General features: G+C 50.4%; 50 protein-coding genes, 2 tRNA genes and 1 rRNA gene (1 of these 53 running past the window's edge). 15 read left to right on the forward strand and 38 right to left on the reverse strand.

The genetic code is table 11. From position 1 onward, the window contains the following. Together JOD20_RS04375 and sfsA are read right to left on the reverse strand one after the other, a co-directional pair. A 16S ribosomal RNA gene (locus tag JOD20_RS04375) occupies nt 1-89 on the reverse strand; the annotation flags it as partial. A gap of 519 nt (nt 90-608) precedes the next feature. After that, complete coding sequence (sfsA, locus tag JOD20_RS04380; RefSeq protein WP_204754095.1) at nt 609-1,358, reverse strand: DNA/RNA nuclease SfsA; 750 nt, start codon at nt 1,356-1,358, stop codon at nt 609-611. 138 nt (nt 1,359-1,496) lie between these two features. Between sfsA and JOD20_RS04385 the strand changes: the two genes are divergently transcribed. Genes JOD20_RS04385 through JOD20_RS04400 form a run of 4 tightly spaced genes read left to right on the forward strand, consistent with a single transcriptional unit; the run spans nt 1,497 to nt 4,331 of the window. After that, nucleotides 1,497-2,039 carry a protein-tyrosine phosphatase family protein gene (locus JOD20_RS04385; protein ID WP_204754096.1) on the forward strand — a complete coding sequence of 181 codons (543 nt, stop codon included), beginning with the start codon at nt 1,497-1,499 and terminating at the stop codon, nt 2,037-2,039. Then, a complete protein-coding gene (locus JOD20_RS04390) occupies nt 2,036-2,812 on the forward strand; it encodes an SDR family NAD(P)-dependent oxidoreductase (RefSeq protein ID WP_204754097.1) in 777 nt (258 codons plus the stop codon). The genes JOD20_RS04385 and JOD20_RS04390 overlap by 4 nt, the downstream gene beginning before the upstream one ends. Before the next feature lie 21 nt (nt 2,813-2,833). Next, a complete protein-coding gene (locus JOD20_RS04395; protein ID WP_204754098.1) occupies nt 2,834-3,829 on the forward strand; it encodes a bifunctional heptose 7-phosphate kinase/heptose 1-phosphate adenyltransferase in 996 nt (331 codons plus the stop codon). Between the two features lie 7 nt (nt 3,830-3,836). Next, a complete protein-coding gene (locus JOD20_RS04400) occupies nt 3,837-4,331 on the forward strand; it encodes an adenylyltransferase/cytidyltransferase family protein (RefSeq protein WP_204754099.1) in 495 nt (164 codons plus the stop codon). Nucleotides 4,332-4,390: 59 nt separating this feature from the next. Here the strand turns inward: JOD20_RS04400 and JOD20_RS04405 are convergent, their stop codons facing one another. The 8 genes from JOD20_RS04405 to JOD20_RS27075 form a co-directional block, all read right to left on the reverse strand. After that, nucleotides 4,391-5,572: a hypothetical protein gene (locus JOD20_RS04405; protein ID WP_204754100.1), complete on the reverse strand. Its 1,182-nt coding sequence runs from the start codon at nt 5,570-5,572 to the stop codon at nt 4,391-4,393. 369 nt (nt 5,573-5,941) lie between these two features. Beyond that, a complete protein-coding gene (locus JOD20_RS04410; RefSeq protein ID WP_204754101.1) occupies nt 5,942-7,063 on the reverse strand; it encodes a polyamine ABC transporter substrate-binding protein in 1,122 nt (373 codons plus the stop codon). Between the two features lie 34 nt (nt 7,064-7,097). Next, on the reverse strand, nt 7,098-7,979 hold the full coding sequence (locus tag JOD20_RS04415; protein ID WP_204754102.1) for an ABC transporter permease: 882 nt from the start codon (nt 7,977-7,979) through the stop codon (nt 7,098-7,100). After that, entirely contained in the window at nt 7,957-8,820 is an 864-nt protein-coding gene (locus JOD20_RS04420) for an ABC transporter permease (RefSeq protein ID WP_204754103.1), read from the reverse strand. Before JOD20_RS04420 ends, JOD20_RS04415 begins: the two co-directional genes overlap by 23 nt. A 57-nt stretch (nt 8,821-8,877) precedes the next feature. Further along, on the reverse strand, nt 8,878-9,978 hold the full coding sequence (locus JOD20_RS04425; RefSeq protein ID WP_204754104.1) for an ABC transporter ATP-binding protein: 1,101 nt from the start codon (nt 9,976-9,978) through the stop codon (nt 8,878-8,880). A 514-nt stretch (nt 9,979-10,492) separates the two neighbouring features. Beyond that, nucleotides 10,493-11,257 carry a sulfite exporter TauE/SafE family protein gene (locus tag JOD20_RS04430; RefSeq protein WP_204754105.1) on the reverse strand — a complete coding sequence of 255 codons (765 nt, stop codon included), beginning with the start codon at nt 11,255-11,257 and terminating at the stop codon, nt 10,493-10,495. After that, nucleotides 11,254-12,297 (reverse strand): pseudouridine synthase, encoded by a 1,044-nt coding sequence (locus tag JOD20_RS04435; RefSeq protein ID WP_204754106.1) that lies wholly within the window; start codon nt 12,295-12,297, stop codon nt 11,254-11,256. The genes JOD20_RS04430 and JOD20_RS04435 overlap by 4 nt, the downstream gene beginning before the upstream one ends. A 12-nt stretch (nt 12,298-12,309) precedes the next feature. Beyond that, nucleotides 12,310-14,391: a hypothetical protein gene (locus JOD20_RS27075; RefSeq protein WP_204754107.1), complete on the reverse strand. Its 2,082-nt coding sequence runs from the start codon at nt 14,389-14,391 to the stop codon at nt 12,310-12,312. A gap of 557 nt (nt 14,392-14,948) precedes the next feature. Between JOD20_RS27075 and JOD20_RS04445 the strand changes: the two genes are divergently transcribed. Continuing rightward, nucleotides 14,949-15,656: a hypothetical protein gene (locus tag JOD20_RS04445; protein ID WP_204754108.1), complete on the forward strand. Its 708-nt coding sequence runs from the start codon at nt 14,949-14,951 to the stop codon at nt 15,654-15,656. Between the two features lie 34 nt (nt 15,657-15,690). On the opposite strand, the gene JOD20_RS04450 is transcribed toward JOD20_RS04445, so the two are convergent. The 21 genes from JOD20_RS04450 to JOD20_RS04550 all read right to left on the reverse strand — a co-directional run bounded on the left by JOD20_RS04450 (nt 15,691) and on the right by JOD20_RS04550 (nt 41,336). After that, nucleotides 15,691-16,686 carry an aldo/keto reductase gene (locus JOD20_RS04450; RefSeq protein ID WP_204754109.1) on the reverse strand — a complete coding sequence of 332 codons (996 nt, stop codon included), beginning with the start codon at nt 16,684-16,686 and terminating at the stop codon, nt 15,691-15,693. A gap of 157 nt (nt 16,687-16,843) precedes the next feature. After that, nucleotides 16,844-17,248, reverse strand: a complete 405-nt coding sequence (locus tag JOD20_RS04455) for a type II toxin-antitoxin system VapC family toxin (RefSeq protein ID WP_204754110.1) — start codon at nt 17,246-17,248, stop codon at nt 16,844-16,846. A 1-nt stretch (nt 17,249) separates the two neighbouring features. Continuing rightward, entirely contained in the window at nt 17,250-17,588 is a 339-nt protein-coding gene (locus tag JOD20_RS04460) for a hypothetical protein (protein WP_204754111.1), read from the reverse strand. Between the two features lie 173 nt (nt 17,589-17,761). Then, nucleotides 17,762-18,808 carry an SIS domain-containing protein gene (locus JOD20_RS04465; RefSeq protein ID WP_204754112.1) on the reverse strand — a complete coding sequence of 349 codons (1,047 nt, stop codon included), beginning with the start codon at nt 18,806-18,808 and terminating at the stop codon, nt 17,762-17,764. Then, nucleotides 18,802-19,938 carry an N-acetylglucosamine-6-phosphate deacetylase gene (gene nagA / locus JOD20_RS04470; protein WP_204754113.1) on the reverse strand — a complete coding sequence of 379 codons (1,137 nt, stop codon included), beginning with the start codon at nt 19,936-19,938 and terminating at the stop codon, nt 18,802-18,804. Before nagA ends, JOD20_RS04465 begins: the two co-directional genes overlap by 7 nt. Continuing rightward, complete coding sequence (locus JOD20_RS04475) at nt 19,935-20,396, reverse strand: GNAT family N-acetyltransferase (protein ID WP_204754114.1); 462 nt, start codon at nt 20,394-20,396, stop codon at nt 19,935-19,937. Before JOD20_RS04475 ends, nagA begins: the two co-directional genes overlap by 4 nt. Beyond that, nucleotides 20,389-22,188 (reverse strand): beta-N-acetylhexosaminidase, encoded by a 1,800-nt coding sequence (locus tag JOD20_RS04480; RefSeq protein WP_204754115.1) that lies wholly within the window; start codon nt 22,186-22,188, stop codon nt 20,389-20,391. Before JOD20_RS04480 ends, JOD20_RS04475 begins: the two co-directional genes overlap by 8 nt. 3 nt (nt 22,189-22,191) lie before the next feature. Beyond that, on the reverse strand, nt 22,192-23,037 hold the full coding sequence (locus JOD20_RS04485; protein ID WP_204754116.1) for a carbohydrate ABC transporter permease: 846 nt from the start codon (nt 23,035-23,037) through the stop codon (nt 22,192-22,194). 2 nt (nt 23,038-23,039) lie between these two features. Next, the gene (locus tag JOD20_RS04490) at nt 23,040-24,137 is read right to left on the reverse strand and encodes a carbohydrate ABC transporter permease (protein WP_204754117.1); all 1,098 of its coding nucleotides are present in this window, start codon (nt 24,135-24,137) and stop codon (nt 23,040-23,042) included. A 306-nt stretch (nt 24,138-24,443) separates the two neighbouring features. Continuing rightward, on the reverse strand, nt 24,444-25,919 hold the full coding sequence (locus tag JOD20_RS04495; RefSeq protein ID WP_204754118.1) for an ABC transporter substrate-binding protein: 1,476 nt from the start codon (nt 25,917-25,919) through the stop codon (nt 24,444-24,446). Between the two features lie 139 nt (nt 25,920-26,058). Continuing rightward, on the reverse strand, nt 26,059-27,069 hold the full coding sequence (locus tag JOD20_RS04500) for an ROK family protein (RefSeq protein ID WP_204754119.1): 1,011 nt from the start codon (nt 27,067-27,069) through the stop codon (nt 26,059-26,061). A gap of 60 nt (nt 27,070-27,129) precedes the next feature. Further along, the gene (locus JOD20_RS04505) at nt 27,130-28,290 is read right to left on the reverse strand and encodes an ROK family transcriptional regulator (RefSeq protein ID WP_204754120.1); all 1,161 of its coding nucleotides are present in this window, start codon (nt 28,288-28,290) and stop codon (nt 27,130-27,132) included. A 613-nt stretch (nt 28,291-28,903) separates the two neighbouring features. Further along, nucleotides 28,904-32,098, reverse strand: a complete 3,195-nt coding sequence (locus JOD20_RS04510) for a M14 family zinc carboxypeptidase (protein ID WP_204754121.1) — start codon at nt 32,096-32,098, stop codon at nt 28,904-28,906. A 347-nt stretch (nt 32,099-32,445) separates the two neighbouring features. Beyond that, complete coding sequence (locus JOD20_RS04515) at nt 32,446-33,231, reverse strand: ABC transporter permease (RefSeq protein WP_204754122.1); 786 nt, start codon at nt 33,229-33,231, stop codon at nt 32,446-32,448. Between the two features lies 1 nt (nt 33,232). Next, complete coding sequence (locus JOD20_RS04520; protein ID WP_204754123.1) at nt 33,233-34,039, reverse strand: ABC transporter permease; 807 nt, start codon at nt 34,037-34,039, stop codon at nt 33,233-33,235. Beyond that, nucleotides 34,036-35,019 (reverse strand): ABC transporter ATP-binding protein, encoded by a 984-nt coding sequence (locus JOD20_RS04525; protein ID WP_204754124.1) that lies wholly within the window; start codon nt 35,017-35,019, stop codon nt 34,036-34,038. Before JOD20_RS04525 ends, JOD20_RS04520 begins: the two co-directional genes overlap by 4 nt. 305 nt (nt 35,020-35,324) lie before the next feature. Next, entirely contained in the window at nt 35,325-36,134 is an 810-nt protein-coding gene (locus JOD20_RS04530) for an ECF transporter S component (RefSeq protein ID WP_204754125.1), read from the reverse strand. Then, nucleotides 36,131-37,102, reverse strand: coding sequence for an RluA family pseudouridine synthase (locus JOD20_RS04535; RefSeq protein ID WP_204754126.1), 972 nt, complete (start codon nt 37,100-37,102; stop codon nt 36,131-36,133). The genes JOD20_RS04530 and JOD20_RS04535 overlap by 4 nt, the downstream gene beginning before the upstream one ends. Nucleotides 37,103-37,125: 23 nt before the next feature. Beyond that, nucleotides 37,126-37,479 (reverse strand): TraR/DksA family transcriptional regulator, encoded by a 354-nt coding sequence (locus tag JOD20_RS04540; protein ID WP_204754127.1) that lies wholly within the window; start codon nt 37,477-37,479, stop codon nt 37,126-37,128. 164 nt (nt 37,480-37,643) lie between these two features. Further along, nucleotides 37,644-38,717, reverse strand: a complete 1,074-nt coding sequence (locus JOD20_RS04545) for a TolB family protein (RefSeq protein ID WP_204754128.1) — start codon at nt 38,715-38,717, stop codon at nt 37,644-37,646. Between the two features lie 78 nt (nt 38,718-38,795). Beyond that, nucleotides 38,796-41,336 (reverse strand): 5'-nucleotidase C-terminal domain-containing protein, encoded by a 2,541-nt coding sequence (locus tag JOD20_RS04550; RefSeq protein ID WP_204754129.1) that lies wholly within the window; start codon nt 41,334-41,336, stop codon nt 38,796-38,798. Between the two features lie 463 nt (nt 41,337-41,799). Here JOD20_RS04550 and JOD20_RS04555 point away from each other — a divergent pair, with 463 nt between their 5' ends. The 3 genes from JOD20_RS04555 to JOD20_RS04565 all read left to right on the forward strand — a co-directional run bounded on the left by JOD20_RS04555 (nt 41,800) and on the right by JOD20_RS04565 (nt 44,081). Continuing rightward, complete coding sequence (locus JOD20_RS04555; protein WP_204754130.1) at nt 41,800-42,930, forward strand: peptidoglycan DD-metalloendopeptidase family protein; 1,131 nt, start codon at nt 41,800-41,802, stop codon at nt 42,928-42,930. A 54-nt stretch (nt 42,931-42,984) separates the two neighbouring features. After that, nucleotides 42,985-43,191: a hypothetical protein gene (locus tag JOD20_RS04560; protein ID WP_204754131.1), complete on the forward strand. Its 207-nt coding sequence runs from the start codon at nt 42,985-42,987 to the stop codon at nt 43,189-43,191. A 98-nt stretch (nt 43,192-43,289) separates the two neighbouring features. Beyond that, a complete protein-coding gene (locus JOD20_RS04565; protein ID WP_204754132.1) occupies nt 43,290-44,081 on the forward strand; it encodes an E3 ubiquitin ligase family protein in 792 nt (263 codons plus the stop codon). Here the strand turns inward: JOD20_RS04565 and JOD20_RS04570 are convergent. The 3 genes from JOD20_RS04570 to JOD20_RS04580 form a co-directional block, all read right to left on the reverse strand. Beyond that, nucleotides 44,073-46,025 carry a hypothetical protein gene (locus JOD20_RS04570; protein WP_204754133.1) on the reverse strand — a complete coding sequence of 651 codons (1,953 nt, stop codon included), beginning with the start codon at nt 46,023-46,025 and terminating at the stop codon, nt 44,073-44,075. The two genes, JOD20_RS04565 and JOD20_RS04570, sit on opposite strands and share 9 nt — an antisense overlap. A 73-nt stretch (nt 46,026-46,098) precedes the next feature. Next, on the reverse strand, nt 46,099-46,386 hold the full coding sequence (locus JOD20_RS04575; protein ID WP_204754134.1) for a hypothetical protein: 288 nt from the start codon (nt 46,384-46,386) through the stop codon (nt 46,099-46,101). An 89-nt stretch (nt 46,387-46,475) separates the two neighbouring features. Further along, a complete protein-coding gene (locus JOD20_RS04580) occupies nt 46,476-46,871 on the reverse strand; it encodes an acyl-CoA thioesterase (protein ID WP_204754135.1) in 396 nt (131 codons plus the stop codon). A gap of 183 nt (nt 46,872-47,054) precedes the next feature. Between JOD20_RS04580 and JOD20_RS04585 the strand changes: the two genes are divergently transcribed. The 7 genes from JOD20_RS04585 to JOD20_RS04615 all read left to right on the forward strand — a co-directional run bounded on the left by JOD20_RS04585 (nt 47,055) and on the right by JOD20_RS04615 (nt 51,085). Continuing rightward, nucleotides 47,055-47,606 carry a DnaJ family domain-containing protein gene (locus JOD20_RS04585; protein ID WP_204754136.1) on the forward strand — a complete coding sequence of 184 codons (552 nt, stop codon included), beginning with the start codon at nt 47,055-47,057 and terminating at the stop codon, nt 47,604-47,606. A 1-nt stretch (nt 47,607) separates the two neighbouring features. Next, nucleotides 47,608-48,525, forward strand: coding sequence for a cation diffusion facilitator family transporter (locus tag JOD20_RS04590; protein ID WP_204754137.1), 918 nt, complete (start codon nt 47,608-47,610; stop codon nt 48,523-48,525). 228 nt (nt 48,526-48,753) lie between these two features. Next, nucleotides 48,754-48,830, forward strand: a tRNA-Asp gene (locus JOD20_RS04595). Nucleotides 48,831-48,864: 34 nt separating this feature from the next. Next, a tRNA-Asp gene (locus JOD20_RS04600) sits at nt 48,865-48,941 on the forward strand. A 59-nt stretch (nt 48,942-49,000) separates the two neighbouring features. After that, nucleotides 49,001-49,336: a hypothetical protein gene (locus JOD20_RS04605; RefSeq protein ID WP_204754138.1), complete on the forward strand. Its 336-nt coding sequence runs from the start codon at nt 49,001-49,003 to the stop codon at nt 49,334-49,336. A 55-nt stretch (nt 49,337-49,391) separates the two neighbouring features. Beyond that, nucleotides 49,392-50,432, forward strand: coding sequence for a sensor histidine kinase (locus tag JOD20_RS04610; protein ID WP_054534300.1), 1,041 nt, complete (start codon nt 49,392-49,394; stop codon nt 50,430-50,432). An 11-nt stretch (nt 50,433-50,443) separates the two neighbouring features. Beyond that, nucleotides 50,444-51,085: a response regulator gene (locus JOD20_RS04615; RefSeq protein WP_054534299.1), complete on the forward strand. Its 642-nt coding sequence runs from the start codon at nt 50,444-50,446 to the stop codon at nt 51,083-51,085. Between the two features lie 87 nt (nt 51,086-51,172). Here JOD20_RS04615 and JOD20_RS04620 read toward each other — a convergent pair whose 3' ends face one another. From JOD20_RS04620 to JOD20_RS04635, 4 genes are all read right to left on the reverse strand, one after another. Beyond that, nucleotides 51,173-51,904: a hypothetical protein gene (locus JOD20_RS04620; protein WP_204754139.1), complete on the reverse strand. Its 732-nt coding sequence runs from the start codon at nt 51,902-51,904 to the stop codon at nt 51,173-51,175. Nucleotides 51,905-52,070: 166 nt separating this feature from the next. Beyond that, nucleotides 52,071-54,179, reverse strand: a complete 2,109-nt coding sequence (locus JOD20_RS04625) for a putative bifunctional diguanylate cyclase/phosphodiesterase (RefSeq protein ID WP_204754140.1) — start codon at nt 54,177-54,179, stop codon at nt 52,071-52,073. Between the two features lie 13 nt (nt 54,180-54,192). Next, nucleotides 54,193-56,811 (reverse strand): histidine kinase dimerization/phosphoacceptor domain -containing protein, encoded by a 2,619-nt coding sequence (locus JOD20_RS04630; RefSeq protein WP_204754141.1) that lies wholly within the window; start codon nt 56,809-56,811, stop codon nt 54,193-54,195. Nucleotides 56,812-56,938: 127 nt separating this feature from the next. Next, nucleotides 56,939-57,671: the 3' portion of an alpha/beta fold hydrolase gene (locus tag JOD20_RS04635; protein WP_204754142.1), read on the reverse strand. 134 nt of this gene lie beyond the right edge of the window; the window shows 733 of its 867 coding nt (coding positions 135-867); its start codon lies off the right edge, out of view; it ends in the stop codon at nt 56,939-56,941.

The raw sequence follows: 57,671 nt of genomic DNA on the forward strand, positions 1-57,671 counted from the left end.
CGCCACTCATTCCGAAGAATGCGTTCGACTTGCATGCATTAGGCACGCCGCCAGCGTTCGTCCTGAGCCAGGATCAAACTCGCCGACAAGTGACCAAAAGTCACTGCGTGTGCTTCTGATTTTGAGAGCGGAAGCACGGTCACTCTGTTTGGTGGTAGATCAACCACCAACGCATTGACGGTGACAAAAAAGAAAATATTGATGCATGGAATGTGCTGCGGACGCAGCACCCATCAGTTGGAAAGGTGCAGTTTGGCGATAAAAAATCCGCTGATGCCAGATGGCCATCGGAGCGGAGTAAATCGTCAAATTGTGTGATGTTGAGCAAACATCGTGCTGTCGGTCAACAGCCTGAGGATTCTACCACAGCCGCTCATTCTTGTCAAATCGCGTGTCCGTGGGTCACTATCTCAGTTGGTGTGTCGTGACTCGTTTTGAAGTCATGCGTTGACAGCCCGAGGATTCTACCGCAGATCGGCAGCCTTGTCAAATGCCACGAACCCGATCCACGAAGAGCACGAAGGACACGAAGGATCGGAACCACGAAGCGCGCGAAGGGCTATTGGCTTTCTGGTTTTTGATTTCTGACTTTTGACTTCTGACTTTATCTACAATTCAACTGGCAACTGTTCGGCTAACTGAATACCAGCAAGGCTCAAGGGGCAGCGATAGGCATAAATTTCAACCCCGCGAGCAGCAACCAAAGCCAAGGTTTCAGCAAACGCTGGATCAATCTGGCGGTTGACGGCTACGCGTTGGGCATCGCCGCGCTGCACAATAAAAACCACAGCTGTGCGTCGCCCTTGTTCATGCAATTCGGCCAATTCGAGCAAGTGTCGTCGCCCACGCAGCGTCGGCGCATCGGGAAACAACGCCAAGCCAGCTTCGGCATCACCAACACTTTTTACCTCAACCAGCCATGGGCAATCGCCACCATAGCGCTTGGCGTGGGTTGGCGGGGCTGGCGCTAGGCCAAAATCAAAGCGGCTTGCTCCATGTTTTACTTCGCGCTCAACATAGCCATATTCAGCAAACGGCGCTAAAGCCCGCGCCCGCAAAGCAGCCTCAACTAAACGATTAGGCAAACCTGTATCCAACGAAACCAGTTCGTTGCCCTCATAAACGCCCGCCACTTGATAGGCGGTTTTGCGGCCTGCTGCTGGTTTGTGGCCAAGCACAAGCTGCGCACCTGGCACAAGTTTGGTCAATAAACGGCCACGATCAGCCATATGCGCCTGCACGATGGAGCCATCGGCTAATGCTGCAACCACCACAAATTGGTTTGGACGCGCTAAAAAGCTGGCCATCACCAAGGGCGCGCCGCCCACCAACGCAATTTGAATCGGATTTGTTTCCACAAGCGCCTTGCAACTATAAAAAATCGTAGCCATTATAGCCCGATTAGGTTCAACCAAAATGCGATAAACGGCGTGGTACAGCGTGGTACAATGGCTTTCGGTCGTTGATTAGGCCAAAAACTGACAAAGGATTGAGGTATGCTGGCCGTTTTGCTGCGTTGGTTTTATATTGTGCGCTCGAAGCTTGTAATGGGAACCCGCCGACTGTATCGGCGGCTTGGCGGCAAGGTTGTGCCACGAGCAAGCCAAATTACTGATCAGCTTTACCTCGGCGGTTTTTTCGATGAGCACGATTGGCACATTTTACACACCCAAGGCGTGCGCGTGACAGTCAATCTGCAAGCAGAACGCCAAGATCGCTTTGGTTCGCTTGGTAACGAGGGCTATTTGTGGCTACCAACCCAAGATCGCCAAGCCCCAACCACTGAGGCATTGCAACAAGGTGTGGCCTTTGTGCAACATGCAACCAAAGCTGGCCACAAAGTGCTCATCCATTGTCACGCAGGCATGAGCCGTTCGGCAACGCTATGTACCGCCGTGCTGATAGCCGAAGGCATGAGCCTCGAAAACGCCTGGAATTTAGTTAAAGAGCGTCGCCCAATTGTTCACTTGCATCCCTGGCAACGCCAAGCATTAGAGCAGTTTGCCCACGATTGGGCACAGCAAGGAGCAACGTCATGAGTTTTGCTGGCAAAACCGCCATCGTTACTGGCGCGTCATCAGGCATTGGAAAATTAATTGCTGAAGGCTTAGCACGCGGCGGAGCCAATGTGGTGCTGGCCGCACGCTCAGCTGATCAATTAAATGATCTTGCTGCTGCGATTAACCAAACCGGAGCCAAAGCCCTTGCTGTTGCTACCGATGTCAGCGATGTTGATGCAGTTCAAGCTTTGATTGATCAATCGGTTGCAACGTTTGGGCGGGTCGATTTACTGATCAATAATGCTGGCTATGGGGTGTTCGATTCAATTGAGCACATCGATTGGAAACATCTTGAAGGCATGATGACGGTTAATTATTTTGGCGCAATGCACTGTATTCGCGCAGTCTTGCCAGTAATGCACAAGCAACATAGTGGCCATATTGTGAATGTGGCTTCGGTGGCAGGCTTAGTTTCAACCCATAACATGGGCAGTTATTCGGCCTCAAAACATGCCTTGATGGCAGCCTCGGAAGCGTTGCAAATTGAGCTGCGTGGCACGCCAATCAAATGTTCGATCGTTTGCCCAGCGCCCATCGCTACGCCATTTTTTGAATCAGCAGATTTCAATAAGATGTCGCGCTTTGCGTCGCTTTTTGGCACACTCAAACCCCACGATGTGACTGATATTGTATTGCATGTGGCGGCCAACCCCACAACCCAGCGGGTTATTCCGCGAATTTATCATCTGTTTGGGGTAGCCTATCGTATCTTCCCAGCGTTCACCCGTTGGCTGGTGAAGCTGGTTGGTTAATTTTGGATGTTGAGAACACGCATGATCACGCTTGAACATGTTGCACAACTCGCCAATCGCCGAATCCTGGTGGTTGGCGATGTTGTGCTCGATGAATATTTGTATGGTAAGCCCGAACGGCTCTCGCGCGAGGCCGCAATTCCGGTCTTAGAATTTGAGCAACGGCGGACAATTCCAGGTGGCGCGGCCAATCCTGCGGCCAATATCACAGCGCTTGGCAGCACAGCAGGCATCGTTGCTTTGATTGGAGCCGATCAGGCTGGCCAAGAATTAGCCAATGCGTTGCATAAACGCAAGGTCAGCACAGATGGACTCTTGCGCGATGAGCAACGCCCAACCACCACCAAAACCCGCATTTTGGCCTCGGTGCAATTAACCGTCGCCCAGCAAGTAGCGCGGCTCGATAAAGTCGACCGGCGGCCTGTCGATCCAGATTTAGAAGATCAGGCGATCGAATTATTGGGCCAATTGATTCCCCAAGTTGATGCTGTGCTCTGCTCAGATTATCGGGTTGGCTGGCTCAGCGAGCGGCTCATTCAACACATTCAACAATTATGTCAACAATATCAGGTTTTATTGACGGTTGATAGCCAAGGCCGCTTTGAACCCTACGCTGGAGCCGATTTTCTCAAGTGCAATTTGGGCGAAGCAGAAGCCTGGCTGGGCCAGCAACTCCGCGATGACCAGCAGGTTGAACAGGGCTTGCAACGCTTGCGCGATCAACTCAAGCTGGCGGCGGTAGTAATTACCAGAGGCGGCGCGGGCTTTTCGTTGCTCGATCCAGCAGGCATCCATCACATTCCAGCGGTGCCAATTGGCGAGGTGTTTGATGCGACTGGTGCGGGCGATACCTTTATTGCGACTGCGACGCTGAGCTTGTGCGCTGGCCATAGCCCATTAATTGCCGCCCAACTTGCCAACACAGCTGCGGCCTTGGTCGTGCGCCGCATCGGCGTGGCCACGGTTAGCCCCAACGAACTCCAAAGCGCATTAATTCAATTTGGTCAAATTGCATGAGGCATCGATGAAATCACCATTTCGCAGCTTAGAAGAATTAGTAACGCGCCGCCAACAGTGGCGCAAACAGGGCTTAACCGTCGTATTTACCAATGGCGCATTCGATCTGGTGCATGCTGGCCATGTGAGCTATTTGCAAGCAGCACGTGCGCTTGGCGATCTGCTAATTGTGGGATTGAACAGCGATGCCTCGGTGCGCGGCTATAAAGGCCCAACTAGACCAATCGTACCCGAATTGCAACGCGGCATTGTCTTGGCGGGCTTGCGTGCAGTCGATTATGTCACTTTGTTCGATTCGCTCACTGCCGAGCCATTAGTCAGTGCTTTGCAACCTGATGTCTATGTTAAAGGCGGCGATTATGCGCACCCCGAGCAAGCAAGCAACGGCAAAGAGCTGCCCGAAGCCAGAATCGTCTTAGCCTATGGTGGGCAAGTTGAGTTGATCCAGTATCAAGCAGGCTTATCGACCAGCAACTTGATTGCCAAAATTCGCAGCGAATAAAAACCAATGGCTCAGCATGAATTCATGCTGAGCCATTGAATAGAGTTGGAGATAGTTGATTAAGGTTTATGGCTCACCAATGGATTATAGGTTGTATAGGGCATGGTCGGAGTCCATGCGGCAATATGTCGCCCATCACCAGTACCACTCTCAAGATAAAAGCCAGCAATATAGACCTGATGGCCAAGCCCAACGATAGCATCGGTAGAGACTCGATACTGGCTAAACTCAGGCCCAAGCCCTTCCCACCGACTGCCATTCCAGCGGGCCACATTGCCAGTCTTAACCCCATCAATTGTGTCAAAACTGCCAGTAACATAGATATAACCGCCAATTCGGACCATCGCAAACACCCAAGCACGTGTTGACCCTGTAGCATAGCTAGCAGTAAAGGTGCGAGTCGGAGTATTTGCCAGCTCAAAGCGAATTTTTTCCCTAATAAAGCTATAGCGATTAGTGCCCTCACAAATCGCCATATTCACCCGCCCTCCACTCACCGCAATAGTTCCGGTTGCTGGTGTATATTTGCGTAGCTCTTCGAGCGTAACAACAACATGTTCATTAACCTGCATCGCTTCAACATAGGTGAAATATATTCCATCACCACAATGTCGTAAGTCAGCAATCCCCTCAATTCCAGGCCCATCCTCATGGGTTTGCTTAATCGTCCAAGTTGTGCCATTCCAAATCAGCAAGCTACGATTATTATCAATCATATAAATCTCAGTATTGCTGAGCGCAATATATGAATTAAAACTATTGCCTGGCAAAGGAGCTACCGGGGTGACATCAACCCATGCCGATCCGTTGAAGGTTGAAACCAGCCGCTGAGGAACTGTTCCGGAACTGCCATAGATTGTATGCAGCGCATATAGCCGGCCATCACGGCCTGTTTGTAATTTAGTCCAGCGATTGCTCGCTGTGTTTGCTTGAAGCAGTGTCCACTCTTGGGTTAGCGGATTCCATGCACGCAGGGCTTCAGGTTGAGGGTTCGATCCATCCACCCAAGCAATAATATAGACCCGTTCGTTTGCAACGGTCATACTATTGATTTTCATATCTGGGATGTTAATTGTCGGATGCCATGTCCCTTCCACGAACGCAGCTGGCACTGTCGCAACCATCGCCGCAGCATCATCAGCCTCAGTATTCAAGGCTAACGCTCTATGTGATCGGGAATCAGGCAGAATGCCCATACTCACAACCAACATCATCATAACGAACTTCAAACCACGACGCATCTGAACTCCTCCTTAATGTTAGGTGACTCATCGACCATCGCAATCAATGCCAATATGATGCCTGAATCAGTATGCATTTAAAGCTGAATTCGACCATATCCAAGCTGTGCACAAGCGTTGTAGACACCCTTCCGACATCATCCTCTATTCTCAATCATGTTTAGCTAGCTATGGATTAATGGTCTTTAAGAATAAAGGATCCAACATTCTATACCTATGCATTGATAGGCTAAAAGTACTAAATATTTAATGAGGGTTCACGATTGTTGGCCCCTAAACCCTGAACCCTAGTTCCTGCGGGGATCAAAAAAGGGATTGCTCACATTGATGTGAGCAATCCCCAACAACCAAGTTTTTATACGCAAATGGTTACTGCGATTTGACCGCCGACCAGACATCGGAGAAGGCGGTGGCATTTTGGCCTTTGCGCAGCCAATCGAGCCGCTTGCGATCTTCGGCGCTGGGCTTGATCTTAGGGTAAACTGCCTTGAGTTCTTCGCCGATCAATGGCTCAGCTTTAACATTGGGCGTTAAAGCTGCGGTGAAATCGGCAACTTTGGCAGCAATCTCAGGCCGATTCATAAAATCGATAAAGACTTCGGCGGTATATTGGTTGGGCGTGCCAGCCACAATCGCCATCGTATCTTGCCAAATCACGCCGCCCTCTTGCGGAATGACCCACTCGATATTTTCGTTATCGATCATAGCCAAGCCGGTGTAGAGATTCCACGATTGAGCCAAGACGACTTCGCCTGAAGCCAAATCTTGATAAACATTATCGCTGTTGTATTTGGCTAACAACGGTTTTTGCTCAAGCAAAACTTTTTTGGCAGCTTCGAGATCAGCAGGCTCGCTGGAGTTGCGATCTTTGCCCAAAAACAGCATGGCTGCGCCAATCACTTCGCGCTCGTCGTTGAGCATGCTCACCCGGCCTTTGTAGGCGCTCAGCTGAGCAGGATCAAACAAAATTGACCAGCTGGTTGGGGCTGGCGAAACTGCGGTTTTATCGTAGGCAATGCCGGTGGTTCCCCACAGGTACGGCACTGAAAATTCGTTGTTTGGATCGTAATACAAGCCCATATTGGCAGGATCGATGTTGGCAACATTTGGAATATTGGCCAGATTGATTTTGGCTAAGTAATTGCCCTCGGCCAACAAGGCCACCATATAATCTGAAGGTTGAACAATATCGTAGCCTGAATTGCCAGCCCGAATTTTGGCGGCCATTTCTTCGTTCGACGAATAGGTATCAACCGTGACTTTTACGCCAAACTCGCTTTCGAAAAGTTGGGGCACATCTTCGGGAATGTACTCGCCCCAAGCGTAGATGCGCAGCGTTTCGCTCAGCTTACTGCGATCAACCGAGCCAGAATTGCCCCCAGTTGCCGTGCCAGCTGGCGTGGTTGGCGGCGTGGTGGTTGGGCTGGCTTCGCCGCAGGCCACCAATAAACTCAGCACCATGAGCAACAGCCCAAAGCGGTTTAGTTTCATCAATCAAACTCCTTACAACACACAAAACAGATTATTAGGCTTGGCGGCGACGTTGCATCCACAACGAAGTCAGCACCAAGATCGTTGAACCAAGCAGCATCAAGCTTGAGATGGCGTTAATCTCAGGCGAAATAGATTTTTTGATTCGCCCGTAAACTTCGGTGGTCAAGGTGTTGACCCCTGGGCCACGAGTGAAAAAGGTTACCACAAAATCATCAAGCGAAAGCGTGAACGAAAGCAACGCGCCGCCCAAAACCCCAGGCCCAATCAAGGGAAACTTGATCTTCCAAAAGGTTTGCCATGGCGTTGCGCCCAAATCAGCAGCGGCTTCTTCCAAGCGGCGATCGAAATTGGCCAAACTTGTGCCAACCACAACCGTCACAAACGAAATATTAAACGCCACGTGCGAGATGATCACCGTCCACAAGCCCATCGCCAAATTCAAACCCAACAAGGCTTGGAATTGGCGAAAAGCCAAGGTGAAGAAACCCAACAGCGAGACAGCCATCACCACATCAGGAATAATGACTGGCAAGTATAGGCCTGTATCAAAGGCTTTGCGCCCGCGCCAGCCACGTTTTTCCAAGGCCAAGGCCGCCAAGGTGCCAATTGTCGTGGCAATCACGGTCGATAAACCAGCAATTTTGAGGCTTGTCCAGAGCGCATCGCCCAAACGGGCATCGGCGAATAGTTCGTTGTACCATTGCAGGGTGAAGCCTTGCCATTGCGCGCCAACTTTGGCCGCATTGAAGGAGAACAACACCAACACAATAATCGGCACATACAAGAAGGTGTAGACGAAAATCGCATTCAGCGTTAGCGCCCATGTACCCCAAGGCATGTGCCGTTTGGCCACCGGACGCGAACGCCCGTGCTTGGTTTCAATGCGCTTATCAGCCAGGATTTTCGCCATCATTCACCTCCTGTGTGGCTTTGAAATAAAGCAAGATTGCGCCCAAGAGCAGCAGCATAAAGATCATCGAAATTGCCGAGCCATAGGCCCAATTCGAGGCCGAGCCAAATTGTAAACTCAAGCTGTTGCCCACCATGTTCACGCTCGTGCCGCCCAAAATATCGGAAACGGCAAAAGTTCCGACGGTTGGCACAAAGACCAAAATTGAGCCAGCAGTGATGCCAGGCAAGGTTTGCGGCAACAGCACGCGCCAAAAAGTTTGGAAGCGGCCAGCGCCCAAATCGCGTGCCGCCTCAAGCTGCACCCAATCGAAGCGTTCAAGCGCTGCGTACAAGGGCAAAATCATATACGGCAATTCGCCATAGATTAGCGCCATAATCACCGCACTTGGGTTATTGATCATCTGCAACGGGCCAAGATCAAATTGATCTAAAAAGCGATTGACCACGCCATTATTGCCAAGCAACACTTTCCACGCGTAAATCCGCACCAGAAAGTTGGTCCAAAACGGAATCATGACTGCAAGCACCAGCAAACCACGGCGTTTGGGGCTGCGCGTCGCCATAAAAAAGGCAAGCGGATAACTGACCACCAATGTGATCGCCGTCACCACCAGCGCAATCCAAGTCGAAAGCCAGAGCGTGCGCCAAAACGCGCCATCGGCAAACAGCTTTTGATAATTGGCCAGCGACCAGTTCCACAACACCGTACCATCGTTGGCGCGGCCTTGGAATGAATAAATGAGAATGAGCACTAAGGGAGCCAAAAAGAAGAAGCCCAACCAAATTAAGGCAGGCGAGGCTTGCAACCAGGCACGGCGTTGCTCAGTTCGCGCATTATACATAGTTCCCCCATGGATGTTGTTTGTTTGCACAAACCAACAAACCTGAGCAGAGTACGATTACCGTTCGAGAATGAGGCTATTTTGGGTGGCCCATGTAACATAAACAGGGTCGCCAGCGGTATAGTATTGGTTCGGGTCAAGCGTCGAAACCGTGTTTGCTTCCCACACATCAAACGGCGAGCCATCAGGCAAACGCACAATAATTCGGGTATCAGAGCCAATATACGCGACTCGCTCAACAATTGCAGCAAAAACGTTTGTACCTTGGGGCTGTTGGCCTTCAACCAAACGGACTTTCTCGGGCCGGACAGCCAGCACCGCATGATCACCAGCAGCAACCGGAAACATGCCAGTGCCCACAACCCGCACGCCGCCAGTTGTCTCAAGAGTTACCGCACCGTTTTCAACCGCCATCACCGTACCATCAATAAAATTGCATTCGCCAATAAAATCGGCGACAAAACGCGTTTTGGGGCGTTCGTAGATTTCGGTTGGCTGGCCAACTTGGAGCACTTTGCCCAATTCCATCACCGCAATGCGGTCGCTCATGGTCAAGGCTTCTTCTTGATCGTGGGTTACGAAGATAAAGGTAATGCCCAAGCGCTGCTGAATGCTTTTGAGTTCCAATTGCATTTCTTTGCGCAATTTCAGGTCAAGCGCTGCCAAGGGTTCGTCAAGCAACAACACTTCTGGCTCGTTGATCAAGGCGCGGGCTAAGGCAACCCGTTGTTGCTGACCACCAGAAAGTTGCTTGGGGCGGCGATCGCCAAATGCATGCAGTTGCACCATATCCAGCGCTTGCTTCACGCGGGTGGCAACATCAACCTTGTTGATCTTTTTCATGTGCAGGCCAAAGGCCACATTTTCAGCCACCGACATATGTGGAAATAGGGCATAGCTTTGAAAAACGGTATTCACATCGCGCCGATTGGCAGGCGTTTCGCCCATCAACTCGCCTTCGATGTAAATATCGCCACTACTGGGGTTTTCAAAGCCAGCGATCATGCGGAGTAGCGTGGTTTTACCACAGCCAGAGGGGCCAAGTAGGGAAAAAAATTCACCGTCCGCGATTTTTAAAGAAACATCACGAACGGCTGTGCTGCCGCGAAATTCTTTGGTTACGTGGTCAAGTTCCACCGCCCAAGTGGGTGTGTTCATTGCAGTGCGTGCCTCCTTAGTGCGCGAACCAACCCTCCTGAATCATGCAAGATGCATACCATTTGGATGCTGAATTATACACCGTTTTTCGCATATTCTAGATCTAGGGTAAGCGGCAAAAGGCAGAAGGCAAAAGGCAAAAGTCAAAAGTCAAAAGTCAAAAGTCAAAAGTCAAAAGTCAAAAATCAGAAATCAGAAATCAGAAATCAGAAATCAGAAATTAAAACCGCGAAGAACACGAAGAGCCACGAAGATTTATTTTTCGCCACAGATTCCACAGATTAGCCCAGATGGATTGTTTGATAGCCTAATTTCCTAATTTCCTATGTTCTATGCTCTATGTTCTATCGATACCTCTGCGCCACTGCGTTAAAAATGTGATCCACGAAGCGCACGAAGAGCCACGAAGATTTATTTCTAGCCACGAATTCCACGAACAATATTCCGCTAGCCCAAAGCCAATAGCCTCGTATCTCTTGTTGTTTTCTGCCTTCATCCTTCATCCCTCATCCTTTTAAAGCATGCTTTGCACAATATCGTAGCCATAGCGCAAAATCACCCCAACCACAACGACGAGAAAGATTATTCGCACAAATTGACTGCCTTTGGCCAGCGCCATGCGCGAGCCAATAATTCCCCCAACAATATTGCAAACCGCCATTGGTAGCGCCAAGTGCCAGATAATTTGGCCAGCACTAAGAAATTGGACTAAAGCTGCAACATTGGTGGTTACATTAATGATTTTGGTCGAGGCCGAGGCTTGTAGAAAATCGAAGCCCAAAATGCCTACGAAGGCAAACATCAATAAACTGCCAGTGCCTGGCCCAAAAATCCCATCGTAGAAACCAATTAGGCCGCAAAAACCCAAAACATACGGCATTGGCCGCGCCGAGGCTTTGGTTTGGCGGGCAGCGCTGCCAAAATCTTTCCGTTTAAATGTATAAATTGCCATCGCAATAATTAACAGCAGCATAATTGGCCGAAATAGCTCTGGCCTAATCAAGCTAACAGCTCGCGCCCCGAGCCACGAGCACAACGCTGCGCTCAGCATGCCCGGCCCAATGATCCGCCAGTTGACCTTCACCCGCCGATTGTAATTGACCGCCGCCGTGGCGGTGCCGGTTACTGCTGCAAATTTATTGGTTCCCAGCACAAGTGCAGGTGCAACATCTTTTTGCAAAATCAACAAGGGCGGTAGTTGAATCAGGCCGCCGCCACCAGCCACTGCATCAATAAACCCTGCCAACAAGGCAAAAGCACAAAGAATTAATAAGCTCATAGCGCTGGGTTTCCTGTTTGCACAAATTCAGCTTGCAGATCAATTCCCACTGCATCCCCAACTTCGTGCCAAAGGTTCGGCACTGGCGCGGTTAGCTCCAGCGTTGAGCCATAACGCGGATGGGGAAATTGCAGCCATGCAGCGTGTAATAATTGCCCAGTCACGGTTAAATTACCAAGCTGAGTTAAGCCGCCATAGCGTTGATCGCCAACCAATGGATGGCCAACATGCAGTGCATGCAAGCGAATTTGATGGGTGCGGCCAGTGTGCAAACGGGCGGCCAATAAAGCTGCTTGTGTGCCTGTCGCCCGCACTGTAAAACTGGTATGCGCCCGCCGCACCCGCCGATCCTTCGGGCCATACAATTGATCAATCATCGCCTCAGGATAGACCGACCACAAGCCATGTTCGCCGCGTGAATGGCCAGTTACAACCTCTAATTCGCGCCATGTTGGCACGCCGTTAGCCAGCGCAAGGTAGGTTTTTCCAACCCGACCTTCATTAAACATGCGCTGAAACCGGCTGTTGAGGCTTGGGTTTTTCGAGACGATCAATGCGCCCGAAGTACCATGATCGAGCCGATGAACCAAGTGAAATGGCACCGCCTCGCCATCACGCTGGAGGAAAAAGCGCGCCAATGCCCCTTCGAGATGACCAAAGGTATCCCATGGCGTAGCCACGCTATACCAAGCGGCGGGCTTGTTCAGCACCAAAATCCATTCATCCTCAAACATAATTTCGGCTGGAGTAACAATTGGGTTGGCATATAAACCAGCTGGCGGCGTATGCACTACCAATTCACCTGCTGGCGGGGTTTCGGCAAAGGGATCATTAACCCGCACACTGTTGATCCAAATTGCACCGCGCACCATCAGGGTTTGGGCCAAGGTAGCGGAAAGCTGCAAACGCTCAATTAACAGTTGCCATAATGGCAGCCCTGCGGTTGGTGGTTCGAGGGTTAATTTAACAGGGTACTGTGCGGCTAAATCGCACAGTACCCGTTGATCAAGCGCCGACAATTCGGCTAATGGGTCGAACACAATCTATCCGTTCTATTTGTTGAACAGCACCAATGGATTGTAGAGGGTATAGGCGCTGTCGTCGGTTGCAAACCGCAAGAGCGTGATTGAGTAGGCTGGCAGCGTGACGGTTGTGGTTTCGCCCACATCAGTCAATTCGATCGTCTGCGCATTACTAAAATCATCGTTCACATTGGTTTGACCATTATACGTGATTGTGGTCGCATCGAGGCTTGCAGCTTGGGCAACATCAATTGAGCCAGAAACTGCTGGAATGACCGACCCGTCTGCGCGAAGTTGCACATTGGTGGTCGTAGCTTGGCCAGTTTTATTAATCGCCATCAGCGAGATCGTGTTGCCATCGCTGCCAGCATAGAAGCTAATTTGGGTTGCTGCATCAGCATCGCTGGTATATTCAAGCAAGCGATTACCGAAAAACTGCCACAAGTGGAAGGCATAATATTGGGGGCTGCGGGTGTAGCTTGGCACATCGCCAATCAAACCATAATCGGTACCATTGGTTTGGACATTACCATTCAACAGCCAATGGTTCGCCGCCAACACATCGCCTTGAATAATTTGGCCAGTCGTATCGGCAATAAACAACATATTCAGCGCTTTGGTCATCATCGCTTGCGGATCGTAAGGCCAGCCAGCGCTCAAATTGTATTCGCCAACCATAATTGGAATCTCGCGGCCTTCAGCAAAATCGGCGATTGCTTGGCGGGTGCTAGCAAACACTTCGGGCCATTGCTTTTGCGGGCGCGAAAGCATCAAATAGCGACCCAAGGCATCGTTGTTTGGCACATCAACAAATGAATAGGGGTGAATCGCGATGTAATCAATGATGTCGCCGCCCTCGGTCAAGACCTTGGTTGTCCAGTTGTTGAATTCGGTTGGGTTGGCCAAGGCGGTAACGCCAACCATAATCGTTGGATCGACGAGCTTCATCGCAGCCCGAACGTCGATATAGCCCTCGTGGCGCTCAGGCGTTGTCAAACCGTTGATATATTCAGCGCCATCACAGGTCCAGCCAACTTCCCAGCCTTGGACACATGATCCATAGGTTTCGTTGCCAAAATCCCAATATTTGATGCCGACTGGAGCAGGGTTGCCATGGCTGGCCCGCAGTTGCGCCCAATAGCCAACCGTGCGCCAATCTACGCCTTTGTGATCGGTTCCAAGCGCCCGTTGATCGTTGACTTCACCGTTGAAGAAAGCTACTAAGGCAGCGGCTTCGCCCGAGGTGACGTTGGTATTGATCGTCCAAATTGCGTCGCGACCAGTTGCGCTCAAAAACTCAATAAAATCGGTTGGGGTCATGGCCCATTCATAATTACATGGCCATGCATTGGCAATCGTGTTGCCAGCCCCCAATTCGCAGTTGATTGCGCCATGATCTTGGCTCATCGAGCCGCCAGGCAAGCGAATCGTCATATTGCCCAAAGCACCACTGCGTGCAAGAAAGGTTGGATTAGCCGCAGCTTCCACGCCCCACATGCCGTAGTTGGTGCCTAATGCGTTGCGAGCATTAAAATCAAGCACTGTTTGATCGGTATCAATCGTCACATTAACGGTACCTGGAGGCGCAAAATCAACCACATTCAGCGTAATATCATCGAGATAAAAGGTTGGTTGGGCTACGCCCGTAGATTCTTGCAGATTGATTCGCGAAACGGCGCTGGGATTGCCCAACTGAGCCATGGTCAATTGAACTTGAGTCCATTGGCCAGCAGGCGCATTAATCAACACTGGCGTGACAATATTGCCACCATCGGTAGTGGTAACGCCAGCATTAAATTGGGTGCCACCAGTGCCGCCATACACCCAAAAACTAATGCCCGTCAAGGCCTCAGCTGGAATTAACCCAGGCGAGTGCAGCGAAAAACCGCCCCAAGCTTCAAAGGTCACAGCCGTTGATTTCGTGCCAGTATGCGCTTGGGCTGTGCTATCAAACGCTACCGCTGTACTCCACGACCAATTCTGCCAACCGGTTGCCAAGGCTTCATCAAACACAATTGAAGTTCCGGTTGGAACTGCGGTATGTGCCCGCGTTGAACCAAGCCATGCGACACCCAACACCATCAGCAGCGAAAGTTGAACCAAACGTCGCATCCATTGCCTCCTGATCATCATCGAACATAGCTTGATTATAGTAAAAAAAATCTAAAGAATATACTTAAAAAATTTAGTAATTATTCACTAAAAGAAGGCGCTGGGGATGGGAGGGTAGGGATCAGGTGTCAGAGATCGGTGATCAGGGGCTGGGGATCGGCGAAGGTTTTAAGATCCCCTCACCCCAGCCCCTCTCCCGCCCAGCAGGCGAGGGGCTTTAATACCGTGGTTTTTACGTGATTTGTGGTGAAAATTGGTGCGCCCCCTCTCCCACTGAACGTGGGCGAGGGGGCTGGGGGGTGAGGGCATGCCCCACGCCACTACCAAATGTCTAAAAACCTACCCTTGAAAGGTCAGGAGCTAGGAATAGAAATTCGTTCAATGCCAACTGCCCGAATTCCATAAATTAATCATATTCATCCTTCATAATTCATCCCTCATATTTCTGTTCTCTGCGCCTCTGCGTTAAAAATTCCCCTCCTGAACCCTAACCCCTGATGCCTGCCCCCTCATCCCCCAACTATGCTATACTCGCAGCCAAAGCAAGGAGGTTTGCCATGAAACAGCTGAAATTATTGCTGCTGAGTGTGCTGTTGCTTGGGTCAATTCGCGCGAGCACTGCTGCCAGCAACTATTGCTTCCCCGAACTCAAAGCCTATTGTGTTGAAGCGCCATTTGATAAATATTGGGTTGCTAATGGCGGCCTACCAGTTTTTGGCTACCCAATTAGCGCCAAAGATCGCTACCAAGCGCCAGATCAAGGCCCAATCCTCACTATGCAATGGACTGAGCGTCAACGCTTGGAGCAGCACAACACATTGGCTGGCACGCCCTACGAAATTCAAATTGGCTTGCTTGGCAAAGAGCGCATGGCCCAGTTCAACCGTGATTTGGAGCCAGCAGCGCGCCGACCTGCCGCTGATTGTTTGTGGTTTGCAGAAACCGGCCATAATGTCTGTAATCAAGCAGATGGCATGGGCTTCAAGCACTATTGGCAAAGCCATGGCACAACCACCGCAGGCTTGGATAGCTATGCGCGTTCGTTGCAACTCTTTGGCTTGCCACTTACCAGCGCCCAATTTGAGGTTAATCCTGATGGTGATGAGGTGATTACCCAATGGTTCGAGCGTGCTCGCTTCGAGTGGCATCCTGATCAGCCTGATCAATTTAAGGTGTTGTTGGGGCGTTTGGGCAGCGAAATAACTGGGTTTGAGCCAGAAATTATTCCAGAGCCAATTCCTGGGCCAAACCCACCAAATAAATAAACGCGACGCTGGAATATTCCAACGTCGCAAGCTGCTATAAACCAGTCATTTTTTCTAAATGCTCGGGGTAGCGCGCACCTTGAATCTTAATCGAGGCTGCTGCTTGTTCAATTGCCTGCAAATCTTCAGCCATCAGGTGAATTGCTGCCGCGCCCAGATTTTCTTCCAAGCGTTCCAAACGGCGCGTGCCAGGAATCGGCACGATCCATGGTTTTTGGGCCAGCAACCATGCCAAGGCAATTTGGGCAGGCGTGGCTTGTTTTTGGTGCGCAATCTCATTCAACAAATCGATCAAGGCTTGATTGGCTTGCAAGGCTTCAGCGCTAAACCGTGGAATACTCTTGCGAATATCGCCCTCAGTAAAGACCGTGCTTTGGTCGATTTTACCAGTCAAAAAGCCCTTGCCCAGTGGGCTAAATGGTACAAAGCCGATGCCTAATTCTGCCAAGACTGGCAAAATCTCTGCTTCTGGTTCGCGCGTCCACAACGAATATTCACTTTGCAAGGCGGCGACTGGCTGCACTGCATGCGCGCGGCGAATCGTTTGCGCCCCAGCTTCGGAAAGCCCAAAATGCTTAACTTTGCCTTGCTGAATCAGATCTTTAACTGCGCCAGCCACTTCTTCAATTGGTACATTCGGATCAACGCGATGTTGATAAAAGAGATCGATTGCTTCAATCCGCAGCCGTTTGAGCGATGCTTCGGCGACGCGTTTAATTTGATCAGGATGGCTGTTGACTCCCGACCAACCCGGCTTGCCATCGGGGTGTAAGTTAAAGCCAAACTTGGTTGCAATCACAACTTGATTGCGAAACGGCTCCAGTGCCTCGCCAACCAATTCCTCGTTGAGGTAGGGGCCATAAACTTCGGCGGTATCGAAGAAAGTTACGCCGCGCTCAACCGCGGTATGAATTAAGTTGATTGCTGATTGTTTATCGCCGCCGGGGCCATAGCTTTGGCTCATGCCCATACAGCCCAAGCCAATTTCTGAGACAACCAAGCCAGTCGTTCCAAGCGTTCGTTGGTGCATTGCAAACTCCTTGCAGTCGAAATTTGTGCTAGCAACAGTATAGATCTTGGCGCAACAATTACTTGCCTAATGCTCCAAACCTATTGCCCAATGCTCTAAGCTTTGGTTATTCCTGCGGAGTTTTTAGCCACGAATTGCACAAATGATTACTAAATTATCAGCGTAGCCAGTTTTCAATTCGCAGTTCTGGAACTGCGTCGAAATCCTTATCTGTGGTTAGCAATACTAAGTCATAGCGCAATGCGAGAGCCGCTATCAAGGCATCTACGGTGGCCAGTTGACGACCTTGGCGACGTAAGGCAATTTGCATCTCTGCTGCATTAACTGCATCAGTCTCATCAGGCAAATAGCAGGGAAATAAGGGTTGGATCTGTGCCCACGCTGCTCGATTCGCCACCGCACGAGGTAGCAGACCAATGCCAAAAATTAGCTCAGTCACCATCGGGACGCAAATTGCAAAGGTTGCTCCAGCGGCTATAGCCGTGATTACACGATGGCGCAGCGGATGATGGGGAGTAATTAAAGGCGAAGCATGATTCGTATCTAAAAGGTAAATTGCCATCCTAACGCAATTCCTCATCTGTACTATCATCAATATTCATGTTGTGAATAATAGTTTCAGCTTCTTGCCACGCTGCATCCCATTCCTGTCCAATTACGGGATCAGACTCCTCATCGTCGTAAAGTGCAGCTGCGAGTGATCCCAATGCCGGACGAATTTGGGTTGGATTCGGTGGAGTTGATTGAATTCGTTGGACGACAGTAAGTAGCTGAGGATCGATAGCAGTATCTAAGGCACTTGTCAATAAGCTTATAGCCAAGGTTTCTACTGATTGGTGCTGAGCCAAAGCATGCTGTTGTAAGCGCAATGCAAGTGCTTCGGGAACAGTAATGGTTGGCATTCTATACCTCCTATGAATGACATACCAAATCAAGTCTGGTTATAGTCTAGCATTGCCCAGTTTTGGAGGCAAACTGGCTATTTAAATTGAAATTAATTTTAACATCGCTTTTGGCTAAAAATCAAAAGCCCTGCCCAAAGGCAAGGCTTCGTGGATGAGGAGCAATTAAAGAGTTAGCGGGTTTCAGTAACTTTGCGCAAACCACGCGGCTGATCAACATCGAAATCGCGGGTGTGGGCCAGATGCAAGGCCAACAATTGGCCAGGCACAATATTGATAATTGGCGAGAGCCATTCGGGCAAGCCAGTTGGTGTGCGCAAGGGTGTGCGACTCAAGCGCAAGGTATCGTGATCGTCGCTAATCGCCAGAATTTCCGCGCCACGCTCGCGAATCGTTTGGATAAAGCTTTGCATTTCGGGCAACATCGGGCCGCTTGGCGCAATCACAATCACCGGAAAACCCTGTTCGAGCACGGCCACGGGGCCATGCAAAAAGTCGGCGCTGCTGTAGGGTTGCACAATCGTATAGGTCAATTCTTTGAGCTTGAGCGCCAATTCAAAAGCGGTTGAATAATTGTAGCCCCGGCCAATCACCACACATTGTTGCATATAGCGATAGCGCTGCACCACGTTCGCCATATCTGGCAAATTGCTGAGGGTATCGCCAACAAAGCGTGGCAAACGCTCAAGTGCAGCATTCATACTGGCATCATCAGCCAAAGCAGTACTGAGCATGGCAATCGCAACCAATTGAGCGCTATAGCTCTTGGTCGCAGCAACCGCCAATTCCTCGCCAGCATGCAAATCGATCACAAAATCGCCTGCTTGGGCCAACGGCGAATCGGTTTTGTTGGTAATCGCGGCAGTTAATGCGCCCTGTTTGCGCGCTTCGGTGAGCACCGCCACAATATCGGGGCTTTTGCCACTTTGGCTAATGCCCAGCACACACACATTGCCCAACACCGGCGGGCGTTGATAGATTGAAAATAGGCTTGGGGTAGCCAAAGTAACTAAGATCCCATTGATTGAGCCAAGCAAATATTGGGCATAGCGGGCAGCATTATCGCTCGTGCCACGCGCAGCAATTACAATTTGGCTGATATTACGTTCGCGAATGGCCGCCGCCAAACTGGCAACCGTGGCTTTTTCGGCCTCGAGCAGCCGTGCCAGCGATTGAGGTTGCTCATAAATTTCGCGATACAGATGGCTTTGGGTTAGCATTGACGTTGCTCCAAGGTTGTAGAACCATAGACGATGTTGCCGCCAACAAGTGTGGCAACAACCTGATAGTGCTGATCGAAAATTACCAAATCAGCAGGGTTATTGATCGCAATTCGGCCATAGTGAGCCAAGCCCAGCAAATTGGCCGGAATCGTGGTAAAAGCTGGTAAAATCTGCTCTAGTGGGCTGTTCGTCCAAGCATGAATGTTGCGCAAAGCTTGATCCATCGCCAACACGCTGCCAGCCAAACGGCCATCGCTACGCCGCGCCTCGCCATTGGCGACGGTCAAAGTTGTGTCGCCAAGCAAATATTCGCCATCGGGCATGCCAAGTGCTGCCTGAGCATCGCTCACAATCGCAATTCGCTGGCTGGCGCTTTGCCAAACATGGCGCACCAAACCAGCATGCACATGCACCCCATCGGGAATCAAACCAATTGTGATCCGTTGGTCGCTCAAGGCGGCTCCGGCTAAACCTGGCTCGCGATGATGCAAGGCTGGCATAGCATTGAACAAATGGGTTACGGCGCGAATGCCTTGATTAAAACTGGCTTCTGCCTCTTCGAAGGTAGCTTCTGAGTGGCCAGCGCTGACCACCACGCCACGCTCAACCAAAGCTTGAATGACTTGATCAGCTGCATCAAGCTCGGGAGCCAAAGTAACCAAGCGCACGCCATTGGCCAGCGACCAGCTTTCAATCGCCGCTAAACTGGGGTTTTGCAAATGATTAGGATTATGCGCACCGCGCTTGGCTGGGTTGAGAAACGGCCCTTCGAGATGCAAGCCCAGCACCCGCGAACCAGCAAAAGTAGCTTCTTGCACCACCTGTTGCGCCAAGGCAACTTGGCTCAGCGGCGAGGTGATGATCGTTGGCAAAAAGGCCGTCACGCCATATTGCACCAATTTGGCAGCCACCGCAGCAATCGTCTGGGGATCGCTGGTAAAGTCGTGACCAAACGCACCATTCAGTTGCAAATCGATCAAACCTGGCGCGACAATCAGATCAGTCAGATCGTAGCATGGCGCTGCTGGCGCGGCCTCGGCAAAATGGCCATTGGCAATCGCCAAACTACCTCCAGCGTTCAACTCAGGCGTGTAGATCGTGGCGTTTTCAAAACGTAAGCTGCTCATGCATCACCTTGCAACATCCCGCGATACACGCCGGGGGTTGAATCGGGGATGACGATTGCGCCAACGGTGCGCTGATAGAACTCAACTGGGCCTGCATCGCCCACAATCGCATAGCCAAAACCTTGCTGTTTCATCGCCTCCAAGGCTGCAATCAACAAGGCCGTGCCAACTCCGCGCCCACGGCAATCGGGGTCGACCCCAGTTGGGCCAAAGAAATTGCGGGTCGTTGTGTCGTAGCAGGCAAAGCCCAAGAGTTTTTGCTCTTCGACCGCAATGATGCAGCTAATTGGGGTTTGGCTGAAGGCCACAGCACACTCGCTGCGCCAAGCAGGGTAGAAAAAGCGCGCTACCCAATCGAGCACCACATGGCGCTCAGGAGCAATTGCACGGCGAATTGTCACGCCAGCAACGCTCGGAATCGCTGGCAATTCGTAGAGTTTGACCAAGAGATCAGGCATATTGAACCTCGCCATAGCTACTGCGCAAGATTGCGAAGTGCTTCAAGCTATCCTGCAAGCCACCTGGCCGATTGCGGCTCAACCAAACTTCTTGGAAGCGTTCGATCAAGCCATCGATTTCGGTTTGCAAACTGCTTGCCTGCTCGCTTGGCTGTTGATCGAGCACCCACAAGCCGCGCTGCACTGCATGGCGCAGCAAATCGATCGCCCACGCCAACTCGACCAAGCACAATTCGCCATCGGCACGTTGTGGTTTGGTGTTCTGGAGGTCGTTGCGCAATTGCCCTAAAATCTCATCAGCGTTATGTAAATCTTCACGATCAAGCTTCAAGTTAGCAATTGCTTCGGGGTTGGCTTGCAAAATGCGGAACAATGACGAGGTGTTGTGCAACAACGGCGGCACGGCGCGATAGACATCGCCCAATTGATAGACCAAATTGCCCAAAACCTTGTTGCTATCAGCAAAAACCACCGTATCGAGCAAGGCCACCACATCAAGCTCGGCCAGTGCGTTCCAAGCGCGAGCAGCACCGATTGCCAAGCCAAGATAGCTGGTTACCAGCGGTTGCCAGTGGCCATTATCGCCCCAATCGGTCATCAAAAAGCCTTTAGCGCCATAGTGCAGGCCATGTTTGGCGGCGCTGGCGATGTTTTCCAAGGCGTTGGTGGTGCGGCCTGCAACCGTGTTCCAACTTGAGGTGCCTGGGCAAACGTAAAATGGCAGGCCAGCTTTGGCAATAGTGGCCGATTGAGCTTCAAATGGATGATCGGCCTCGTAGCCCCAAATGAGCACTTCTGCATCCTGTGGCAATTCGCCTACCAACTCTGGGTAGTGCAAAATAATATCGCTCCAGAATTGCATGATATAGCCGCGGGAGTGGGCTTCGTGATAGAGCTTTTGCAAAAATTCAAGATACACCCGACCCTTGCCACGCTCAGCAACTGCCGCTGCACTTGCGCCCAAGCCCAATTCGACAGTTTCGTCGCAGCCGACGTTGAGGGTGCGGGTGCGGAAGTTCGGCAACAATTCGTCGAGCATACTGCGCACCAAGGCGATGCTGCCTGGGTGTTCGGGGGCCAAGGTGAAGGGTTCGTCGAAATAGCCCCAATCTGGGTCGCCAGTGTCGCAGCCATCAGGGCACTCGGCCAAATCGCGATATTCTGGCTTGGTCAGCCAGCGCCGCATATGGCCAAAACAATTTTGGTTGGGTACTAATTCAATAAAGCGTTCGAGACAAAAATCATCGAGTGCGCGCACTTCCTCGGCAGTCAGTGGCGAAGCATCAGCCCAAACCGTGGGGTGGTTTTGGTAGGCAAAAGTATGCTCGATATACAGCTGAATCTGGTTAATTTTCCAGCTGGCCAATTCATCGATTAGCGCATAGAGCGTAGCCATGGTTGGCACTTTATCGCGGCTAATATCGAGCATAAAGCCCCGCACCGCAAAATCTGGCGCATCATTAATTAAGAGATAGGGCAATTGTGCAGCTGATTGCTGTTCAATTTGGCGTAGCGTGTGTAAACCATAAAACAAACCAGCAGCAGTTTGCGCAGCGATTTGCACGCCCTCGGCAGCAATTTGCAAACGATAACCATCGGCATGAGCAATTGTTGAATCAAACGTTAGGGCCAAATTGGCGTTTTGCGCCACGACTTCATACGTGCTAAGCTGAGCCAAACTGGCTGAAACCCGTTGATCAAGCTCGTTTGGCAAGCTAATCTGCCAAATTTTGGGTAAAGCATAGCTTCCCTCAGCGAGCTGAAGGCTTTTTGGTGTTGGTAATAAGTGCATTTTTTATCCCTTGACTGATCCGGCTAGCAAACCACGCACGAAATAGCGTTGTAGTGCAAAGAACACTGCCAACGGCACGATCATCGAGACAAACGCGCCAGCAGTTAACAAGTGCCATTTATTGCCGAGCGAGCCGGTTAATTCTGAGAGTTTGACGGTCAACACTTTATTTGTGCCCAAGAACACCAACGAAACCAGCAGGTCATTCCAAATCCAGAGGAATTGGAAGATCGCAAACGAAGCAATTGCTGGAGTCGAAAGTGGCAGCACAATCCGCATAAAGACGGTGAAATCGGATGCACCGTCGATTTTCGCCGATTCAATGAGATCGCCTGGAAGTTGCGAAATGTAGTTGTAGAGCAGATAAATTGCCAGCGGCAAGCCAAAACCGGTGTGCGCCAGCCACAAGCCAAGGAAGGTGCCAGCGATGCCGGTTTGCGTATACAAGCGCAAAATCGGAATCAACGCCACTTGCAATGGCACCACCATCAAGCCGATAACCATTGCAAACAGCCAATCGCGGCCTGGAAATTTCATCCATGCAAAGGCGTAGGCGGCAAAAGCGGCGACAGTAATTGGCAGAATTGTGGCGGGAATCGTGACGACCAAGGTATTGACAAAGGCTTCGCCAAGGCCGTTAGCGCTAATCACATCAGCATAGTTTTTGAACGTCCAAACTGATTCCTCAAATGGATGTTTGAGCGCATTCCACCAGCCTGAATTTTTCACATCGTTTTCGGGGCGAAACGAGCTAACCAACACGCCGACGGTTGGCAACGTCCAGAGGAAGGCAATTGCAATAACTGCAAAGTGAACGAATGAACGTGAGACAAGACGTTGGATACGCATGATTACCCTCGCTGACGGCGGGCATTCCGCACGTTAATAATCATCACTGGCAGCACGGCGATTACCAAAATCATGGTCAAAGCGCTACTGAGGCCATAGTTTTGATTTCGGAAGAACTCGGTAAACATGCGGTTGGCGATAACCTCGGTTTCATAGTTGCCGTTGGTCATCACAAACACAATGTCGAACACCTTCAAAACTGCGATCACCACGGTCGTAACCACGGTCAAAATCGTGGTTTTGAGCGAAGGAATGATAATCCGCCAGAAGATGTCAAGCTCGCCTGCGCCGTCGACGCGGGCTGCATCGATAATATCGGCGGGAATTGCCTTGAGCGCCGCTGAGAGAATCACCAGACAAAAGCCAGTTTGCAGCCAGATCATAATCACGATCAAGGCAATATTATTGACGCTCTTATTGATTAACCACGCAACCGGCTTGAAGTCGAAATTGCCAATAAAGGCATTCAACAAGCCAACACCTGGTGGATTGCTGGCATACATAAAGCGCCAAATCACGCCTGCACCAACAAACGAGATAATCATTGGCAAGAAGATCATCGATTTGGCAACAGCTTCGTAGCGCACTTTATCGAACAGCACGGCCATAATCAGGCCGCCGATGACGCTAAACGAGGTTACGCCAACAATCCAGTAGACATTATTGCGCAACGCAATTTGGATTGTGCGATTGGTAAAGGCAAACTTGAAGTTTTCCAGCCCAACAAAGGTCTCGCTATTTTTATCGAGCACACTGTAGTAGGCCGTCATCACGGTTGGATAGACCAAGTAGATAATCAGCAAAGCTAAGGCTGGGCCAACAAAAATCACTGGGCGAATCCTCTCGCGCAGTGTTTCAGAAGGAATCAGATTGAGCAGCTCGTTACAGAGCCAGTAGGCAATCCAAATGCCAAAGACCCCAACGAGCAAGGCCACCCCAACCACCAACAATCGCGGGGCATCAGCGTCTTTCATAACGCCGAGGCTCCAACGCCCGACCAAGATTGAAATAATTAATGCGAGAGGAACCAGCAACATGCGCACAATCTCGCTGGTGTTGCGCGAGCGTGGCCCAGTGCTAGTTTGTGGTTGTGATGACATGCCACAACTCCTTGCTGAGGAACAGTGCCAAGCAGCACTGCCTGAATACCGAGAACAGAGTCCAGAGAACAAATGAATGTGAGCGATTCCGCTGTTCTCTGTGCTATGTTTTGATCCACGAAGGACACGAAGAGCACGAATGATGATTTTTTAGCCACGAATTACACGAATTACACAAATGATTTAATTTCATCCCTCATACTTCATCCTTTTGAATGTTCTGCTTACTATACAACGAGAGGTAGGCATATGCTACCTACCTCTCGCGGCGTTTCGATGCACTGCATCGTCATCGAGGGAGGCTGACTAGTTTTTTGGCCAGCTTTCTTCGATGGTGGTCAAAACGGTATCGATGTCGGTGTTGTTCACGTAATCGACCATACCTTTCCAGAAGGTACCAACGCCAACTTCAGCTGGCATCAAGTCGGAAGCATCGAAGCGGAATACGGTAGCTTCCTTGATGATTTCAGCTTGGCGGCGGTCGATGTCGTTACCATACCAAGCCAAGTCGACGCTTTGGTTTGGTGAGATAAAGCCACCAGCTTCGACCCAGCCTTTGGCTGATTCTGGGCTAGCCAAGTATTGCAACACAGCGCGAACTTCTGGGCGATCGTTGAACATTGCGAACACGTCGCCGCCACCCAACACAGGCTTGCCTAATGCTGGATCAATTGGTGGCAAATAGAAGAAGTTGCTGTCGGTGCCAGCTTTCTTGCCTTCTGGGAAGAATGATGGAATCCAGCCAGCTTGGCGGTGCAACCAGCAGCCTGGTTTGTCGGCGTTGAACATTGGGGTTTGGGTATCGGCCACGGCGGTGGTCAAGATACCTTCACGGCCACCGGCAACGTATTGTTCGTTGAACCAGATTTTACCCATAATTTCAGCAGCGTTTTTGACGCTTGGGTCGTTGAATGGGATTTCGTGGCTAACCCACTTGTCGTAGGTTTCAGGGCTAGCGGTGCGCAACATGATGTCTTCCATCCAGTCGGTAGCGACCCAGCCGGTCACGTTGCCGTGTTCCAAGCCGATACACCATGGAGTGTTGCCATCAGCAACCATCTTGTCGCTCAAAGCGGTCATTTCATCCCAAGTTTGGGGAATAGTGTAACCTGCTTCTTCGAAGGCTGGAACTGGATACCAGACGATGCTCTTGGTGCTAGCGCGGAAGAACACACCGTAGAGGGTGTTATCAACTGAGCCAAGATCGATCCATGATTGGATGTAATCTTTTTGCAAATCTTCTGGTTTGATGAAGCTTGAGATGTCGACCAACTTGTTCTTGCGAGCCAAGGTTGCCATCAAGCCTGGTTGTGAGAAACCAGCGATGTCAGGGGCGTTACCGCCTTCGGCGCGAACAGGAATCAAGGTTTCGAAATCTTTCGAGCCTTCGTATTGAACATCGATGCCGGTGCGGGCTTCGAAGGCAGCCAAGGTTTGGTTGAAGGCTGCGTCTTCTGCTTCAACCCACAAACCGAAGATGCTGACTTTGGTGCCCTTGAATTCGCCAGCTTCGGCGCGAACTAATTCAGCATAGTTTGGGTTGACAGCTGGAACGCTGCCAGTGCTATCTGTAGTTTTGGTTGCGGCTGGGGCTTCGGTTCCGGTGATTGCTTCGGTTGCAACAACTTCGGTTGCTGCTGGGACTTCAGTTGCAGCGGCGGTTTCGGTTGTGGCCGTTGCTGCAGGAGCAGTGGTTGGTGCGGTCGTAGGTGTTGTGCTACCACCACATGCGGCGATCAGCATGCTGATCAGCAGTAACAACAGGAAACTGCGATGTTTCATCTAGACTGTTCCTCACTAATGCGGGGAATGATTGAGGTATGCGTGACTTCATACCCTGTGGCGTTTCCCCAAATCCAACCTAACAATGTGGGCCTGGTATGGTTTGCCATAAGATGTTAGGTTCATCTCGTGGCGGAGCTTAAGCCAATTGCGCGTGCGCGACCCGCGCCAACGCTTGGCTATCGAGCAAGGCGATTCCGCCCCATGCACCAGCAGCAAAATCACGATCTACGAGCTTGACCCGCCCTGCAGGAAGCAACGATGCTGCTAGCGAACTTTGCTGACGTAAGCCATCGAGTGCTTGTTCGATTGGGCTGAAGAAGGCTGAGCCTGCGCGGCTAACACCGCCCCCCAGCACAATATGATCGCAATCGTAGGCAAGCACCATTGTATAGAGTGCTTGGGCAAGTTGGTCGCCAACCATGTGGGCAACTGACGCAGCTAATTCATCGCCAGCCTCGGCAGCGGCGTATACTGCTGACGTGGTGACGGAATCAAGCTGATGAAGTTGGCTATGCGGGAATGATGAGAGCAGAGATTGCGCATAGTTGGCAATTGCTGGGCCTGCAACAACGGCTTCAAGACAGCCATAATTGCCACAGCGACAGCGAATTGTTGATGAACCAAAGCGTGCATGGCCGATTTCGCCCGCCATCCCGTGACTACCACGGTAGACAGCTCCATCAAGAATCATGCCAGCGGCTATGCCCGTGCCTATACTAACATATAAAATCGAATCGATCGAACCTGCCAGCCAATAGCGTTGAATGCCAAGCGCTGCGGCCCGAACGTCGTTTTCAATCACGCAAGCCGTGCCAAAAGTGGCGTTGATGAAGCCACGCAGATCAACTGATTGCCAGCCAAGATTGACGGCATGCCGCACAATCCCGCTCTGCGTATCGACTTGGCCTGGAATGCCAATCCCAATTCCTGCAAGCAGCCGAATCGGCAGATCAGCTTGTTTCAGGGTTTCCCAAATCGTATCGGCAAGAGACTGGAGGGCATGGTCTGGGGTTCGGGTATCGGTGGGGCGTTGGACGCTGGCCCAAACCCGATTATCGTCGTCGACGAGCAGGGTCGCAATTTTTGTGCCCCCTACATCGACTCCTAACCGCCAGCCATTGGCGTTCCGGCGCTGTCGTTGATCCACGCAAACCCCCTATACAAGGAACTAAGTGGCTAAGCTCGTCGGGGGGTGGTTTGCAGAACGTTAATCCCGAACAATGCCTAGCTCATTGGCTAGTAACAGCGCTGCTGCGCCTAAGGTTACGATATCGCTGCCGAGGGTGCTAACGTGCACATCGGTGGCTGCAACCAAGGTTTGCAACGCATGGTGGGCTAGCGAACGACGTAACGGTTGGAGTAAATCATTGCCAAGTTGGGCCAGTGACCCAGCCAAAATCACGAATTGAGTATTGAGCAAACCAACAACATTAGCAATGGCGATGCCAAGGTAGTGGGCTGCTTCGTCAATAATCGCGCGCACAGTCGGCTCGTTGTTGGACAAAGCGGCTTGAATCGCGGCAATCGTCCATGGTTCTGCTTGGGGCAAAGTTGCATCGAGTTTGGTCAGCAACGCACTGGTGCTCGCCACAGTTTCGAGGCAGCCATGATGGCCGCAGCGGCAGAGAATTCCATTTGGTTGCACAACCACGTGACCGATCTCACCAGCTCCCCAAGCGTCGCCACCAACAATCCGACCATTGATAAAAATGCCTGCGCCGATCCCAAGCCCAATGTTGATCACCACCAAATTGGGTGCATTGCGCTGGCTGCCAAACGTGTGTTCAGCAATCGCCGTCACATGACTATCATTGGCCAAATAGACTGGTAGCCCATAGCGCTTGCCCAGCAAATCGCGCAGTGCGAGATTGTGCCAACCAAGGTTAACCGCTTGTTGGACAACCCCAGCAGTGGTGTTAATCACTCCTGGCGCGCCGATGCCAATGCCCAGCACTGGGTTGTGGGTGTTCGCAAGCAATTGATCAATCAGTTGATACAATTGTTCAAGAACATTGCCCCCATTCAGTGCCAAGGTTTGGCGCTGGCGAATTGCCCCGCGTAAGTTGATGATCGTGCCTCGCAGTTCGTGTCCCGCAACATCCAAACCTATTAAGTGGCGACCATCATCCAATACGCTCAGCAATGTCGCTGGCTTTCCACCCCCAGAGGGCGCTAACCCGACTTCTTGCACCAAGCCTTCGTCAAGCAAAATCGCGACGTTACTCGAAACTGTGGTTGGCGTGAGGTTGGTTAAGCGGGCCACATCCACCCGACTAATCGCGCCACCATCGTAGATGGCTTTGAAGACAAGTCGGTAGTTGTGAAGCTTGCTTTGCTCCCGACTGGCTTTCTTGGGCAGTCCCTGCATAACTTATTCCAATGAATTTACTAAGTGAGAGTATCCCACAAGCGGCTCAATTTGTCAAGCGCAGCTTTGCGTGGCGCAAAAGGCTGAGCCTTGGGCAGCAAGAATAGTCTGATTTTGGCAGCGTGGAGTGCTTCATAAAATACCAATATGCGACTATTCCTGAATCCAATGCTATTTTATCCGATAAATGAAGGCTAGGTGTCAGGCAGAAAGGCAAAAGGCAGAAGGCAGAAGTCAAAAAATGAGGCTATGGGCTGGTGGCTATCGGCTATGGGAACAGCAATTAAGAAAATCTGTGCAATCTGTGGATCAAAAGCTTTCGCGCTTTGGAATTTAACCCAGCGGCGCAGAGCCACGAAATTATGAAGGATGAAGGATGAGGGATGAAGGCAAAAGTCAAAAGTCAAAAAATGAGGCTATCGGCTGGTGGCTATGGGCTATAAGAATAATAATCAAATATATCTGGGCAATCTGTGGCTAAATTAACCTTCGTGCTCTTCGCGTCCTTCGTGGTTCCCAACCTTCGTGGTCTTCGTGCCCTTCGTGGATCAAAAAAGGGATCGATAACAAACTTGTTACCGATCCCCAACAACCAGCCCTCAATCCCCAGCTACTACTTCACAACATACGGCATATAGACCTTATATTGGCTAACTGGCGCACTAGTTGCGGTTGAAACTAAGCTAATGCTATTGCTTGCACCACTATCAGCGCTTGAGGTTGCAGTTACGGTTACGCTATCGGTCGTGTTAGCAACCGCATTGGCTGGAATCGTCACCACAACTTGGACGCTCGTGCTCGCGCCTGCGGCCAAGCTGACGCTGGTTTGACTCAAGTTGGTTGGCCATGCATTGCCGCTCACGCTCAGGTTGAAGCTATCGCTCACATTGCCGGTGTTGGTAATGTTCACCGTATAGGTCAGCGTCGAGCCAGCAACTCCACTCTGAGCAGTTTGAGGAGTCTGCACTGCCACATCATGCACAGTTGAATTTCCAATCGTAAACACAACTGGCACCGTTTGATCGCCATTCACCGTGTTGGCTCCTGCGTTGACCCGCAAGCGCGCACGATAGGTACCATTAGCAATTCCATTGCTGTTGGCGGTTACTTGCACGTTTGCTGAGCCACGCGCTGCCACATCAACCGAGGTTGGATTCCAGCTCAGCCACGAGGCGCTGCCAGCATAGGCAACAAATTGAATTGCCAAATTGCTATGCAAACGGCCAGTGCTGTTGTAGACCCATTGGAAGCCAGAAGCTCCAGTGCTATCTTCGATGCCCACGCTGACGCTATTTTGGGTATCAACCGTTTGATATTGCAAGGTAATATCGCCACTGTTCAGATCCAGCACAAATTGGAAATCTTCAGGGCTGAAGCTGCCGCCGCTAGCCCAGTGGGGTACACCACTAAATTCAACAATAAATTGATCGTTAGCGCTATCAGCATAGGTAAAGATCCCATCCACGCCACTGGTCAAATCGCTGGGATCAAGGTCATCCCACAAAGCGGCAATCACATTATTTGGCGCTGTGGTGCCAGGTACCACGCCGTTGGTCGACGTGCCCGAGGCACTACAGGTCGTGGCATTGGTTGGGCTGATAAAGCCGTTACTATTCACAATCAACTTGCTATAGCCGCTGCCATAGTACATGAAACTGCGTGGCAAGTTCACAATCACACAGGCATCATCGCCCAAATTGAGCCGCGTGCCAGTGCTGCTGATGTCGTTCCAGTTATAGCTTGGGCCACCAACATCGTCGCTGCTCTTAACTTCGTAACCCATTGGAGCCAGCGTGATATTTGCATTAAAACTAGTGCCACCAGCATTGCCAATCACTAAAGTTCGCTCTTGGCTACCATCGCTTACGTTGAAATTCAAGGCGTTGGGCGTGGTCGTCAAAGCCGCCAATTGCGCAAGCACCAGATCTTGATTGGTAAAGCTGTTGCTGCTAACCGTTATGGTGTAGCTTGCTGGCGTTAAGCCCGTGCCGCTTACTTTGACACTATAGCTGCCAACTGGCAGTTCCAAGCGATAGCTGCCATCGCTGGCGCTGGTGGTGGTGCTAGTAAACGTGCCAGTCGTTGCCACGATCGTGGCATTGGCAATTGGCTGATTGTTATCGCTCGCGCGCACAACCCCGGTTAAGCCTTGCGGCGCAACATCGAGCCATTGAGCGCTAACCGGTCCCCAGTTGCCAGCAGTATCGCGGCCCCGGAAGTAGACCAAGTGACGGCCATTGCTCAACGTTTGGGGAATCGTCGCATTCACTGCTTCTTGAAGACCATTGAAACTTCCATCAGTGGCGTTTAGGCTAATCGCAGTTGCGCCAGCCCGCCATGGTGGAGTATCAACATAGGCTTCAGCAGCAGCAATCGTTTGAGCGCCGTTGTTAGCATCGTTGATTGTTGCCGACAATTTGTAGCCATTACTCGCCGATTGGGTGGTGACGTTCAAGGCATCAGGGCCACGTTGCAACAAATAAGGCGAACGAGCTACTTTCGAGGCATACAAGAACGCTGGCAAGTTGCGGCCCCAGAAGTTGCCTTGGGGTTGGCCATCCAAACAGGTAAAGTTCGGGAAGAAACCACTACATGAGCCAGAGCCTGGCCCAACTTCAAAGGTGTACGAGGCAATCCCCAATTCGCCATAGGCCCAATCATCGGTCGTGCCGCTGGTTGGATACAGCTCGTCGGACTTTTGCGGCGTATAGCCATTGTAGCTGGCAAATTTCTTACCCAAACCACGCAAATCGGCATCGTTTGGCGCAAGTTGGGCTGAGTGACCATAGGGCCACAAGACCAAATCGCTATACGAGTGAATGGAGATATAGACCCCTGCCGTATCGTCTGGCGCAGGATCAGTATCTGCTGGGCCACGGCGATCAGCAAACACCCCGCGAATCCATTGTTGCAAGGTAGCAACTTCTGGCTCAGAAGCGGCTGAAAGCCCAGGCCAAGTCTCGCCACAACGCGGTCCATTTGGGCTATCGACTTCGCCCCAATGGAATGATGAGTTGCGGTTGAGGTCGATCCCAATTTGCACCCCACTACAGTTTGGGGTATCAACGGTATTACGATTTTTGCGTTGGGTAAACGATGAGCCTTGCTCGGCAATCTTGCGTCCATCGGGGTTGACGAAGGGCACAATCACAATCGTGTGCTCATCAAGCAACCAATGCACATCAGGATCGGTTGCATAGCGTGAGAGCAAATACTCAGTGTAGCGCAAGGTCAATTCAGCGGTTGACATTTCGCGCGCGTGAATTGCCGACATCAAGAAGAAGGTTGGTTTTGGCCCAGGAATCAACGAATTGGTGATCGTAATCCCACGCAAATCGTAGCCTGCTGGCCCACCAGCGGTCACTTTATCCCACGAAGCGCCATAGGTAAACAACCCAGTCAGGTTGGGATACGTTGCATGCCATTGTTCAAGCAAAGCATAGCCTTCTTCGACCGTACGAAAGCCACCTTGAACTGGCAAGATTGAAGGCATTTGCAGCAAGTCGGTTTGTTCTTGATCAATTGCTGCGGTAAAGCCATCTTGCTGCAATTTAGCCAATTCGCTTGGCGTAATTAGCGCAAACAGATCGTCTTTATCGCGCATTTCCAATAAATCAAGGCCACGTGCGCTTAGGGCCAATGATTCACTTCGATCTTTGGCCTGAATTCGTGCCACAACCCGTTGTTCTTCGACAACTGGCTGGGCTTCGGTGCGTTTTGGCAGCGAAACCACCACCAAACTACTCCAAACCCCAATCAGCGCCACGATTGTTCCAATTAACGACCAACGATGCCTCAGACGGTCCATACAAACGACCTCCACACAGTGCGAGCCTAGCGCCGTGCCAGAATCTCCTTCGATTGTTACGCTAGGGAAGTTCTTGGGGAAAAACGACTCTTCGTTAAGTGTCTATTTTATCATTTTTAAGTATTTATAATGCAGCCTTGGCGATATGCGATTAAGTGATGTATTCCCTCACCCCAACCCCTCTCCCATCCTCTGGGCGAGGGGCTTTAACGCCGTGGTTCGTGCAAAAATCCTTGGTAAAAACGGCTGCTCCCCCTCACCCACGAAAACGTAGGCGAGGGGGCTGGGGGTGAGGGAATACTTAACCACCACGCTTTTTTAAAAACCTACCCTTAGGAAATCTAATGCTAGGCCGAAGCCCCAGTGTAATGGCGCAAACCAAAGCGCCAAAATAGGCGTGAAACGATCAATAAAAAAACCGTCAGGCCCAGTGCAAACAATAAATTTTGGCCGTTTAACTGGCGCGCCAAGGTTTCAGCAGGCAGCGTTACCGCAAAGGCGATTGGCAGCACAAAGGTCAAGGTATGTTTCAGCCAGCCAGGATAAATGCTCACCGGCCAACGGCCTGCCTGATACAGGCTATCAAAAATTTCCAAAAAGTTGTCGGCGCGAATAATCCAAAATGCGCCAACGCTGAGCATCAACCAAACGCTATAAATCATTAGGCCACCAAGTAGCACCGCCGCCGCAAACGAAAGTGCGCTCAGCCAGCCCAAACTGGTGCTTAATTGGCTAATTGCATAGCCCAAAACCACGCTGCCAAGCACCAAATCGATCAATTGCCAAATTCGAAATTCACGCACACTGATAATTGCTTGGGCATCGGCAGGCTTGGTCAGGGCAAAATCCAAGGTACCTTCTTGAATATCTTCAATCAAGCGGTTCATATTTGGCTGAATGATGGTTTTGATCAGACCGCCAACGATGATATGCACGCCCATTACTGCCAACAGTTCTGGTTGCGTCCAGCCAGCCAAATTTTGGGTATAGCTAAACACCAAGCTCATAGCAACCAAGCCCGTGCCCAAAGCCAAGGCCGATTGAAACAGCTGCACAAAAAAATTAACTCGATATTGAAATTCGCTGATCACGCTAACCCGCAGAAAGATCCAGAACAATCGTAAATACACCATCTTACGCTCCCACTGCCGAGTAGCGCCGCACCGCATGCGGCCAAACTAAGGCCAAAATCCCGCCCGCAATCAGCATCCAAACTGCTTGCATGGCCAAACCCCACGCCACTTGCGGGCCAGTTAACGTGCCAACCGCCACATCAATTGGAAAGCCAAATGTCCATTGAAAGGGCAGCCATTGCGAAATGTCGCGCACCCAAGCAGGCATAATCGCCAGCGGTACCAAACGCCCAGAAAGCAATAATTCGATCGTAAAATACAGCTCAAACACTGCACTCACTTTAGTAACCCAAAATGTGACCAAACCAAGCGCCCACAAACACAAAAAGCGCGTAACAAAACCGCCCAACAAGGCCAACATAAAGGCCGGAATTTGCCACCAAGCCGTGAAGGTAAACGCGGGCTGGAAAACCCACCACAGCAGGCCAGCGATTGGCAGCCACAGCACAATCGTCACCACTTTGAGGCTCATAAAGTAGCTCATATCAAAATGGATCGGGTGGATTGGCCGCATCAGTTCGTTGGAAAGCCGACCCTTGCGAATTCGATTTTCAAAGGCATATGGCGTGAGCGCAATATTCATCTGGCGCACCAACGTCCAAGTAATGTAGTAGGCCGCAAAGGTGCCAGCGGTATAACCCGCGACGTTGCCGCCTTGCGAGGTTGCAATCGTGCCCCACACCACCAAATAGACAACTGGCTCAACCATCATCGCCAACAGCCAAAACAGATGCGCCACCCGATATTGAAATTGGCTGATAATCGATGTTTTGAGCAAGGTCAGGTATAAATCAAGGTGCTGCTTCATACGACCTGTGCCTCCTGTTGAAACACCTGCTCAATAATCGAATCAATCGCTGGATCTTCAATCGTCAGATCGCTAATTGCAACTTCATTCAACAAACGGGTGGTAATTTGGGCCGTCGCGCTTTTGGGAACCCGCAAATTCACTTGGCCCTTGCTGTTGCTGATAATCTCGCCATATTCGCTCAAATCAAGTTCGGGGTCATTCAAGGTTACGCCGATGGTTTTGTAGGCGGCAAATTTCTCGACCAAGCCAGCCAAGCCGCCATCGTAGAGCAATTGGCCGTGGTGAATCACAATCACCCGTTTACACAACGCTTGGACATCGGCCATATAGTGACTAGTCAGCATCACGCTGGCTTGATAGCGCTGGTTGTAGGCAGCCACAAACTCGCGAATCAAACGCTGAGCCGTCACATCCAAGCCAATCGTCGGCTCATCCAAAAACAACACTTTGGGGCGATGCAACAACGCCGAGATAAATTCGGCCTTCATGCGTTCGCCCAACGACAAGTTGCGCACTGGCTTTTTGACCAAATCGCCCATATTCAGCAAATCGATCAACTCATCGCGCATGCGCCGAAACTCGCCTTCGGGAATTTGGTAGATGGCGCGTTGCAACTCAAATGAATCAAGCGCAGGAATATCCCACATCAACTGATTGCGCTGGCCCATCACAATCGTAATTTGGCGCAGTAGCTCTTTCTCGCGGCGCTGTGGCTCGTAGCCTAGCACATCGATCTGGCCGCTGGTTGGAAACAGCAAGCCTGCCAGCATTTTGAGGGTTGTGGTTTTGCCAGCACCATTTGGCCCCAGAAACCCAACAATCTCGCCAGCTTCGATGCCAAAACTAATCTTTTTGACCGCTTCGACTTCGCGATATTTGCGCTTGAACAAGCTGCCAACTGCCGCTTTCAAGCCCGCCTCACGTTCAGGTACCTGAAACGTTTTGATCAATGTATCAACCTTAATCGTTTGGCCCAAGGCAGTTCATCCTCGCTACAAGAAAAGAGATGGCCTATTTTAGCAGAGATACCTATACACTTTAAAGGTCTTAAGAAGGATGAGGAATAAATTATGAAGGATGAATTATGAAGGATGAAAAGGAAGGTCACAAAGCACACGAATTGCACGAAGCAATGAAACCACGAAGGACACGAAGAGCACGAAGGATGTGTTTTTTGCCACGAATTGCACGAATTACACGAACAATTATCCGATAGCCTATAGCCTCATTTTTGATTTTTGATTTTTGCCTTCTGACTTTTGCCTTCATCCCTTCCTATGTTCTATGTTCTTTGCTCTATGTTCTCGGTTGATTGCCAATTCAGGCGCAACTGAAAACGGCGCAAAACCGCCAAAATCGGCTTGCCAAAGGCCACAATTAACAGCAAATTGAATAGCGCCCGTGCGGCATCCCAGCCCAGCGAAGTCAGCAGATAAAAAGCCCAATAGCGATTCAAGGTTGGCCCAAGCCCCAAGCCTGGCTGCCACGAAATTGCGCTTTCGCCAGTGCTAAATGGCCAAAACGTGAGATTCATCAATGCGCCAAAGAGCAAGCCCCAAAGCCAGCCAAACGCCGCCAACAATGCCACTTCCCACCAACTGCCATCGGCGATGTTCAACCAGCGTTTAAGTGGTTGCAACAAACTGGTCGTTAGGCCCAACCAGCCCATCGCCAACATCTGAAACGGCATCCACGGGCCGATCCCGGCCACCAACAAGGCCGAAACCGCTAAACTGAGGCTGCCCAGCAAAAAGCCAAAACGCCCGCCATAGACATAGCCCGCCAATATCACCAAAAAGAAAAAGCTTGGGCTATCGCCGGGGCCAGCAGGCAAGCGCAATACCGCATTGATCGCCACCAACATGCCTAAAGCTGCCACGACCCGCGAATTCATGGCATGGCTATTAATATCGGTCAAAATAATGCCCAACAGCAGCGGCCCCAACACCAGCATAATGATTGGTGCATCGGCGGCATGATTATCGCCAGCGGCAACTTCGCTCAAGAAAAATGGATAAAAAAAGGCAACCAGCCCAACCAGACTGGTTACCAAGACTAAAATGCGACTGGCAAACGGCGTGGCTCGGCTCATACCAACGGTTCAATCATAGGGTCAGGATAAACAATTGTTTCGTAGCGCGTGCGTAACGTCGTCAGAATTTTCTCTAATTCTGCTGGCAGCGGCACTTCCCACGAGCGCCATTCGCCATTGCTGGGCAAGCGAAAACCCAAATGATAAGCATGCAAAAAATGGCGTTCGATGCCAAAGGTTTCTTTAGGCTTGCGATGACCATACAAGGCATCATTCAAAATTGGCCGATTGCGATAGGAAAAATGCACCCGAATTTGATGGGTTCGGCCTGTTTCCAAGGTCGCGCGCACCAACGAATACGGCCCAAGCACCTCAAGCACTTGATAATGGGTTACTGCATAGCGACCTTCAGGCATTACCATCATGCGCAAACGATTATTGGGATTACGCCCAATCGGCGCATCGATCGTGCCTGCTGGCTCACGCCAATGGCCTTCGACCAAAGCTAAATATTTTTTATGCATCCGCCGCGCCATTTGCTGCTCGGTCAGCACCATGCGCGCTTGATCATGCTTGGCGATAACCAATAAGCCCGAGGTATCTTTATCAAGCCGATGCACAATTCCAGGCCGCAAATCGCCGCTCGTGGTCAAATGGGGATAGCGATAGAGCAAGGCGTTGACCAACGTGCCATTGGTATGGCCTGGCGCAGGGTGCACCACCATACCCGCCGCCTTGTTGACCAATAACACATCGTCATCTTCATACACAACATCGAGCGGCAAATCTTCGGCCACAATATCGGTTGGCTTGGCCAAGGGCAAATAAATTTCAATCTGATCGCCCATTTGAACTGGCAAACTGGCCTTTGCCCCGCGCCCATTGACCCGAATATGCAAATCGGTGATTAATTGTTGCACATACGTCCGCGACAAATCAGGCATGCTAGCAGAAACAAGCCGATCGAGGCGTTGACCTGCTTCTGCTTCGTTCACCTGAATCGTCGTTAAGTTGTCGGTTTGCTCCATCGCTCTAACCTCTCCTGTGCTGGTTAACTATTGGCAGCCTCAATTGAAAGTGCTGCATAGGGCAAGACCTCTAGGCGTTCAATCGCAATCGGCTTGCCAGTTTTGAGGCAAATGCCATACGTGCCATGCTCGATTCGATCAAGCGCTGCTTCGACTTCGCCAATCAAACGCTGACGATCTTCAATCAAGGCAAAATTCTTTTCGCGCTCAAAAATATCCGAGGCATCATCGGCAATATGGTTACTGACCCCAAACTCGGCATCTTGATTCAATTCGTCGGTCGCTTCTTCCAAACGCTTGATTTCTTCGTTCAAATGTTTATGTATATCGTGCAAGCGCTCTTTGAAATAGCCTAACTGGGTTTTTGATAAAGTCATCGGTTAACTCCCACACAAATTTTTAAGCCAGGATTATAGCACGCCCATGGGCAAGACTCTAGCCATGAACCTCGATTTTTGCCAAATCATGCACAGATCTAATGCTTTTGGGATGTATGGGGATTAATTGAGCGCTATTGTACCCGATATTTAGCTAGCTAGATTTAGTGGCTACCCCATTCAACAAACCAATAGACTTGCATCGGGGTTAAAGCGCGTTCCTCGCCGGTTGCCAAGGTGTATTCCATCAAGCCATCGTAGCCGTGGATATACAGAAATTGCTTGCCATCGGGATTCCAGCTGATCCGCCCATCATCAATATTTTGGGCTAGCGGCTTCATGGCTCCATCACTAACTGTAATCTGCCATAAAGAAACTGGCTCGCCGTGAGCGCTTGCCACTTCTACGCCCAGCAAGCGTTCCCACCACGCCAATTCTGGCTTCTCGCCGCCGCCAATCGCGCCTGGCCCGCCATTGACCGTCACCACAACCATGCTGCCATCTGGCGACCATCGTGGGGCAATGATCGCTTTAAACGGTGGATCAGGCTGGCCCAGCGGTTGCGGATTGCTGCCATCAAGCTTGGCAATCATCAACGAAGGAAAGCCAATGTCAACGTTTGGTTGCACATACACCAGCTGTTTGCCATCGGGCGAGACCGCAGGCGTAGTGCTGCCATCGATGATAACCGTTGCTTGGTTGCTGCCTAATCCATAGCGCACAATTGCTGCTTCTTCGCGCAGAAACTGATTTTTATCATTCAGGAAGGTGCGACGGCGGGTCACATAGAGCGATTGATCATCGCCAGCCCAGCTTGGTTCGCTCAGCGCATCGCCGAATTCGCCATAGGCCAAAAGCCGACCCTTGCCAGTGGCCGCATCAAGGCCGCAAATAATGCCCGATTGCAACCAAGGAATTGCCAAATCAATTGGTGGCAACATCAACGAATAGGCCAACGTTTTACGATCATGCGACCAAGCGGCATCGCGAATAAGCGTGCGCTCTTTCGCCGTGGTCAGCTGGCTCATGTCGCTGCCATCGCGATTGAGTGTCCAAATATTGCCTTCGAGGCCAACAATAACTGGCTTGGTAATTGGCGCAGTATCAATACAATAGCCTGCGAGATCCGCCGTATCGATGCTAGCTGGGGCTTGCGCTGCAGGTGTGACGCTGTTCGATGCTGCGCCACAGCCAACCAAACTGATCAGCAAGCCAATGCTTAAAAGCTGTTTCTTCATAGATGATGCCATTATATTAAAACAATACCGCTGAGTGACAAACACTCAGCGGTATTGTAACGCGTTTTAGCAAAAGCTTTATTTACCAACAACTGGCAGATAGAGTTTGTTGTTGACCACAGTCACGACGAAGGTTTGCTCGAAGCTATCTTCGCCATCATCAACCGTTACGGTGATGGTGGTTGTGCCAGTTTGGCCTGCGGCTGGAGTCAAGGTCAATGTCCGTTCAGCGCCAGTGCCCTCAATTGTGATATTGGCATTTGGCACCAAAGCCGTGTTTGATGATTCAGCAGTAACCGTCAGGTTATTGACGCTATCATCAACATCGGTCAAGGTAAACAAAATTGGGCCAAGCGTTGAATTGATGGTAATCGTTTCATCAACGAAGCTTGAAAGCTCAGGCGCATCGTTGACCGCGTTGACCGTCAATTGCACTGTGCGCGTTACCGTGCTCAAGCCATCGCCAATCGTGAAGGTCAGGCTGGTGTTGCCCGAAGCATTCAATGCTGGCGCAATGGTAAAGGTACGGGTGTAGGCATCAGTGCCAGCAGTCACCACAATATCGCCATCGGCAACCAAATCTTGGTCGCCAGAAACGGCAGTAATCGTAATATCGCGAGCTGCGGTATCGTTGTCGATCGCCCCAACCTGAACCGTGACTGGGGTATCTTCATCGGTGGTTACGCTGGTTACGTTGCCGGTAGCGTTTGGTTTGTCGTTGACCACAACCACAAAGGTATCGCTAGCTGAGCCTTGGCCAGTGACCCGCACCTGAATCGTTGCCGTGCCATAGCGGCCAGCAGCAGGCGTAACCGTGATGTTGCGCGTCGTGCCCGTGCCAGTAATCGAAATATTGGCATTTGGCACTAAAGTGACGTTCGATGAGGTTGCAGCCAACGTGACCGTCGTCGTATTGGGGTTGGTGACAAAGCGTGGGTCGACAATTTGGAAACTCATCGGCCCAGTCGTGCCATTCTCGACCACAATGACATCAGCAATATCGTCGATTTGGGTTACGTCAAGCAAGCGATCTTCAATGGTTGGCATAATTGGCTGATGCTCATCGATGTATTCCAACACCACATCGGCCATAACCGCTAAGGTCGTGCCTTTACCATCGTTCAGCATGGTATAGCCGTCGCCACCAGCGTTGGTAAAATCGTTGGTTGCCAAGGTGTAAATCGAGGTCGTGTTTGAAAGCACCTGCGTGCCATCATTCAAGGTAATCGATTGGACTTGTTGGCCAATCGCCTTCGATGAATCAAAGGTTACTTTGAAGCCCGAAACTTGGGGGAAGCGACCATTTGCGCCAGGCAAAGCGCCCAAGCCAAATTCCATCACTTGCCACAATTGGCCACCAGTTACGGTGCGGGTTACAACGGTATTGCCAAATGGCAGCACGGCGTAAATATCACCCAACACCAAATCGTAGCTTGGGCCAGCTGGATAGCCAACGCTCGCGCGGCGCAAGTTGCGGTTCATTGGGGTATACGATGATGGCAAGGTATCGCGCAAGCCACCGCCATTGGTAAAGGCGATTTGGGTGCCATATTTCTCGCGCATTGCATCGGTGACTAAATTGCCCAATGGCACTTCGGCTACCCGTTCGACGTTGTTGCCACGGGTGTAGAAGCCATGGCTCAAACCAATTGGCGTATCAAATTGTTGGGCCAATTGCGCACGATAAGGCACCAACATCGCTTCGATTGCCGCATCTTTGGGCACATTCGCGGTTGGCGTTACAAAGGTAGCGCTCTTGTTGGTTACCGTTTCGGTGGTGGTATCGTAGGTCAAATTAACCTTCAGATACTGCAAACCTTTGCTCTTATTTTCGGTAACCAAGGCACCGTTGATCGTATTTTGGAAGTTTAAGTCGGTGTGATCGCCTAAGATCAAGTCGAAGCCAGTCACGCCGTTAGCAAAATCGATCAATGGCCCTTGATTTGGGGCGGTAATCCCTTTGTGGGTAATCACCACAAATACATCAGCACCAGCTGCCTCGGCTTGAGCCTTGGCATTCATCGCCGCATCAATCGAATCGGTAATTTGAATTGGCCCAAAATTGCCTGGCTTCACCAAGCTTGGGGCTTCTTCGTTTACCAAACCAATGACCGCAACTTGCACACCTTGGAATTCGAAAATTTTGTAGGGTGCTACGCCCGTCAACACGCCAGTGGTGTTGATCAAGTTGGCGGCTACATACTGGAAGGGAATCCCGTTGTTGTAGCTTGAGCCAGGGGTTAATGGCGCGGTTGGCGAGCCAGCCAATTCGATCATCTGTTGCAAGTGGCCAACGCCACGGTCGAAGTTATGGTTGCCAAAGGTATTCACCTGAATACCCATCATGCGTTGGGCCAACACTGCTGGCACTTCGTCAAACATCCCCGAAAGTGGCGGCGTAGCGCCAAAATCATCACCAGCGGTCAAGGTAATGGTGTTGGGGTTCGCAGTGCGATCAGCATTCCAATAGGTTGCAATTGTGGAAGCGCCCCCAGCCGCTGGCGTACCACTTGGGTCGAGTTGCCCGTGCCAGTCGGAAACATTCAAGAGTTGAATGTCGACGACTGCAATCGGCGCGGCACTGGTCAAGGTTGAGCTAAGCGGAACAAGCGCACTCAAGATGGCGCAGAGAGCAACAAGGACAAGCAGTTTTCGTTTCGTCATAGGCCATGAGATGACAGAGGTTTGGCACCTTTGCCATCGTTCCCCCTTTCGTGGAGCGACAATGATCTAAATATGAGCGTTTTGGCTGATCTGACTCAGTATATTGTACTCGATCTTAATAGCAGAGCAACTGTTAGAAAACTTTAATTAGAGGTTAAATTTGGGTTATCTTGACTAATAAAAGCTAAATATTTGATGAGAAACGCCATATGCTCTAGGAGCGCTTTCAAAATCAATTATGAGAAAAATTTGCTCTGAACTAGGCCTAATCGTAGCTATTTTTTAATCTTTCTGGCCCCGAATTATGTTGACGAGATCTGCAAGCCTTGGTATCCTCCCTCGCCGATACACCATGCATTGTGTATTGCATCCTTGTCTCGATGGTGGCTCCATGTTGAGCCTGTTTTCTGGAGGTTCCATGGTGAAGCGGACACTGCGCTCGGTTTTGTTTGGGTTTATCGGGGTCGCGGTGTTACTGGGGTTTGCCCAATCGGCACAGGCCGAAGGCAAGCCAACGTTCTATCTACCAACACCACCTGGTCAAACATGGGAAGTTATCCAAGGCTATAACTGCGGAACACACGATAGTTGGGGTCGGCTCTCGTTCGATTTGGTCAATACCGAAGGCGATACCTACGGAGCACCCATCTATGCAGCCGCAGATGGCACAATCTTTTTCTGGACAGGCCGCTCTGGCTCGCTGATTCTCTCACACGGCGATGGCTACTACACAATGTACTCCCACTTGTCATCGTGGATCGAAGCGCCAACTGGTACTTCGGTCAAACGCGGTCAGTATATTGGTAATGCAGGTGCGACCAATCCCTCACCCACAGTTCCCCATTTACACTTTACCGTATTCCGTGGCGATGGTCCATACGCCTACAATCGCCAACCGGTCGCTTTAGCCTTTGCTGAAGGCTATAACTTCCCGGATAATGGTGGCTGTAATCAATATGCTGGGAGCTTATTAACCGCCAATGGCGAGGCCGATACGATCGCTCCAACTTTAGAGTGGTCTGGCCCAGCCGAACGCACATGGGTTAATAGCGGGCGGCTCGATTGGAACTTGAGCGATAATCAAAGCATCCAAGGCTTTAGCCAAAACTGGGATGCACCAGCAGCCAGCGATAAGCCGCAATTCGCCGCCGAAACAGGCTACCTTGATCTGATCGCAGGTCAACATATCGCCAATGTTACGGCGTGGGATGCAGCCGGCAATACTGCAAGCTTCCAGCGCGAAATTTGGTTTGATCCAACCGCGCCCAGCCTGCCAACCACCACTGTTACCGAGAGTCTCACCCTCAACGGCAGTCAAAGCAGTTTGGTGCTCAATTGGCAAGCTGCCAGCGATGCAGATTCGGGCCTGCGCGGCTACCAACTCTACTTCGGTACTGATCCGCAAGGCACGAGCGAATGGTTTGTCGCCGAACAACAAGTTGATGTTGGCTTGCGCGAACCAGGCCTCTACTACTTCCGCATTCGCAGCGAAGATAATGCCCATAATTTCAGCGAATGGACGACGCTGCAAACCGTGCAGATTAATTAAAGCTCCAACTATTCCACCCAATTTATAGCGTATAGCCGCGCAGTTGAAAGTGCGTTGGGCTATACGCTATTTTTCACCCCACATCTAACCCAGCCCACCGATTTTGCTGAACGCGATTTTGTTGCTCTTAATGTTCAAGCAACAGCCTTGGGAACGCAGTATCAATTTTGGGCATGGGTTGAAACCAGCGGCGTGCATTATTTTGCAATCACCGTGGCAGCTGATGGCACACTTACAACTGAATCAAGTTTTAGCCGTTAAATCCCCCCAAAGGTGTTGAAAGTAAGAATTGAGTGTCATTGCACAGCCAATCAATGACCTTTATACTCACGTTACTAGCCTTTGGGAGGATCGCTGATATGGTGTTCTTTGGGATCATCTTGCTGATCGCTGCTGTCATCTGCTTCTTCTTCGCTCGCAGTCAATCCAACAAACTGGCCGATCTGAATGCCACCGACACCTACACCACCACAATGCTGCATGACCTGCATAAAAAGGTTGTTGCAACGCTCGGGGCTGAAGCACTTGCCGAACCCTGCGAAATCGAAGGAACCGTCAGTTGCGATAATCCATTGGTCGCCCCGATTTCTGGCAAAACCTGTATTGCCTATCGGTTTTCATTAACCCGCGAATATAGCGAGGTTGTGCACGATACCGATAGCGAAGGCCGCAAACGAACTCGCACCCAAACTGGCAGCGAAACCATCAAAACCGAGGAAGAATGCGCCTATTTCTGGATCAATGATAATTTTGGCAAGGCCTGGGTTGACCCAACTGATGCTGAAATTGAGTATGTAGCAGGTCAAAATATTTTGCTGCCTTCGCCAGATAAAGCTTCGATTCTGCAATTTGGTGATTTTGAATTTTCTGCTCCAGCCTCAAATAATGGCGCTCGCCGCACGACCGGCTATCGTGCGCAAGAAGAACTGTTTACCGATGATGGACGAGCGTATATTCTTGGCTGTGTGGTTGATGACGAAGGTGAACCAACCATCGCGTACCGCGATAAAAAGCTCAAACGTATGCTTGTTAGCCGCCAAACTGAACGTGAATTAGCCAAAAGCGCCGCCGGATGGTCACGTAACTTGTATTATGGCGCTGCTGGCACAGCCATCGCTGGCATCATTTTCACCGTAATGGGTTTACTTTAAGCTGCCATAGACCCGTAAAATTGGATCGATCGCGCTGAGGTGGCTCAAAGCCCATGCCAAACAGACTGCTTGAACTGCCTCAGCCAGCCAACGACTACCTCGCGGCCAGCGCCACGCCTGCCCGCGCAACCATTCCAACCAATACGCGCCCAATACCAACAACAATGGCACAATCGGCAAATAAAAGCGATCTTTATTCCAAGTCAGGGCAATAATGGGAATGTAGCACAAGCTCAGCCACGCCAACAAACTCAAACGGGCATCAGCGCGTTTCAGCAATGCCAAGCCCAGCCCCAACAGCATCAATAACCCAAAGGGCCAGATAAAAATCGTGTGCAAGGTGAAGCTGAAAAATTGGCTTAAATTCGCTTGCCAATGGCCAAACAACCCATAAGGATCAAAGGCCACAATATCATAAAGCCCGGTTTCGCTGGCGGTCGTTGCAATCGCCTCGGGGCTAGCAGCAGCCACCACCGGATCAACCCGATTGTAGGCGGCTTGCCAGATATTTTCATATTGTTGCGAAAAGAAGGGTCGCCCTGTATCACGAATATCAAGCACCCACTGCGGCGCAGAGCCAAGCACAAATCCCGCTACCAGCAAGGTAGGCGCAAACAAACGCCCCAAACGCTGCGGCCAACGCGGCGGCGCGGGCAGCGCTTGCAGCCACAACCAAGGCAACACCAACACCATCATCACAATCGATTGAAAACGGAATAAATAGGCTACGCCCAAAAGCAAACCAGCGAGCACAACCCGGCGTTTGCTTAGCGCTGGCTGCCAGAGCAATACCAGCAAAGCCGCCAAAAAAGCTGGCAATTGCACACTATCGCTGCTTGCAACCACCCCAAATGCCAGCAACAGCGGAGTTGCCAAAGCCAAAACCAAGCCTAGCAACGCACCCCGCAAGGCCAAAATGCGGTAGGCAATCAACGCCGTCAGGATCAAGGTTATAAGGATGCTGATAAAACCCGCCGTCTGGCCAATCGCCAACTGATCGCCATCCCAGAGCAGGCCAAGCCATAAAATCAGTGGAAAGCCAAGCGGATAAAAGGGATGCGCACGAAAGACCGAGGCCGCTGAGCTGCCATGATTCGAGTGCCAGCCAAAATCAGGCCCTTGCACCAGCCACCACTTGCGCGAAAGCAGCATCACAATTGCTGCAATCCCAATTAAACCAAGCACTGGCAGCGCTTGCCGCCAGCCTTGCCAAGGCCAATGCAACAGGGCCAACGCTGCCAACGGCAAAATAAGCAAACTTGGCGCAAAGCGAATTGGCCACCAAACCGCCTGATCATTGGCCAACCAAGTCAAGCCGCCGAATAGTAAGCTCGCTCCAATTGCTGCCGCCGCCAACCACAGCCAAGCCTTGCGCTGTTGCGGCCTGATCAAAGCGGTTAAACTCACCACCAAAGCCGTAATCCAAGCAAATGGCAACAGCGAGACGCGGCCCGCTGGCGACCAACTGAGATTTTGCAAAACCACGCCCAAAGCTCGTTGATCGCTGCCTTCAAGGATTTGTAACTCGCTGCTGAGGCTCAGTTGCTGATCGCTCGCCCAACGCAGCCAATTCAATGAGGCATCTGGCTGCCAGAAAATTTGATAATAGCGCGGCGCATTGCTAACTGGTAAATTCAGCACTTCATGGCCAGCAGCATTAAGTTGCACCAGCGTTGTGGTTACTGGTGAAACGAGGGTTAAGCCAAGCATATAGCTCGTATGGGTGGCGGGCGTGCCAATAATGCCTTGGCCGTTAGTCCAGCGATAGGCTCCCAACTCTGAACGTTCTTTGGTTTGAAAGCCTTCAACCAGCCATGGCGAATCGGTTTTGCCGCCAATCGTAATTTGGGCTGGTTTGCGTTGTAGCACCCAAACCAAGGTTATGGCTAAACAAAGGGCTAAAATAGCCAGAAAACTGCTAATTTGAATAATTCTACGCTGCACGATTGGCCAATCCTTGTCACCTAAACTAGTTCAGGCCCATCGTAGCATATGCGCCGCAATTCAAGCAATTCAGCTATTGCTTAATCCATTGGCTGCGTAAACGCTGCATAACTTGGGCTTCGTAGCCCAATAATTCACGGGTAATCAAGGCCATGCGGGGCTGCAAATCGTTCAGCGAGCGCATTTGATGCAGCATTTGCTTGCCCAAGCGCTTGCTCACATTGGTATAGATTTGTTCGAACATGCCATAGCTTTCGGGCAGTGAATGCGGCTTGATATTCCAGCCACATTCACACCATGGCAAATAGGCAGCGTTGAGCGCAAGCTGACGCTGGCACTGGGGACATGCTTGTTGCTGCATAACTCTCTCTCATCAATCAGAAATCGACATTGAGCTAGCGCCAGTCTAACGTAGCCGCTAGCAACCACAATCAGACATACGACCGAGATTTAAGCGCCTTGATAGGTGGCAACCTGCTGGCGAAACGAATCGGGAATTGGCACCGAACGCTGGCTTTTGAAATCAAACCAAATCAATTCGGTCGAGCCTTGGGTCACAATTTCGTTGCCGCGCTTGAGGGTATACAGCATGGTAAAGCTTTTCGTGCCAATTCGCGAAACTTCCACGCTGCCCTGCAATTGGTCGCCGAAAAAGACTGGCATGAGGTAGCGCACCGTCGCCTCGCCCAAAATAAACGGCACGTCGGCCAACTCCACCGCACCCAATAATTCAATTGCAAACTGTAACCGCAGGGTTTCAAAATAGGTCAAATAGACAGCATTATTGACATGCCCCAGCCCATCCAAATCGCGAAACCGTACTTCGATTGGATATTCAAATGCCATCGATGCCCTCCAACCAGCCAAATAGGCATAAAATTTGGCCTATTGTAACAAATTTCTCAAAATAGTGGGCTTGTTGATAACCTTGTCTTTCGCAAATCTTTGTGATATTCTGCACATAGCTGTAGCAAGGGCAAGCGCATGGGGCAATTGAACGAGCGAGCAGCGTCACAAGGGGGTTTTAGCATGAGCGACAATCCATTTCTTGACCGATTTCGTGAGCAAAGCCGGACAGCAGGTAAAGTCAAACCAGCAACACCAACGCCCGAAACACCAAGCGAAGCAGAAAAACCCAAACGCGGCCCATCGCTCACTGCTCAACGTGCTGGCTCAATTGCCGAACAGCGCATTCAAGCAGCCATGGAAGATGGCATGTTTGATAATTTGCCCGGCGAAGGCCAGCCAATCGATTTAAACGACGATATGTATATTCCCGCCGAGATGCGCATGGCTTTTCGGGTGATGAAAGGCAATGAGCAAGGCTCGCCATGGGGTTCTGCCCAACACGATTATAATAACCACATGAATCGCTACCAGATTTGGTTGCGCAATAATCGTGAAACATGGGCAACAACCAGCTTCAACGAGCAAGAACGGCTGCGCCAAGAGTTGCATATTTGGGTGCGTGATCTGAATACGATCATTCATCAACTCAATGCCATGGTGCCCAACGACACGTTGCGGGTTGGCCTGGTTGTCTATGAACGTGAGTTGCGGGCCTTAGAAAGCGCCTTATAAGATGTTAAATGGAAAACAGCGCTATGCTTTATTATCAATTGCTGCTGCATGCATCACGATTGGGTTGAAGTTTGGCGCATATCTTTTGACCGGATCAATCGGGCTTTTTTCGGATGCTGCTGAATCAGTTGTTAATTTAATTGCCGCCATGATGGCCTTGTGGATGTTGACCATCGCCATGCGCCCGCCCGATCACGACCATGCCTTCGGCCATACCAAAGCTGAATATTTTGCTAGCGGCTTAGAAGGCATGTTGATTATGCTCGCTGCGGGTAGCATTATCTGGACAGCCTGGCCCCGCGTTTTAAATCCGACCGAGATCACACGGCTCGATCTTGGCTTAGGACTTTCGATCTTGGCCACCGCCATCAATGGTGGCGTTGCGTGGATTATTATGCGGGCTGGCAAACGCCTGCGTTCAATCACCCTGCAAGCTGATGCCCATCACTTATTTACCGACGTATGGACAACGGTTGGCGTAATTGGTGGGATTTTACTAACCAAAATAACTGGCTGGCTCGTACTTGACCCATTGATTGCTATCGCTGTAGCCTTGCATATTATCTGGATTGGCTTTCGAATTCTGCGCGAATCGGGCTACGGCTTGCTTGATAGCGCCCTATCCGACGACGATCAAGCAGTAATTGAAGATATTCTGGCGCGTTATCGCCAACGGGGCTTAGAATTTCATGCGCTGCGCACGCGCGTGGCCGGTCCACGGCGCTTTGTTTCGTTGCATGTGCTTGTACCAGGCTCGTGGAGCGTGCAAAAGGGCCATGATGTTTGTGAAACAATCGAGTTGGCGATTGCCGCAGCGCTGCCTGATAGCCATGCCATCACCCATCTCGAACCCCTCGAAGACCCAGCCGCTTGGGATGATGAAGGCTTAGATCGAGTTAATCACGAGCCGATTAATTGAGCAAGTGAATCCCCTCACCCCCAGCCCCTCTCCCACAAAAACGCGGGCGAGGGGGAGCACCAATTTTCTCCACAAATCATGTCATGCAAAAACCACGGCCTTAAAGCCCCTCTCCCGCTGAGCGGGAGAGGGGCTGGGGTGAGGGCATGCTCCCCCGCTGCATTCCATTTGCAAAAAAAACGAGTCTGTGGTAGTATATCCCCGTTGTCGCGAGGCAAACAAAAACGCGGGCTCGTGGTGTAGCGGCCTAACATGCCACTCTGTCACAGTGGAGATCGGGGGTTCGAATCCCCTCGGGCCCGCCAATTTTTATCTGCCAGCGCAACAACAACCTGATCGGGGCTCGTGGTGTAGCGGCCTAACATGCCACTCTGTCACAGTGGAGATCGGGGGTTCGAATCCCCTCGGGCCCGCCAGACGATACGGACGTAGAACACTCTACGTCCGTATTTTGTTTTAGCACTGCGAGGATGATGTGCTACGAACAAAAATGCGCTTTGTTACGCTATTTTGGCTTGCTGCTGCCTTGATCGCCAGCGCAGCCGTGATTAACGTGTTTTGGCAGCCATTTTCATGGGCGTTGCTTTTGCAAACGATTGTGCATAGCTGTGTGGCTGGATTAATCGCGGTTTATGCTTTGGCAGTGCAACGAACGCCAAATCACCATCATCGCTATCGGCGCAGCCTGCGCGATTTGCTGAGCCTGCGCTTTAGCTGGATGCCATGGCAGTTTGCCCGATTGGCCTATGCCTTAGTTTTGCTTGGCTGCGCAGCAGGGCTTGGGATCGTTCTGCTGATTCTATTGGGCTAAAATCTAGGGCTCAATCTTGATTTAAAAGATTGATGGTTGATGATACAATACAGCTATGCGACGGATACCACTGATTTACCAGATTTTAATTGGCAATAGTGCAATAGTTTGTTTGGGCGCAATCGCTGGCACGGCAATCACGCGCCGCTTGGCAACAACCGAAGGCCTGACCTTGACGGTTGTTTTTTCGTTGATCGGTGTTGTGCTCAGCGTGGCGGTCAATTATGTGGTGTTGCGGGTGGCCTTAGGCCCACTCACCAATCTGCAAATTGCCGCCGAACGGGTTACCGACGGCGATTTGAGTGTGCGCGTGCCCCAAACCAGCGCTGGCGATACCCAAATTGCTCAACTTTCGCAAGCCTTCAATGCAATGCTTGATCAAGTTGAGGACGACACACGGGCAATCGAGCGTTCGCGTGCCTTGACTGAGCGCCTAACTCAGCAAGTTATCAACGCGCAAGAAGAAGAACGGCGACGGATCGCTCGTGAATTGCATGATGATACAGCGCAATCGCTGGCAACCTTGGTGATCTATGCAGAAACCGCCGCCCAAAATCCACAAGCGCAGGCAGTTCGTGAACGGTTGATTGGGTTACGCGATTTGGCAGGAAATACACTCGAAGGCGTGCGCACGATTATTGCCGATTTACGTCCATCGCAACTTGACGACCTTGGCTTGGCTGCCGCCGTGCGCGCCCAAGCAGCCGAACGTCTAGCCCATCGCGGCATTCGGGTTGATGTGCAGGTGCGGGGCGAGGAACGGCGTTTGCCCTCAGCCGTCGAAACTGCACTCTATCGCATGCTCCAAGAAGCATTCAGCAATATTGTAAAACACGCTCAAGCCTCGTATGTTGAGGTCGATATTGACCTCACGAATCCCCAAATTGTACGGGCGAGGGTTGAAGATAATGGCGTTGGCTTCGATCCCAATACAATCAATCCCGAGCGTGATGGCCGTGGGGTCGGCATGTTCGGCATGTATGAGCGGATTAACCTGCTCGGCGGAACGATGGTGATTGATAGTGCTCCAAGCATTGGCACCGAATTGACAATCACCGTTCCCCTAGAGCCAGTTACCCAAGCCAGCGCCGCCTAAAGGATTGTGCTATGGCAATTGCCGAAATAACAATTTTATTGGCCGATGATCACGCCGTGATGCGCGATGGCGTGCGCATGGTTTTGGAAGCTCAGCCCGATTTTCGGGTTGTAGGAACGGCCAACGATGGAACTGAAGCTGTCGATCTGGCCGATGCCTTGCACCCCGATTTGGCGGTCTTGGATATTGCCATGCCTGGCATGAATGGCCTCGCCGCCGCCCGCGAGATTCGCTCGCGCTCGCCAGAAACCAAAGTCATCTTTTTGAGCATGCACGAAGGCGAGGAATATCTCAAGGAAGCGCTGCGGGCTGGCGCAACTGGCTATGTGCTCAAACGCGCCGCCGCCACCGAGCTGGTTTCGGCGATTCGCGCAGTGCAACGTGGCGATTCGTATCTCGACCCCGCCTTGATTGCCAAGCTCAATCAGTTGGGCGATAGCGATACCGTGAAGTTTGCCGATTTGACCGAGCGTGAATTAGAGGTGTTGAAATTGGTTGCCGAAGGCTTGACCAACCGCCAAATTGCTGCCCAATTAGTCATTAGCGTCAAAACCGTGCAAAGCCATCGCACCAATATTATGGAAAAACTCGACCTCCACGATCGCACCGACTTGGTTAAATATGCCATTCGCCGCGGCATGATCGAGCCATAGCCAAGCCTTGAGAAGCGAGAGCCGAAGGCCCACGCAGCAATTTGTTTCGCCCGAAACCTTACCAAACCCGCGACCTAGAAACTCAAACTAACATTCAGGAAAACCATCTTCCGGAAGCGGCTCAAAGCTGATATCGGGTATCACTCCATCGACTCCCTTCAACGGAATAGTTGGTTTATTGATTGTCTTCCGATCTTTTATGATAGCCGCTCGTTCTTTCTCAGTGATAATCTGTTCTGCAACAGCTACTCTGAGGTAGTTGTTAAGCAAACCACCAGATTGGTTATTGCCGAAATTGCCAAGTTTTGTTGCCAAAAAAATCTGACTTTGATGATATGAATACGGTATTCGACAGCCAGATTCTGTCTCAGGGAGAGGGTTTGGGATCATGGTTATCAGGGCAACAACGCGCCCAAATCCTTCGTGCGATGTTCGGATTATCAGCGGCATACTCGTAAACCCATCACCACGCACACGGATTGTGTCCGATACGGGAAAGACCGCCTGCGCACTGCCATCCACCGTCAAAGAAATAGTGACTGATACAGTGGTTGCAGCGTTAAAGGTCGAGTAAAAATCGACAGTTCCATAGGCTAGTCCATCAATTGACGGCGTTGATGATCTAAGATTAATTGCGGCATACACATAATTCATCCGCAATGCTGGCGAAGTGTTAATTACATCTGCCCCATCACTCTCGGAATGAGGTACTAAGTCTGGCGCTAATGAAGTGGCTGGCTGGGTCTGAACGGACAAGCTCCAACTGACGAGCATGAGCAGCAAGCAGCTGGCAACGCTGAACCGTGCAACATTAATCACAGAATCCTCCCATGCATAGAGCTAAAGTCTATGCAAAGAACGAAGGATTCTCATTTTCAGTTCCCAAACAGCATAGATGCTACGCCAAATTAATAAACTATTCTCGGTTAAGCACTCAAACCACCACACTTTTATGTCAATATACCCTTTTGGATTGAAAAATCTCCTACTGAGCAACATTGGCGTTAAGCGGAACCATCACATGGCCTTGAGCAAAACGGCTAATTAATGCGTGGGCTTCTTCTGGCGGCAATGCCTTGGAATACCACCAGCCTTGACCAAAATCACAGCCCATTTCAATCAACATCTGGGCAGTTTTGGCATCTTCCACGCCCTCGGCCACCACGGCACAACCCAATGAACGCGCCATCAAGCTAATCAATTGGGCGATTGAATGATTGCTGGCCCCACCATCAGTGTGAATAAAGGCCCGATCGATCTTCAAAACATCAATTGGCGCATTATGTAACAAATTAAGCGACGCATAGCCAGTGCCAAAATCGTCGATATGCACCTGAACACCCAACTCACGTAGTTCTCGCATTACCTCAACCGCCCGATTGCTTTGCATCATCACGCCTTCGGTAATTTCGGCGCACAAATGGCGCGCAGGCATGCCAGTTTCGGCCAAAATAGTTTGCACTTGTTGAATTAAGTTGGCCTGAAAAAATTGGCGATGAGTAAAATTAACGCTTAATTCCAAGGGCGGATGAAACTGAAACTCGGTTTGCCAAGCCCAAATTTGCTCACACGATTCGCGCAACAGCTTCCAACCAATTTGAGCCAAAATGCCGGTTTCTTCGGCAATCGCAAAAAATGAGGCTGGGCCAATTACGCCTTGGGTTGGGTGATTCCAACGCAACAAAGCCTCAAAGCCCGACAATTCACCAGTCGCCAGCTTGATAATTGGCTGATAGTGCAAGCACAATTCGTTGCGCTCAACTGCACGCCGCAATTCAACCTCAACCTGCAACGTGCGCAAGGCCTCAACATGCATTTCAGCATCAAACACTGCCCGACAACCACGGCCCTGCGATTTTGCCCGATACATTGCGCTATCCACGTCGCGCAGCACTTCGTGATAATGTTTATAATGATCGTCGATCACCACAATCCCAATGCTGGCCGCCGTAAACACTTTATAGCCATCAATATGATATGGCTCGGCAACCACAGTTAATAAACGATCGGTTATGCGCAACACATCGTGCAGATCATGAATTCCATCAAGCAAAATCGTAAATTCATCGCCACCTAAGCGCGCAACTAAATCATGTGAGCGAATACAACGCTCCAAGCGTTGGCCAACTTGAATTAATAATTTATCGCCAACAATATGGCCTAAGCTATCGTTGATAACTTTAAAACGATCAAGATCAATAAACAATACAGCGTGTTGATGTTGCAAATGATAATGATCAAGAATATATTGCAAGCGATTGATAAACACATTCCGATTTGATAAGCCAGTTAGGGCATCATGCATTGCCTGATGGCGAATGTGTTCTTCAGCAGCATCAAGATCGCGCATATCACGCAATACCAACACAATTCCAGCAACACGATCATCTTCTTCGCGAATTTGCGAAATACTCGGCGCAACCATCAATTGTTCTTGATCGTTTACCAGCATTTGACGGGGCAATAAAAGATGGTGATTTGGTTGCTGAATTAAGTATTCCAGATCAAATTGATAGGTCATTTGGCTTTCACGATCAAGCAATTTCACCACATCGCCAATAAATTGCCCAATCAAGACATCATTCGGAACATGCAGTAAATTGCTCGCAGTTGGGTTGGCAAATTTGATCAAGCCCGCAGTATCGGTCGTAATAATTGCATCATCAACACTATTCAAGGTGCTTGAATACAACCGCTCCATCCGCCGCAAGCGCTGATCAACCCGATGGCGATATAAGCCCATTTCGATTGCGCTCAGCAAATCACGATCTTCAAACGGCTTGACCAAGTAGGCATATGGCTCGGTCGCTTTGGCGCGGCCCAAGGTTTCGGAATCGGAATAGGCGGTCAGGTAAATAATTGGCAGGCCATAGACTTTTTGCAGCTGCTCGGCGGTGCTAATGCCATCAAGCTGGCCCTGCAAATGAATATCCATCACCACCAAATCAGGGCATTGTTGGGCAATAAAATCCAGCGCATCTTCGCCGCGGCTAAAACTGCCAATCACATTGTAGCCAGCCGCCCTGAGCGCCTGCTGCATATCCAAGGCTACAATCACTTCATCTTCAACTATCACAATACTTGCTTTACTCATTGCGCAAAATCCTTTATTTATGTGGAATTGTTAACTTAAAGACTGTGCCAGAGGTTGAAAGTTGCTGGATTGTGGCACCCAATTGCCGAATCAGGGCATGTACCAATTCAAGGCCCATGGAATTCGAGGTTTGACGATCGGCTGGCAGCCCAATGCCATCATCGCCAATTTCAAGCTCAACATGCTGCTGATTACTGTTTCCTTTGAGCCAAATTGTGCCGCCTTCTCGCGCAATAAAAGCATGTTTAAAACTGTTCGTCAAGAGTTCATTGATAATTAATCCTATTTGAATGGTTGTATCAGTATTAAGCGTAATTGGTTCAAGCATAACTTGAACCGCAATTGTTGGCCGATTGGTATGCGAACGGCGAAAAAATTGCACCAAGTGTTTTATATATTCAGCCAAATCAATCGAACGCAAATCTGATGAACGATAGAGTTGTTCGTGAACTAAAGCCATAGCATGAATGCGACTTTGGCTTTCCAAAAAGCGATCACGAGTAGCTACATCGGTAATCTGGCGAGCTTGCAAATTAAGTAAACTAGAAACAATTTGCAAATTATTTTTAACCCGATGATGAATTTCTTGCAGCAACACCATTTTTTCTTGTAACGATGCTTGCAATTGTTCACGCTGCAAATAAAGCTCGGTTACATCTTGCAAAGCAGATAAAACTGAAGTTGCATAGCCAGTTTCATCACTTTCAAAGACCGTATCATAGCTCACAATCCAATGCCATTGACCATCACGATGTTTAAACCGAAACCGATTTTGAATAATCGTTCCTGGTTTTGAGTTATAGAGACTTGGCAGATAGGCATCAATTTCAAGTAAATCATCAGGATGAATTAAACTGCGTAAATCCATTTCTTCCATGCCAACCATTTCGTCTACTGCATAACCAAGCATTGATTTCAATGAACGATTGATATAGGTAACTTGATTAATTCGCACATCATACATATAGACAATACATGGAATTGAATTATTAATTTGCTCAACCAAACGCTTACTTTCCTCCAACGATTGTTGCAGCTTACGACTTTCGGTAATATCTTCGAGCACAAAACAAAACCGCTGATCAATTGGCGAGCTTGTAACAACTGGACTCAACGTTGCTTTATACATAATCGTTTGGTCAAACGGATCAATATAATCAAAATGTTCTGGTTGGCCTTTGGTGCGGCTGCGCTGAAAAAATTGAATCCAGCGATCAATATCAATGCGTGGAATCCCCAGCTCACTCATAGTCATTTCACAATAATCAGCTGCTAAGCGCCATTGTTTAATCGTCATGGTATTGGCAGCTAGCAAAACTAAATCAGCTTCAGGCGTAATCTCGACCACACCCATCATAACTGGCGTGCTTTCGTAAAAACTGCGTAATAGCGCTTGGCTTTCGACTAAGGCTTTTTCGGTAGCGCGCCGGCGATCTAATTCACGATTCAGCTGCACATTCGTCGTGGATAAGGCATTGGTTCGTTCTTCAACCTGTTCTTCTAAACGACGCACCATTAACATTAATGCTTGCTCTTGTTCATGCAATTCAGTATATAAACGGGTTTGCTCAAGCGCTTCCACAAAACGAGTGCCAATATCACGCGCAATATCAAGATCTTCTTGCATAAATGGCAAATTGATGTGCGTTCGCAATAAGGTTAATATACCAACTGGATGATCATTCCAAGATAAGCCTACAATCAAAACGCTGTTGAGTTGATAGGCACCAAGCAGCGGCTGAAACTCACTGGCTTCTAAAAGAGCTTGATGTTCGTAAATATTTAATGCGAGAGCTTGATTGGAAATTAGTACTTGATTGCGCAACGAATCAGTTGCTACTTGATCGGCCCACTCCGCTGACATTCGATAAAGCTGGGTTCGATACTCGGCTTGTTGATGATAAAACATTTCTTGCTGAATATGGCTTGTTTCACCCATACTCAAAATTTGCAGCATACAACCATCGCTAAAATGCTCGCATAAATGCTTGCTTAACGCCAAAAGCATGCGATCCAAATTCAAGCCAGTATGCGCCAAAATATGCGACGATTCGCTCATCATATGCATCCGTTGGTAGGCTTGCACCTCGTATTCGCGGGCATAGCGTGCATCGAGGTGCAAACTGAGGTTGGCAATTGCTTGAGCCAGCATGGTGTAAAGTGGATGCTGGCTCGGTGGGCTAGCCTCAGCGACTTCGAGCAGCACAATGCCCCATAAACGGCCATAGGCTTGGAGTGGAATCAGCCATATTGGTGCAGCGCTCGGCGGCAATAGCAAACCAAATTCAGCAGGATTTGCCAAGCAGTGCGGCGTTTGTAAGGCTTGGGCTGTATTAAAATAATGGGTTTCGAGCCAAGCCAAGCGAATTGATTGCGGTACTACTTGGTATAGTTCGTTCTCGCCAATCACGAAGCTCTGGAGTAGGGTTTTGGGATCGGTCGGCAGGAACAAGAGCCATGAGGTGAGGTTGCTCAACCACGGTTTAAAATAGGGCACTAGGCTTTCGCAAGCGAGGCTTTCATTGGCAATCCAGCTCACAAACTGGGTTAATGCACTATTCCAAGCCGTCGCTTGCTGTTCAACGGGCAGCGTTGGTGATGGATCAGGATCAGATTGTTGCAGAAAACCCATACCAGCACCGCCTTTCATGATCAGCCAATTGGGCAAGGCAGATCATAACAAGGCTTCACAGGTTCGTCAGGATGACTAGTGTCTTATTTGCGGGGTAGACATCTGGTCTAGCGAAATTCACTATGGCCTACCCCTCGCCCCGTACAAATGGGATCAAGACGGCATTGACTTCGTTGGGAGCTTCTTGCTGTACCCAATGGCTCACATCAGTTAAATAGCGAATTCGCAGGTCGGTAGCGTAGCGCTCGGTGCCATAGGTTAATTCTTGGCCCAGCGCCCCATCGGCAGTACCCCAAATGAGCAAGGTTGGTGCATGCACCAAATGAGTGCTTAATTGATTTAAATGCTTCATTCCCTGCCGCACATACGCCCGATACCAATTAATCATCGCAGTTAGTGCCCCAGGCTGGCTCCAAGCTTGGTGATAGGCTTGAATATCGTCGGGGCTAAATACGCCAGGCCGTTGCACAGCACTCGTCAAGGCTTTAGTCAAGAACTCAAAATTATTGCGTTTGGCAAACCACTCTGGTAACTCAGGGATTTGAAACATAAAGATGTACCACGAACGCAGCATCTGACGCGGATTCGTCCAAAGATTTTTGATCATCAGCTTAGGATGCGGCAGATTCATCACCACCAAGCGCTCAACATAGCCGTGATAGCGCATGGCAAACGTCCACGCCACCGCCCCGCCCCAATCGTGGCCAACAATTGTCGCCCGCTCAAAGCCCAAATGCTCGATTAATCCGCGCACATCATCAACTAAAAGATCGATTGTGTAGTGCTGCCATAACGCTGGTTTATCCGAGAGGTTGTAGCCCCGTTGATCGAGTGCAACCACGGTATGGGTTTCGGCCAAT

The organism is Herpetosiphon giganteus, assembly GCF_016907925.1.
GTDB lineage: Bacteria > Chloroflexota > Chloroflexia > Chloroflexales > Herpetosiphonaceae > Herpetosiphon > Herpetosiphon giganteus.

What these genes read in the sequence shown, in the direction of transcription:
- JOD20_RS04385 (WP_204754096.1), top strand. Translation starts at nt 1,497, where the DNA reads ATGCTGGCCGTTTTGCTGCGTTGGTTTTATATTGTGCGCTCGAAGCTT.
- JOD20_RS04390 (WP_204754097.1), top strand. Translation starts at nt 2,036, where the DNA reads ATGAGTTTTGCTGGCAAAACCGCCATCGTTACTGGCGCGTCATCAGGC.
- JOD20_RS04395 (WP_204754098.1), top strand. Translation starts at nt 2,834, where the DNA reads ATGATCACGCTTGAACATGTTGCACAACTCGCCAATCGCCGAATCCTG.
- JOD20_RS04400 (WP_204754099.1), top strand. Translation starts at nt 3,837, where the DNA reads ATGAAATCACCATTTCGCAGCTTAGAAGAATTAGTAACGCGCCGCCAA.
- JOD20_RS04405 (WP_204754100.1), bottom strand. Translation starts at nt 5,572, where the DNA reads ATGCGTCGTGGTTTGAAGTTCGTTATGATGATGTTGGTTGTGAGTATG.
- JOD20_RS04410 (WP_204754101.1), bottom strand. Translation starts at nt 7,063, where the DNA reads ATGAAACTAAACCGCTTTGGGCTGTTGCTCATGGTGCTGAGTTTATTG.
- JOD20_RS04415 (WP_204754102.1), bottom strand. Translation starts at nt 7,979, where the DNA reads ATGATGGCGAAAATCCTGGCTGATAAGCGCATTGAAACCAAGCACGGG.
- JOD20_RS04420 (WP_204754103.1), bottom strand. Translation starts at nt 8,820, where the DNA reads ATGTATAATGCGCGAACTGAGCAACGCCGTGCCTGGTTGCAAGCCTCG.
- JOD20_RS04425 (WP_204754104.1), bottom strand. Translation starts at nt 9,978, where the DNA reads ATGAACACACCCACTTGGGCGGTGGAACTTGACCACGTAACCAAAGAA.
- JOD20_RS04430 (WP_204754105.1), bottom strand. Translation starts at nt 11,257, where the DNA reads ATGAGCTTATTAATTCTTTGTGCTTTTGCCTTGTTGGCAGGGTTTATT.
- JOD20_RS27075 (WP_204754107.1), bottom strand. Translation starts at nt 14,391, where the DNA reads ATGCGACGTTTGGTTCAACTTTCGCTGCTGATGGTGTTGGGTGTCGCA.
- JOD20_RS04445 (WP_204754108.1), top strand. Translation starts at nt 14,949, where the DNA reads ATGAAACAGCTGAAATTATTGCTGCTGAGTGTGCTGTTGCTTGGGTCA.
- JOD20_RS04450 (WP_204754109.1), bottom strand. Translation starts at nt 16,686, where the DNA reads ATGCACCAACGAACGCTTGGAACGACTGGCTTGGTTGTCTCAGAAATT.
- JOD20_RS04455 (WP_204754110.1), bottom strand. Translation starts at nt 17,248, where the DNA reads ATGGCAATTTACCTTTTAGATACGAATCATGCTTCGCCTTTAATTACT.
- JOD20_RS04460 (WP_204754111.1), bottom strand. Translation starts at nt 17,588, where the DNA reads ATGCCAACCATTACTGTTCCCGAAGCACTTGCATTGCGCTTACAACAG.
- JOD20_RS04465 (WP_204754112.1), bottom strand. Translation starts at nt 18,808, where the DNA reads ATGCTAACCCAAAGCCATCTGTATCGCGAAATTTATGAGCAACCTCAA.
- nagA (WP_204754113.1), bottom strand. Translation starts at nt 19,938, where the DNA reads ATGAGCAGCTTACGTTTTGAAAACGCCACGATCTACACGCCTGAGTTG.
- JOD20_RS04475 (WP_204754114.1), bottom strand. Translation starts at nt 20,396, where the DNA reads ATGCCTGATCTCTTGGTCAAACTCTACGAATTGCCAGCGATTCCGAGC.
- JOD20_RS04480 (WP_204754115.1), bottom strand. Translation starts at nt 22,188, where the DNA reads ATGCACTTATTACCAACACCAAAAAGCCTTCAGCTCGCTGAGGGAAGC.
- JOD20_RS04485 (WP_204754116.1), bottom strand. Translation starts at nt 23,037, where the DNA reads ATGCGTATCCAACGTCTTGTCTCACGTTCATTCGTTCACTTTGCAGTT.
- JOD20_RS04490 (WP_204754117.1), bottom strand. Translation starts at nt 24,137, where the DNA reads ATGTCATCACAACCACAAACTAGCACTGGGCCACGCTCGCGCAACACC.
- JOD20_RS04495 (WP_204754118.1), bottom strand. Translation starts at nt 25,919, where the DNA reads ATGAAACATCGCAGTTTCCTGTTGTTACTGCTGATCAGCATGCTGATC.
- JOD20_RS04505 (WP_204754120.1), bottom strand. Translation starts at nt 28,290, where the DNA reads ATGCAGGGACTGCCCAAGAAAGCCAGTCGGGAGCAAAGCAAGCTTCAC.
- JOD20_RS04510 (WP_204754121.1), bottom strand. Translation starts at nt 32,098, where the DNA reads ATGGACCGTCTGAGGCATCGTTGGTCGTTAATTGGAACAATCGTGGCG.
- JOD20_RS04515 (WP_204754122.1), bottom strand. Translation starts at nt 33,231, where the DNA reads ATGGTGTATTTACGATTGTTCTGGATCTTTCTGCGGGTTAGCGTGATC.
- JOD20_RS04520 (WP_204754123.1), bottom strand. Translation starts at nt 34,039, where the DNA reads ATGAAGCAGCACCTTGATTTATACCTGACCTTGCTCAAAACATCGATT.
- JOD20_RS04530 (WP_204754125.1), bottom strand. Translation starts at nt 36,134, where the DNA reads ATGAGCCGAGCCACGCCGTTTGCCAGTCGCATTTTAGTCTTGGTAACC.
- JOD20_RS04535 (WP_204754126.1), bottom strand. Translation starts at nt 37,102, where the DNA reads ATGGAGCAAACCGACAACTTAACGACGATTCAGGTGAACGAAGCAGAA.
- JOD20_RS04540 (WP_204754127.1), bottom strand. Translation starts at nt 37,479, where the DNA reads ATGACTTTATCAAAAACCCAGTTAGGCTATTTCAAAGAGCGCTTGCAC.
- JOD20_RS04545 (WP_204754128.1), bottom strand. Translation starts at nt 38,717, where the DNA reads ATGAAGAAACAGCTTTTAAGCATTGGCTTGCTGATCAGTTTGGTTGGC.
- JOD20_RS04555 (WP_204754130.1), top strand. Translation starts at nt 41,800, where the DNA reads ATGGTGAAGCGGACACTGCGCTCGGTTTTGTTTGGGTTTATCGGGGTC.
- JOD20_RS04565 (WP_204754132.1), top strand. Translation starts at nt 43,290, where the DNA reads ATGGTGTTCTTTGGGATCATCTTGCTGATCGCTGCTGTCATCTGCTTC.
- JOD20_RS04575 (WP_204754134.1), bottom strand. Translation starts at nt 46,386, where the DNA reads ATGCAGCAACAAGCATGTCCCCAGTGCCAGCGTCAGCTTGCGCTCAAC.
- JOD20_RS04580 (WP_204754135.1), bottom strand. Translation starts at nt 46,871, where the DNA reads ATGGCATTTGAATATCCAATCGAAGTACGGTTTCGCGATTTGGATGGG.
- JOD20_RS04585 (WP_204754136.1), top strand. Translation starts at nt 47,055, where the DNA reads ATGAGCGACAATCCATTTCTTGACCGATTTCGTGAGCAAAGCCGGACA.
- JOD20_RS04590 (WP_204754137.1), top strand. Translation starts at nt 47,608, where the DNA reads ATGTTAAATGGAAAACAGCGCTATGCTTTATTATCAATTGCTGCTGCA.
- JOD20_RS04610 (WP_054534300.1), top strand. Translation starts at nt 49,392, where the DNA reads ATGCGACGGATACCACTGATTTACCAGATTTTAATTGGCAATAGTGCA.
- JOD20_RS04615 (WP_054534299.1), top strand. Translation starts at nt 50,444, where the DNA reads ATGGCAATTGCCGAAATAACAATTTTATTGGCCGATGATCACGCCGTG.
- JOD20_RS04625 (WP_204754140.1), bottom strand. Translation starts at nt 54,179, where the DNA reads ATGAGTAAAGCAAGTATTGTGATAGTTGAAGATGAAGTGATTGTAGCC.
- JOD20_RS04630 (WP_204754141.1), bottom strand. Translation starts at nt 56,811, where the DNA reads ATGGGTTTTCTGCAACAATCTGATCCTGATCCATCACCAACGCTGCCC.